The sequence below is a fragment of the Pseudomonas sp. GW821-FHT09H03 genome, assembly GCF_059415945.1.
Genome location: NZ_JBWKOF010000009.1, coordinates 226,223 through 272,272, shown reverse-complemented (window position 1 = coordinate 272,272; position 46,050 = coordinate 226,223). Strand labels below are relative to the sequence as shown.

The window sequence follows — 46,050 nt, the reverse complement described above, 5'->3', positions numbered from 1 at the left end:
ATTGTTTACCAAGGAGTTTTCCGTTTCGACTGCGCCGGAAGTGGGGCGAATTATAGGCTTCCAGAATCTGCCGTCAACCACTAATTACGCTTTTTTGGCAGAAGTGCCCTTTTTGCTCATCAGGCGTGGAATTCGCTTGGTCACAGGCGGTATTCGCAATGCGATCAGCAACGCACCTATAACTGCATAAATCGCCCACTCCTTCAGATCAGCCCGCACAATCCAGAGCATATGCAGCAACCCCAGGCCCAGAACCACATAAACCAGGCGATGCAGCTTCTTCCAGCGAGACCCCAAACGGCGCTGACTGTATCGATTGGACGTCACCGCCAACGCCAACAAACAGAGAAACCCCAGAACTCCGACAATAATGTAAGGGCGCTTGCGCAATTCGACACCCAACTGCGACCAGTCAAAACCGAGGATAAACGCCATATAGGCGCTCAAGTGCATGACCACATAGGCAAAACACCATAACCCCAGCTGCCGGCGGACAGAGATCCACCCTGCCCAACCCGTGAGTTTCTGCAGTGGCGTCATGCTCAATGTAATGAGAAGAAGGACAAGCGTCCCCAACCCCAACCGGTCAACCAATACCTTGCCCGGATCAGGCCCAAGCACATCGTCCCAAGCCTGATACAACCAAAGCAACGGCCAGACCAGTGCAGCAACGAATACCCCCATACGCCAAAGCGGATATCGCATCAGTAGTTCTTCCGCAGATCGAGCCCTGTATATAGAGAGGCGACTTCCTCGGCATAGCCATTGAACATCTGCGTGTCTCGCACATTTGGCTTGAACAGCCCACTGGGCAGACGTCGCTCACGGGCCTGGGTCCAGCGCGGATGGTCAACCGCAGGGTTCACATTCGCATAAAAACCGTATTCATCCGCGGCGATACTTTGCCAGGTGGTTTTCGGCTGTTCGCTGACCAGGCTGATTCGCACAATGGACTTGATACTCTTGAAGCCGTACTTCCATGGCACCACCAAACGCAGCGGCGCGCCGTTCTGATTAGGCAACTCCCGCCCGTACATCCCCACCGCCAGAATCGCCAGCGGATTCATCGCCTCATCCAGGCGCAGCCCTTCTACGTAAGGCCAGTCGATCAGGGCAAACCCGGACCGCTGCCCCGGCATGCTCTTGGGGTCCTGCAGGGTTTCGAAACGAATGAACCGGGCTTTTGAGGTTGGTTCGACTTCCTTGAGCAACGCCGAGATGGGGAAACCTATCCATGGAATAACCATCGACCAGGCCTCCACGCAGCGCAGACGATAAATCCGCTCCTCCAACTGATAGGGTTTCATGAAGTCTTCAAGTGCATAGCGCCCAGGCTTGCCAACCTCCCCATCCACTACCACTGTCCATGGCTGCGTCTTCAGCGCTCCGGCGTTCGCCGCCGGGTCACCTTTGTCGGCGCCGAACTCATAAAAGTTGTTGTAGTGGGTAGCATCTTTGAATGGCGTGATCGCCTCGTCCTTGACGTTGACCGCCCCCCACCTGGTTGCTGGAAGTTTTTCGGTGAACCAGGAAGGCGCGTTACCAGGTTCGACGTCTGCATAACGGACTGCTTCATCTGCACCGGCCCAGCGCGGCAAACCGCTTGCTGCCAGACCGGCAACGGCTGCACCTAATAGATGGCGACGAGAAAGATAGAAGGATTCAGGCGTGACGTCCGACTCATGGCAGTCGGACGCTTTGGGGACTTTGATCAGCATGGCTACTCCGCAGTTTTGGAGAACAGATGCACCAATAGACTGCGGAGTATGAGGGAAATTACAGGTTTTTGTGCCGGCGCAGACGTAACAGGTATTGAACCGGGCCTGAGGCAGCGTAGGCGAGAAACACCAGCAACAGGATGCGTGGCGGATCGCTGAACACCACCGCGAATACCAGCACCACGGCAAGTATGGCCACGAACGGCACGCGACCTTTCAGATCCAGCTCCTTGAAGCTGTTGTACTTGATGTTGCTGACCATCAGCATGCCGGCCGCAGCTACCATCAGCGCCACGAGGAAGGACATTTTAGAGCCCTGGATGCCGTAATCACTGAACGCCCAGACAATGCCCGCCACCACACCGGCAGCTGCCGGGCTGGCAAGGCCGATGAAGTAGCGCTTGTCCGCGGTACCGACCTGAGTGTTGAAACGCGCCAGACGCAATGCCGCGCCAGCCACATAAATGAAGGCGACCATCCAGCCGACCTTGCCCATGTCGCCCAGGGCCCAACCGAACGCCAGCAATGCCGGCGCCACACCAAAGGCAACCATGTCCGACAGCGAGTCGTACTCGGCACCGAAGGCACTCTGGGTATTGGTCATGCGTGCAACGCGACCATCGAGGCCGTCGAGCACCATTGCCACGAAAATAGCGATGGCGGCGAATGCAAAATACTTGCTCGCATTGACCGAGTCACCGGCGCTCAGGGCTGCCTGTGCACTCATCGAGTTGATGATGGAGTAAAACCCTGCGAACAGGTTCGCAGTGGTGAACAGATTCGGCAGAAGATAGATACCACGATGCCGGACTTTACGACCTTCAGCGTCGTGCCCTTCCTCGATATGCTCATCGACGGGCAGGAGGCTTTCGGCGTCAGAAGCCTGGTTTGGCTCTTCGGGACGTTCGCTCATGGACATTACCTTGCAACGGGGTGGAAAGTTTGGACTGGTGTCTGGGGACGACGGTTCGACCGCAAACGATGCAGCTTTATACCAGAAGCGCCCCGCAAACGAAAAAACGCGGCCTTAGCCGCGTTCTTCGTACAAGGGCGTGACTTAGTTTTTGGCTTTGTCGACGATCTTGTTGGCACCGATCCACGGCATCATGGAGCGCAGTTGCTCGCCGATGACTTCGATACCGTGAGCGGCGTTGTTACGACGCTTGGCGGTCATCGAAGGATAGCCGGTGGCGCCTTCGCTGATGAACATCTTGGCGTACTCGCCGTCCTGAATACGTTTCAGGGCGTTGCGCATGGCCTGACGGGATTCGGCGTTGATCACTTCCGGGCCGGTCACGTACTCGCCGTATTCGGCGTTGTTGGAGATCGAGTAGTTCATGTTGGCGATACCGCCTTCGTACATGAGGTCAACGATCAACTTCAGTTCGTGCAGGCATTCGAAGTAGGCCATTTCTGGCGCGTAGCCAGCTTCAACCAGGGTTTCGAAACCGGCTTTGACCAGTTCAACGGTACCGCCGCACAGAACGGCTTGCTCGCCGAACAGGTCGGTTTCGGTCTCGTCCTTGAAGGTGGTTTCGATGATACCGGTACGACCACCGCCAACGCCGGCGGCGTAGGACAGTGCAACGTTTTTGGCGTTGCCCGAGGCGTCCTGGTAGATAGCGATCAGGTCAGGGATACCGCCGCCCTTCACGAATTCGGAACGTACGGTGTGGCCTGGAGCTTTCGGCGCGATCATGATCACGTCGAGGTCAGCGCGCGGCACAACCTGGTTGTAGTGAATCGCGAAACCGTGGGAGAAGGCCAGGGTAGCGCCCTTCTTGATGTTTGGCTCGATTTCGTTCTTGTACAGGGAAGACTGGAACTCGTCCGGGGTCAGAATCATGACCAGGTCGGCAGCCGCTACAGCGGAAGCAACGTCAGTCACTTTCAGGCCATGGGCTTCAGCCTTGGCAACGGTGGCCGAGCCTTTACGCAGGCCAACAGTCACGTCAACGCCGGAGTCTTTCAGGTTGCACGCTTGAGCGTGACCTTGGGAACCGTAGCCGATGATGGCAACTTTCTTGCCCTGGATGATCGACAGGTCGCAGTCTTTATCGTAGAAAACTTTCATGAATTTCCCCTATATCAGGCCGTTCAGGCCATTCGCTAATTTGGTTTAGATGCTGAGTACTTTGTCGCCGCGAGCAATCCCGGTCACGCCACTACGGACGGTTTCCAGTATCGAGGCAGTGCCGATGGACTGAAGGAAGCTGTCGAGCTTGTCGCTGGTACCGGTCAGTTGAACGGTATACACGCTGGCGCTGACATCGACGATCTGTCCACGATAAATATCGGTGGTGCGCTTGATCTCGGCGCGCTGGGCGCCGGTGGCCTTGACCTTGACCAGCATCAGCTCGCGCTCGATGTGAGCACTCTCCGACAGGTCGACCAGTTTTACCACTTCGATCAGTTTGTTCAGGTTCTTGGTGATCTGCTCGATCACTTCATCGTGGCCGACAGTGGTCAGCGTCAGACGCGACAGGGTCGGGTCTTCGGTAGGGGCCACGGTCAGGCTTTCGATGTTGTAGTTGCGCTGCGAGAACAGACCAACCACACGGGACAGAGCACCGGGTTCGTTTTCCAGAAGCAAGGAAATAATGTGCCGCATGATTAGGTACGCTCCGTCTTGCTCAGCCACATATCGCGCATGGAGCCGTCTTTGATCTGCATCGGATAGACGTGCTCGCTGGTGTCGACCGAAATATCGATCACGACCAGGCGATCCTTCATGGCGAACGCCTCTTCCATCTTCGACTTCAAGTCCTTGGACTCGGTGATGCGTACGCCGACGTGGCCGTAGGCCTCTGCCAGCTTGACGAAGTCAGGCAACGATTCCATGTAGGAATGCGAGTGACGGCTGCCGTAGCTCATATCCTGCCACTGGCGAACCATACCCAGCACACCGTTGTTGAGGATGACGATTTTTACCGGCAAACCGTATTGCAGACAGGTCGACAGCTCCTGGATGTTCATCTGGATGCTGCCTTCGCCCGTAACACAGGCGACGTCGGCCTCCGGAAAGCTCAACGCAATACCCATGGCCGCCGGCAAACCGAAGCCCATGGTGCCCAGCCCCCCGGAGTTGATCCAGCGGTTCGGTTTGTTGAAACGGTAGTACTGCGCCGCGAACATCTGGTGCTGGCCCACATCGGAAGTTACAAAGGCGTCGCCCTTGGTCACTTCGCACAGGGTTTCGATGACCGTTTGTGGCTTGATCTTGCTGCCGTCGCCCTTGTCATAAGGGAACAGGCCACGATCACCGCGCCACTCGTCGACCTGCTTCCACCAGCTGGCAACGGACTCCTTGTTCGGGGTCTCGCCGATTTCCTTGAGGATCGCGACCATCTCGGTCAGGACGCTCTCAACCGGACCAACGATAGGCACATCGGCCTTGATGGTCTTGGAGATCGAAGCCGGGTCGATGTCGATGTGGATGATCTTGGCGTTCGGACAGAACTTGGCCGGACCGTTGATCACGCGATCGTCAAAGCGCGCGCCGACTGCAAGGATCACATCGGCATGGTGCATCGCCAGGTTGGCGGTGTAGCTGCCGTGCATGCCGAGCATGCCGATGAACTGACGGTCGGTGCCAGGGTAGGCACCCAGCCCCATCAGGGTATTGGTCACTGGCAGGTTAAGCATTTTCGCCAGTTCGGTCAGTGGTGCGGAACCACCGCCGAGGATCACGCCGCCGCCCGCGTACAACACAGGACGCTTGGCCGCCAGGAGCATTTCTGCCGCCTTGCGGATCTGGCCGGAGTGACCGCGTACAGCCGGGCTGTAGGAGCGCAGCTTGGCTTTTTTCGGGAAGATGTATTCGAACTTCTCGGCCGGGTTGGTCATGTCTTTCGGGATATCGACAACGACTGGGCCCGGACGACCGGATTGCGCCAGGTAGAAAGCCTTCTTCATGACTTCAGGGATTTCCGACGCGTGCTTGATCATGAAGCTGTGCTTCACGATCGGCCGGGAAATACCGATCATGTCGGTTTCCTGGAATGCATCTGTGCCGACCATGGTGCTTGGCACCTGACCGGAGATGACCACCATTGGAATCGAGTCCATATAGGCAGTGGCGATACCGGTAATGGCGTTTGTGGCGCCTGGACCGGATGTCACCAATACCACGCCGGCTTTACCGGTGGCACGGGCATAGCCGTCAGCCATATGGGTAGCCGCTTGCTCGTGACGAACCAGGATGTGGGTCACTTCCGGTTCTTTGAACAGGGCATCGTAAACATGAAGAAGAGCACCACCCGGGTACCCGTAGATATATTTGACGCCTTCGTCGCGCAAAAAGCGGACGAGCATCTCACCGCCAGATAAAAGCTCCACGTTGCTCACCTCTAAAACGCCAGAATACCGCCCACGAAAAATGGAACGGGTCTTAATAGGTTTACTTCCCAGCAGAGCATGAGCGACGGTGGTCGCCGACTACGTCAGCACTGACTGAGCAAGTATTGGGATCGTCCCAAGTGTTGCGGGCCTTTCCCACCCAGCGCGAGGTAACGCGTTGCGGGTGTAACAGGTCGGCGCGGGTGTGCGCCTCATGATCTGCCGAGTGGGCCTGCTTCTGGCAGTCCCTCTACAGCGGACTTTGGATTCTTCTGTTTCGTCCCCTGCAAGTCAAGTCGTCTATGTGCTTTATTCTGCTAAACATATGAGAACGCAAGAAAAAACCCGTAAAGCCCAGCGGTCTTAGCTTCAATTGCGCAAGTTTTGGCAGAAAATTGGCACGCGAACGCACTTCTGCATCACAGACTTGGCGGTCGCTACCTGACCGCCAGCCCACAACCCTAGGGACTATCTGACTTTTACGGTTTCAGCGGGCGGCGCTGATCAATTGATCGAACTCTTTGAGCAACACCTGAAGTTGGCGATCCCTGCCCTGCACATTGCGCGAAGCAAAGACCATTTCCGCCATTTCCTGAATGCCCGAAGCGTTGGGCAGCGGCAAGTCCTGTTCGAGGATCGCCTTCATGCGCGGCAGGAAGATCCATTGCAGCCACTGCTCGAACTCCAGGGTGTCGACCGAGAACGGCTCGACACTCGATAGCGCTTGGGCCGATGGAGGGACTTCATCCCACCAGCCTTGCACCCGCAGTTCACGCTCGATCAACAGCAGTTGGTCGGCTATCCGGGGAAAGCGCGCATCCATCACAGTGAAACCTTGGCTTTCTGCCGAGCCTGTGCAGCGCCCGCAGAGTCACCCTGTTTTTCCCGTGCCTGGGCGATCAGATCCCACAGGCTGGCCTGGAGTGCCGGCCGACCGTTGGCCAGGGTCAGGCCGCGCTGGGCAAACTGCTCTGCCTGCGCCGCATCGCCCTGGGCCATCCGCACCTGCGCAAGCTTGTACAGAACCTGTGGCTCGCGAGGTGCAACACGCTGGGCGCGCTCGAGGCTGGAGGAGGCACCGTTGAGGTCACCGCTGGCCTGTTGCTGCTGCGCCGTGGTCAACAGCGCCAACACCGGGCCATCCAGTTGCTCGTCCGCAGACAGGCCGCCGGAACTGGCCGACGGAATCCCGCTTGGCGTCGACGGCATGCTGTAACTGCCCTGGTTGATCGGTGCCGACTGCCCCGAAGTCGTATCAATCGGCCCTGGCGTGATCGGGCCGGAACTGACCGGCCCCGGGGTAATCGGGGTCGTGCTGATCGGGGTCGAGGTCATGGCGCCCGCCCCCGGAACCATTACGACGACTCCGCTATCACCCTGCGGAATTTCTTGAACCTGAGCTTGCGCAGGCCGCTTGACCGTCGTTTGCCGGAAGCCGCCGTTCGCCGAAATCCGCTCGCTGTTGGAAACGGCAGTGCCGGCGTCCACAACCGGAATCGAGCCACGTTGTACGGTGGAGCAACCGCTGAGCAAAGCTACGGCGACAACCGCTGGAATCAACCACTTGTTCACTTGAAACCCTCTTTGCTTAATTCATCCAGCCTTTGACCCAATCCATCACCGATTCGCCCGATGCCGGGCCTTCGCCAGCGCAAGCGGCACCGGGAGGCGGTTCGCTGCCGCGAATATACGGCATCTGCACAGCACCTGGGCAGCCGGCGTCAGAACCCTGCCCGGTACGCGAATCGACCCAAGCCTGGACGATGTTATCCGGTTGCGGCATGTCCAGCGGCAGCGGATCGGCCTTGCGCATGAAACTGGCCCAGACCTGCAACGCACCGGTCGCACCGGTGAATGGCGTCTTGCCGTTGTCATCACGACCCAGCCAGACCACCGCCAGCAAATCCTGGCTGAAGCCCGCAAACCAGCTGTCCCGCGAATCATTACTGGTGCCGGTCTTGCCCGCCAGGGTCAAGGTTTTCGGTAACACGTTGTAAACCGAGCTGCCGGTACCCTCACGCATGACACGCTGCATGGCGCTCTGGATCAGGTAGATGGACGCTGGATCAAAACGCTGCTGAATCTGGAACGGATAACGCTTGAGCGGCTCGCCTTCTGCCGTCAGTACGCTGCGAATCCCGCGCATCGGTGTGTTGAAGCCACCGTTGGCAAGCGTCTGGTACATGGTCGCGACTTCGATCGGGGTCATGCCACCGGCGCCGAGCAACATCGACGGGAATGCCGGGAACTCACGGCTCACACCCAGACGCGCCAGGGTCTTGAGAACATTCGGAACGCCCACCGCCAGACCCAGACGCGCGGTCGACAGATTGTAGGAATGCGCCAGCCCTTGATAAAGGAAGACTGTGCCGTGAGAGCGGCGATCGTAGTTCTGCGGTTTCCAGACCTGACCGTCCGCCCCTTTGACCGAGAAGGATTCGTCCGACAACCAACTGGTCAAGGTGTACTGGCTGGGCTTCTCGAGTGCGGTCAGGTATACCGCCGGCTTGATCAGCGAGCCGATGGGGCGTACCGCGTCCAGCGCGCGGTTGAACCCGGCAAAGCTGGCCTGACGACTGCCGATCATGGCCTGAACTTCACCGGTTTCCGGATTGGTCACGACCATCGCCGCTTCGACGTCTTCAGAGCCCTTGCGCCCCGCCAGGCGTTTAAAGGTGTCGTTGACCGAAGCTTCGGCCTTCATCTGCAGGATCGGGTCGAAGCTGGTGAAGATGCGCAGGCCTTCTTCGGTCAAGTCTTCGTCGCGATAGTCTTCGCGCAGCTGACGCTTGACCAGATCGAGGAAGCCCGGGAATGAGCTGTCGGCAAGACTGCCGCGCTTGGTCACGCCCAGCGGCATCTTCTTCGCCGCCTCGACTTGCTCAGCCGTAGCCACGCCCTGCTCCTGCAACACATCGAGCACCAGGTTGCGCCGCTCGAGGGCACGCTCCGGATAGCGCCGCGGGTTATAGGAAGATGGCCCCTTGACCATCCCCACCAGCAGAGCCACTTGATGCAGCTTGAGTTCAGCCAACGGCTGACTGAAGAAGAACTGGCTGGCCAGGCCGAAACCGTGCACCGCACGCTGACCGTCCTGACCGACGAACACTTCATTGAGGTACGCCTCAAGGATTTCGCGTTTGTCGTAATGCAACTCAAGCAGCAGCGCCATCATGGCTTCGGTGAGCTTTCGGCTCAGGCTGCGCTCATTGGTCAGGTAGAAGTTTTTCACCAGCTGCTGAGTCAGGGTACTGCCGCCCTGGCGCATACGGCCCGACGAGCCATTGACCCAGATCGCCCGGGCAATCGACTTCGGCGAAACACCAAAATGATGATAGAAATCCCGATCCTCGACAGCCACCAGGGTTTCGAGCAAATACGGTGGCACCTGATCGATCTTGATCAGAATCCGGTCTTCGAGGTTTTTCGGATACAGACCGCCGATCAGCAGCGGCTCCAGGCGCACAACCGACAGTTTCGAGCCGCTGGTCGCCGACAGTTCGGCGACGTAGTCACCGGAGAACCGCACCCGCACCGGCTGCGCCTGCTCCATGCCTTCATAGAACTGGAAGCCGCGGGTATTAAGGTCGACGGTATTGCCATTGACTGCAGCGGCGCCCGGGCCGTTGGCCACACTTTCACGGCGATAGCCCAAGGCATCCAGCTCGGTCAGGAAATCGTCCTTGCTCAGTTTCTGCCCGACGAACAGTTCCAGCGGGCGCGCATACACCTTGGCCGGAATGGTCCAGCGCTTGCCGGAGAACTTCTCCTGGACGATCGCGTCGAGGTACACGGCGAATCCGGCCAGCACGACAAGGCCGACCAGACTGAGTTTAATGGCCCAGCCTAACCAGGGGCTCAGGCCTCTGGAGGGTGGTTTTTTGGGGGTGCGGGGAGTTCGAGTACGAGTCATGGCGGCGGATTATACGCACTTTATGGCTAGTCAACAGGAGCGCTCCGAGGTTTGCGTCGAGCGGACTTGCGGCCATAATGGCGACCTCGAATTTCCCAGACTCTGAAGGATCGCCCGTGAGCCAGTCCCTGATCGCTGCCCTGCAAAACCCTGCCCTCTACCCGCACCCTGTAGATGGGTTCCAGGTCATCGAGACCCATATTTCCTGGGTCCTGCTCACCGGCCCTTTTGCCTATAAAGTGAAGAAGCCGGTCAACTTCGGCTTCCTCGACTTCACCAGCCTCCAGGCTCGGGAAAAATTCTGCGGTGAAGAGCTGCGCCTGAACCAGCGCCTGACCGACGATTTGTATCTGGAAGTTATGCCGGTCACCGGCAGTGCCGAAGCGCCGCAACTGGGCGGTGACGGCCCGGTTATCGAATATGTGCTGAAAATGCGCCAGTTCCCGCAGACCGGATTGCTCAGCACCCTGCAAGCCAATGGCGAATTGACCCCTGCGCACATCGACGAGATGGCCGAGCAGATCGCCCGCTTCCACCTCAGCGCCCCGAAAGTTCCGGCCGAGCACGAGGCCGGCACCCCGGACAGCGTGATGGCACCGGTGCGCCAGAACTTCGAACAGATTCGCCCGTTCCTCAGTGACAAGGCCGATTTGCTGCAACTCGATGCCCTGCAGGCCTGGGCCGAGAGCAGCTTCGAACGCCTCAAGCCACTGTTCGCCCAGCGTAAGGCCGATGGTTTCATCCGCGAGTGCCACGGCGACATCCACCTCGGCAACGCGACCGTGATCGACGGCAAGGTTGTGATCTTCGACTGCATCGAATTCAACGAACCGTTCCGCTTTACCGACGTCTATGCCGACACCGGCTTCCTGGCAATGGACCTGGAAGACCGCGGCCTGAAATGCCTGGCACGGCGCTTCATCAGCCAGTACCTGGAGCTGACCGGCGACTACCAGGGCCTCGAACTGCTGAATTTCTACAAGGCTTACCGCGCGCTGGTCCGCGCCAAGGTCGCGCTGTTCAGCATGCCGGCGGACGCCACCGCCGTGCAGCGCGCAACCACCCTGCGTCAGTACCGCAACTACGCCAACCTGGCGGAAAGCTACAGCACCATACCTTCGCGCTTCATGGCCATTACCCACGGTGTTTCCGCCGTCGGCAAAAGCCACGTGGCCATGCGCCTGGTGGAAGCCTTGGGCGCCATTCGCCTGCGCTCCGATGTCGAGCGTAAACGCATGTTTGGCGAACAAACCGTAGCCAACGATCTGCAGGCCGGCATCTATAGTGCCGACGCCAGTGTCGCCACCTATACCCGCCTGCATGAAATTGCCGATGTCATTCTGCGGGCAGGTTTCCCGGTGGTGATCGACGCTACCTACCTCAAGCAGGATCAACGCGTGCTCGCGGCAAAAGTTGCCGAAGCCACAGGCGCGCCGTTCCTGATCCTCGACTGCAACGCACCGCAGGCAGTCATCGAAAGCTGGCTGGCCTTGCGCCAGTCCGATAAAAAAGACCCTTCGGATGCCACCCTGGCGGTTATCGCTGCCCAACAAGCCAGCCGCGAAGCACTGACGCCAGCAGAAATCCTCTGCAGCAAACGCGTTCAGACCAATGAAAGCGGGACTCTGGATACCGTTGTCGCGCAAATCCGTCAACGCCTTCCAGGCTTGTAAAACTATTTCGGTCGTGAAGCCCTCGCTGGCTTCACGGCCGCCAAATAGTGGCACTATACTGGCGTCATAAAACCATCAGGTGATGCGACATGAGCCAGCCCAAACTTCTCGACACCCCGCTTTATGCGCTGCTGCACAAAGACGACATCAGCGGCTTCAATAGCGAGCGCCCGCTCAATGAGTCTATCGATATGGTGGGAGGGGACTTCCGTGGGCTGGATCTGCGGGAATTGAATGCCGATGGCGTAGACTTTTCGGACGCCTACTTCCGCTCTGCCGACTTGCGTGGCATCGACTTTCGCAAAGCCAGACTGGAAGGTGCCAGCCTGGCCCATGCGCAAATTTCCGGAACCTACTTTCCGCCGGAACTGAGTGCCGACGAGATCCTGATGTCGATGAATTTCGGCACACGACTGCGTTACCGCACACGCTGAAACAGTCCGCAAACTGGACAGTCCGGCGCCTTTTCTGCGCGCCGGACCATGAGTTTTCTTCTCTCACGAACGCCGTTTCCAGGCGCTGGTTCCGGCCACGTTCGCGCCTCATCGAGCTCTCTCCAAAATTCCCTCCTTAGAAGCGTTTGCGTCGAAAACGACCAAACGATAACGCTTTTCCTACTGATGGCTACACTCCTCAATACTGCCCTCGCGCACTATTCGGCCATCGCAAGGAGGCTCGATGAATGATGAACTGCAACACCTGAAGAATCTTGGCAAGACGTCGGCGCAATGGCTGCATGCCGTGGGCATTCATAGCGCCTCGGACTTGCGTCGCCTGGGAGCGGTGGACGCTTACCGGGCCGTGCGCACGCGCGGTTTTCGCGCGTCAAAGGTGTTGCTGTATGCAATTGAAGGCGCCCTCATGGACGTACACTGGAACGATATTCCTGCCGAACGCAAGGAAGCCCTGAACAAGCAGCTCGAGGCCATTTCGTCACGCCACAAGAATTGAGCCAACTCCAAGGCAATGATTACGACATTCGAGGCGTCGAAAACGACCAAATGAAAGAAACAGAAAAACAGCGGTTGACATGGTAATGAGAATCGATATGATTATCACAACTGGTCGCGAGACTGGTCGATTTTCTGAATTGCCCTTGGTTCGGACTCTCAGATTATCTCCTCATCAGGCTAATCACGGTTATTTGACCCGGCTCTTGCCGGGTCTTTTTTTGCCTGTGGAAAATGTGGGATTGCCCCAGGATAAAGGCCATTTGATAATCTCAGGTTTTCCACCGCCACTACCGGACAGGCTGGCGGGACAGAGGATAGACATGAAGTTGCTTTGTGCAGGTGCCGAGCTGGCTGACGACAGCAGTCGCGGTTTCGAAGTCGAAGGACAGAAACTGTTTGCAGTGCGCCGGGAAGGACAGGTTTATGTCTACGTCAACCGCTGCCCCCACCGTGGCGTTGCGCTGGAATGGCATCCGGACCGGTTTCTCGACGACAGCCAGAGCCTGATCCAGTGCGCCACCCATGGCGCCCTGTTCCTGATCGAGGACGGCGAATGTATCGCCGGCCCATGTGCCGGGCAATCTCTGGCCAGCATCCCCTGCCGCGAAGACGAACAGGGGATCTGGGTCAGCCTCTAGCCACCCAGCAACACGTCAAGACGCCGTTCTACCACCATTTCTTCGTGGCTCAAGCGCACACCGTAAGCCAACACTTCGACTCCGCAAGCCACTGCCTCGCGCAACGCCTGCGCGTAGGCCGCATCGATTTCTTGCGCAGGGCGCACGGCATCGACTCCGGTCAGGCATACACAATACAGCTGAACTGCACGAATACCGTCTCGGGCCAGGTGTGCCAACTCGCGCAGATGCTTGGCCCCGCGCTGAGTCACCGCATCAGGAAAGGCCGCCACCGTCGTGCCATCAAAACCCAGGGTGACGCTTTTGACTTCGACATAGGCCGGGCCACCAGGATAGTCGAGTCGAAAATCGATGCGGCTGCTTTCCTGACCGTATGCCACTTCACGCTTGAGCCCGGTAAAACCATTGAGTTCGGTGATGACACCGGCCCGCAGAGCTTCTTCGATCAAGCCGTTGGCGCGCGTGGTGTTCACACAAAACAGCCGCCCTTGAGGGGTTTCACCGATCTCCCAAGTGCCCGGCAACTTGCGTTTAGGATCGTTGGAGCGACTGAACCAGACCTGACCGCCCTCGACCTGGCAATTGAGCATCGAGCCGGTGTTTGGACAGTGAATGGTCAGCAACTCGCCGCTAACAGTCTCGATATCGGCGAGAAAACGCTTGTAACGACGAATTAGTCGGCCTTCTTCGAGTGCAGGATGAAAACGCATCAGCCTTGCCAGCTCCGCAAACCGCGAGCGATGCGCTCCACCGCTTCCTGCAAACGCTCAAGGTTCTGCGTGTAGGCGAATCGCACATGATGGCCGGCCTGATAGCGGCCGAAATCCAGCCCCGGGGTGAACGCCACGTGCTCTGTTTCGAGGAAATGTTTGCAGAACGCGAAGGCATCACCGCCGAACTGGCTGATATCAGCGTACAAGTAGAACGCCCCTTCAGGCTCGACGGCAATGCGAAAACCCAATTCACGCAAGGCTGGCAGCAGGAAATCCCGACGCCTTCCGAACTCGGCGCGACGCTCTTCGAGAATGCTGATGGTCCCGGGCTCGAAACAGGCCAGGGCCGCGTACTGGGCCATGCTTGGCGCACTGATATACAGATTCTGCGCTAGCTTCTCCAGCTCACCGACGGCAGCATCGGGTGCAACCAGCCAGCCGAGACGCCAACCCGTCATGCCGAAATATTTCGAAAAACTATTAAGCACGAAAGCGCTGTCATCGACTTCCAGCACGCTGGCTGCATCGGTGCCGTAAGTCAGGCCGTGATAAATCTCATCCACCACAAGATGGCCGTGTCGCTGCTTGATTGCAGTAGACAGCCCCGCCAACTCGTCGCGGGTCAGGATGGTGCCGGTCGGGTTGGCAGGCGACGCCACCAATGCACCGACGCTGTCGTGATCCCAATGCCGCTCGACCAGGCCAGGGGTCAGTTGGTAGCGCACCTCCGGGCCCACTGGAACAAGCTGCGCGGCGCCTTCCACCAGGCGCAGGAAGTGCCGGTTACAAGGGTAACCCGGATCCGCCAGCAGCCAGTGCTTGCCCGGATCCACCAGCAAGGCGCTGGCCAACAGGAGGGCGCCTGATCCGCCAGGCGTGATCAGGATGCGTCGTGGATCGATATTCAACCCGTAGCGCTGCTGATAGAAACCGGAAATGGCCTCTCGCAGCTCGGGAATGCCGCGGGCTGCGGTGTAACGAGTTTTCCCCGCCGTCAAAGCCGCCTGCCCCGCCTGAATGATCGGCTCGGCAGTGGTGAAATCCGGCTCGCCGATTTCCAGGTGGATCACATCGTGGCCGGCCGCCTGCAATTCGTTGGCCCGCGCCAGCAGCGCCATGACGTGGAAAGGTTCGATTGCGCGACTGCGGGCACTGTAGGACTGAGCCATTGGCCTTCCTTCAACGGGAAAAAGAACGATTCTACCCAAGCACAGGAACGAGCGAGAACTTAAAGCGGTCAGAGCCCTTATAACCGCGGGCGCAAACGACTCTGACGGGCGCCCCAGGTTTGACTAAAATCAATTATTGAGCAGGGCTCCAGAGCCACCAGACAACGCTTTGTCATCATTTGCAAGCACCTTGGGCCACGCGCTTGACATCAGGGAGTGGCGCGGTCCGATTTGATCTGGTAAGTTCGCCCGCTTGCAGCCGCAGGGCCGGCAGGTGTCGGTAGAGCAGTCCTGCGCAGATGGATTACAAGAGTAGAGGCGGTCCATTTCATGCCCACCCAAGCAAAGCAGCAGCATCAGCCGACAATCAGCGGCTTCGAACCCTACAAAGAAGTAGCGGGCGAGGAATACATGGGCAAGCCCATGCGCGCGCACTTCACCAAGGTCCTGAACAAGTGGAAGCAGGACTTGATGCAGGAAGTCGACCGTACCGTTGACCACATGAAGGACGAAGCGGCCAACTTCCCGGATCCGGCAGACCGTGCCAGCCAGGAAGAAGAGTTCGCCCTCGAACTGAGAGCCCGCGATCGTGAGCGCAAGTTGATCAAGAAGATCGACAAAACGCTGCAACTGATCGAAGACGAAGAGTATGGCTGGTGCGAATCCTGCGGCGTCGAGATCGGCGTCAAGCGTCTGGAAGCCCGCCCTACCGCCGACATGTGCGTCGACTGCAAGACCCTTGCGGAAATCAAGGAAAAACAAGTCGGCAAGTAATAGCGGCTTGAACCAGGAACGGAGCGTTTTGACGCTCCGTTTTTGTTTCTGACATTTGCTTCGGCAAGAAACCTGTGGGAGCGGGCTTGCTCGCGAATGAGGAGTATCAGTCGACATACATGTTGCTGACACACCCTCTTCGCGAGCAGCCCGCTCCACAGGTGGTTCGTGCCACCCCATACAAGTAACATCGCCCTCATGACTGCCATCGCCTCTCCCTACATCGGGCGTTTCGCCCCCACGCCCAGTGGCCATCTGCATTTCGGCTCGCTGGTCGCAGCGCTCGCCTCGTACCTGGATGCGCGCGCAGTGGGTGGCCGCTGGCTGATGCGCATGGAGGACCTCGATCCACCCCGTGAAGAGCCTGGTGCCCAGGCTGCGATCCTCAAGGCGCTGGAAAGCTATGGGTTCGAATGGGATGGCGAGCTGGTTCGGCAAAGCGAGCGTCATGATGCCTACGCCGAAGTCCTCAATCGCCTGTTCAACCATGGCCTGGCCTACGCCTGCACCTGTTCGCGCAAACAACTGGAGCCGTATCACGGCATCTACCCGGGACTGTGCCGCAATGCCGGTCACGGTCCCGACGATGCGGCTATTCGCGTACGGGTACCCGAACTCGAATATCACTTCATCGATCGGGTACAAGGCGAATACCGCCAGCATTTGGGTCGGGAAGTCGGCGATTTCGTGATTCGTCGGCGCGACGGGCTATATGCCTATCAATTGGCAGTGGTACTGGACGATGCCTGGCAAGGCATCACCGACATCGTACGGGGTGCCGACTTACTGGATTCCACACCCCGTCAGCTTTATCTCCAGGAGTTGCTCGGCCTGCCGCCGCCGCGCTATCTGCATATCCCGCTGATTACCCAGCCGGACGGCAACAAACTCGGAAAATCCTACCGTTCTCCACCGCTAAACGAAGATCAGGCAACACCTTTGTTGCTGCGAGCGCTACGCGCACTGGGGCAACATCCGGGAACCGAACTGGCTTACGCCACGCCACGGGAAGTGCTGAGTTGGGGGATTGCCCACTGGGATGCGCTGCTGATCCCGCGCACACTGAGCCTGCCGGAGGCACAGCTGCTGTGATCACACTTGCAGTCGTGCGCCCATCCGTTACCATCGCCGCTCGTTTTCGGGCACGCGCATAAAAAAGAGAGGCCGGGATGTACATCTATCGCTTGGTCCTGCTTTTGGTAGTGGGGATCTACCTGTTTTCCCCAGCCATCATGGATTGGTGGATCGACGCCACAGGCGCCTGGTATCGCCCCTATCTGCTCTGGCTGATTCTGATCGTCGTGACCTTCATCCTGCAGAGCCAAAAAGATGCCGATGAGCTTTAGCCTGACCCAGATGATCCTGATCAGCGCCGCGTACCTGGCGGTACTGTTCGGCGTGGCCTGGATCAGCGAACGGGGCATGATCCCCCGGGCGATCATTCGCCACCCGCTGACCTACACCCTGTCACTCGGGGTCTACGCCAGCGCATGGGCGTTTTACGGCACGGTCGGATTGGCCTATCAGTACGGCTACGGCTTTCTATCCAGCTATCTGGGCGTCTCCGGAGCCTTTCTGCTGGCGCCGGTGCTGCTCTATCCGATCCTGAAGATCACCCGCACTTATCAGTTGTCGTCCCTGGCGGATCTGTTTGCCTTCCGCTTCCGCAGCACCTGGGCCGGTGCCCTGACCACGATTTTCATGCTGGTCGGCGTGTTGCCACTGCTGGCCTTGCAGATCCAGGCGGTCGCCGACTCCATCGGCATCCTGACCCGCGAGCCGGTGCAGCATCGCGTGGCCCTGAGTTTCTGCGCACTGATCACACTGTTCACGATTTTCTTCGGTTCCCGACACATCGCCACCCGCGAAAAGCATGAAGGCCTGGTGTTCGCGATTGCCTTCGAATCGGTGATCAAGCTAATTGCCCTGGGCGGCGTCGGCCTGTATGCCTTGTACGGGGTATTCGACGGCCCGCAACAGCTTGAACTGTGGCTGCTGCAGAACCAGACCGCCCTCGCCGCCCTGCATACCCCCTTGCAGGAAGGCCCATGGCGCACGCTGCTGCTGGTGTTCTTCGCCTCGGCGATCGTGATGCCGCACATGTATCACATGACCTTTACCGAAAACCTCAACCCGCGCTCGCTGGTCAGCGCGAGCTGGGGCTTGCCGCTGTTTCTGTTGCTGATGAGCCTGGCCGTGCCGCTGATTCTCTGGGCCGGACTGAAACTCGGAGCAACGACCAATCCCGAATATTTCACCTTGGGCATTGGCATTGCCGCCAACAGCAAGGCCTTGACGCTGCTGGCCTACATTGGTGGGCTGTCCGCCGCCAGCGGCCTGATCATCGTCACCACCCTGGCCCTGTCCGGCATGGCTCTCAACCACCTGGTGCTGCCGCTGTATCAACCACCGGCCGAAGGCAACATCTACCGCTGGCTGAAGTGGACTCGCCGAGCGCTGATTGTCGCAATCATCATGGCCGGCTATGGCTTCTATCTGCTGCTGGGCGCCGAGCAGGATCTGGCCAACCTCGGCATCGTTGCCTTCGTCGCCACACTGCAGTTCCTGCCGGGCGTGCTCTCGGTACTGTACTGGCCGACTGCCAACCGTCGCGGCTTCATCGCCGGGTTGCTGGCGGGGATCCTGGTGTGGATCGTGACCATGCTGCTGCCGCTGGTCGGCAACCTTCAGGGTTTCTATATTCCGCTGCTGAACATGATCTACGTCCTGGACGACACCAGTTGGCACATGGCAGCCATCGCATCGCTGGCTGCCAACGTACTGATGTTCACCCTGATCTCGCTCTTCACCAACGCCAGCACTGAAGAGGCCAGCGCCGCCGAAGCCTGTGCCGTGGACAACGTGCGCCGCCCGCAACGCCGCGAACTGCACGCCGCCTCTCCCCAGGAATTCGCCACGCAACTGGCAAAACCATTGGGCGCCAAAGCGGCGCAGAAGGAAGTCGAACAGGCCCTGCGCGACCTCTACCTGCCCTTCGACGAGCGCCGCCCGTATGCCTTGCGCCGCCTGCGTGACCGCATCGAAGCCAACCTCTCCGGCCTGATGGGGCCGAGCGTGGCCCAGGACATGGTCGAGACCTTCTTGCCGTACAAGGCCGGCGGTGAAAACTATGTCACCGAAGACATCCACTTTATTGAAAGTCGCCTTGAGGACTATCACTCTCGCCTGACCGGCCTGGCCGCTGAACTCGACGCCTTGCGTCGCTATCACCGTCAAACGCTGCAGGAGTTGCCAATGGGCGTTTGCTCGTTGGCCAAGGACCAGGAAATCCTCATGTGGAACAAGGCCATGGAGGAACTCACCGGGATTGCCGCACAGCGTGTGGTCGGCTCGCGCCTGAGCACCATTGCCGATCCGTGGAAAGAACTGCTGCAAGGCTTTATCAACCTGCCGGACGAGCACTTGCACAAACAGCACCTGGCCCTCGATGGCCAGACCCGCTGGCTCAACCTGCACAAAGCGGCGATCGATGAACCCCTGGCTCCGGGCAACAGTGGCCTGGTGCTGCTGGTGGAAGACCTCACCGAAACCCAGATGCTCGAAGACAAGCTGGTGCACTCCGAGCGCCTGGCCAGCATCGGCCGACTGGCGGCGGGTGTAGCCCATGAAATCGGCAACCCGATCACCGGTATCGCCTGCCTGGCGCAGAACCTGCGCGAAGAGCGCGAGGAAGACGGCGAGTTGAAGGAAATCAGCGGCCAGATCCTCGAGCAGACCAAACGCGTGTCGCGCATCGTCCAGTCGCTGATGAGCTTTGCCCATGCCGGCAGCCATCAGCACAGTGACGAGCCCGTCTGTCTGGCGGAAGTGGCCCAGGACGCCATTGGCCTGCTGGCCCTGAACCGACGCAATTTCGAAGTGCAGTTCTACAACCTGTGCGACCCCGACCACTGGGTTGAAGGCGACCCGCAGCGGTTGGCCCAGGTGTTGATCAACCTGCTCTCGAACGCTCGCGACGCCTCGCCTCCGGGCAGCGCGGTGCGCGTCAAGAGCGAAGCCGGCGAACACACGGTCGATCTGATCGTGGAGGACGAAGGCAGCGGTATTCCGTCGAGCATCATGGATAGATTGTTCGAACCTTTCTTCACCACCAAGGACCCTGGCGAAGGCACCGGTCTGGGCCTTGCACTGGTCTATTCCATCGTTGAAGAGCATTATGGACAAATCACCATCGACAGCCCGGCTGATGCACAGAGCCAACGCGGCACCCGTATCCGGGTGACATTGCCGCGTCATGTCGAAGCGACGTCCGCTGTGAACTGAGACCGTCGAGAGAATCGAATCAATGCCGCACATTTTGATCGTCGAAGACGAAACCATTATCCGCTCCGCCTTGCGCCGCCTGCTGGAACGCAACCAGTACCAGGTCAGCGAAGCCGGTTCCGTGCAGGAAGCACAAGAACGCTTCACCATTCCCTCATTCGATCTGATCGTCAGCGACCTGCGCCTGCCCGGCGCCCCTGGCACCGAACTGATCAAACTCGCTCAGGGCACGCCGGTGCTGATCATGACCAGCTACGCCAGCCTGCGCTCGGCGGTAGACTCGATGAAGATGGGCGCGGTGGACTACATCGCCAAACCCTTCGACCACGACGAAATGCTCCAGGCCGCCGCGCGAATCCTGCGCGACCGGCAATCGGTGCAAGCCGGTGGCGAGCCGGCAACCGGCAAGGCCGCCAATGGCGCGGCGAAATCGGCTACCGACAACAGCAACGGTGAAATCGGCATTATCGGTTCCTGCCCACCGATGCAGGACCTGTACAGCAAGATCCGCAAAGTCGCGCCGACCGATTCCAATGTGCTGATCCAGGGCGAATCCGGCACCGGTAAAGAGCTGGTGGCGCGCGCCCTGCACAACCTGTCCAAACGCGCCAAGGCACCGATGATTTCGGTGAACTGCGCCGCCATTCCTGAAAGCCTGATCGAGTCCGAACTGTTCGGCCATGAAAAAGGCGCATTCACCGGCGCCAGCGCCGGACGCGCCGGCCTGGTCGAAGCGGCGGACGGCGGCACCTTGTTCCTCGACGAAATCGGCGAACTGCCCCTGGAAGCCCAGGCTCGCCTGCTGCGCGTATTGCAGGAAGGCGAAATTCGTCGGGTAGGCTCGGTGCAGTCGCAGAAAGTCGATGTGCGCCTGATCGCCGCGACTCACCGCGATCTCAAGAGCCTGGCGAAAATCGGTCAGTTCCGCGAAGACCTTTATTACCGTCTTCACGTCATTGCGTTGAAGTTGCCCGCGCTGCGCGAACGGGGTGCTGACGTCAATGAAATCGCCAACGCCTTCCTCGCGCGGCAAAGCGCACGGATCAACCGCACCGATCTGAAGTTCGCGGCGGATGCGGAACAAGCCATTCGCCACTACTCATGGCCGGGTAACGTTCGAGAACTGGAAAACGCCGTCGAGCGCGCCGTCATCCTGTGTGAGAGCCCGGAGATTTCCGCCGAGCTGCTGGGCATCGACATCGAGCTTGCAGATCTGGAAGACGACGAATTCATCGGTCTGCCGCCGCAGCAGGGGAACGGCAATACCGGCAACACCAACCACGAGCCGACCGAAGACCTGTCCCTGGAAGACTATTTCCAGCATTTCGTTCTCGAACATCAGGACCACATGACCGAGACCGAGCTGGCTCGCAAGCTCGGGGTCAGTCGCAAATGCCTGTGGGAACGCCGCCAGCGCCTTGGCATACCACGACGCAAGACCGGGGTTACCAGCGAGAGCTGAACCGTAGCTGTCTCATGTGCGGGTAACACATGAATTTGTGAAAAAACTGTTACCTGAGGTTTTCCACGTAACAGAAGCCGGGGCTTACGGTAACGAAGCCCCGGCTTTTTTTCGCCTGCAAGAACCTTCCCAAGCGGCCTAAACCCTTGTTTTACTGGGCCTTGCAAAAGTTGGCACGCACCCTGCTATATGTTTGGTACAAGAACAATAACAAGCAATGCACAAGACAATAAAAATAAGACGAATCGACTCACGCACAATAAAAACAAGACGGCGAGAGGCGCAGCTAACTGATTCTTTTGGAGAGGCGTTGTATTTGGGGCTAGCCCCACGACCAGGCCGAGAACAACAAAAAACTGTCATTAGACAGAGCCTGTACTGGTTGGATCGCAAGATCACTGCAACTCAGCGACCAAAGCAATCCGTTTGCTCTTGACTCCCGATTGGGAGGGTCATGAAGGAAGCTTCATGACGTGGGCACTCAACAAAAACAAGAAGCCCGAAACCAAAAATAAAAATAGAGCATGCAACTACTTCTTGGGGAGCTTCGGCTCCCCTTGTAGTTTCTGCGATTTGGCGGCTCGAATGACAAACCCTGTACCTGCAGGAACGAGCATGCTCGCGAAAAACCTACTGACGCCGTTGGCCACCTGACACCCCGCGTTATCGTTGACCACCCTCGCGAGCGTGCTCGCTCCTACAAGGTCAATTTGCGTCGTCCTACACCATCCCCCGACTAAATGCTAGAATCCCCGCCCATCATGCGGTCATTCTTCTGTTATGGCCGAATATTCCTTCAAACAGTGCATCCCATGCTGAAGAAGCTGTTCCAGTCATTCCGTTCCCCCAAGCGTCCTGTGCAACACATTCGCAGCACGCCTGAAGTGCTCAACAGCGGTCAACACTCGCTGCAAAAGGGCCAATTCAGCCGTTACGCGGTGAATATCGTTGAACGCCTGCAGGGCGCCGGTTATCAGGCTTACCTGGTTGGCGGCTGCGTGCGCGACATGCTGCTGGGTATTACACCGAAAGATTTCGACGTCGCCACCAGTGCTACCCCCGAGCAGGTACGGGCCGAATTCCGCAACGCGCGGATCATCGGTCGCCGCTTCAAGCTGGTGCACATCCACTTTGGCCGCGAAATCATCGAAGTCGCGACTTTCCGCGCCAATCACCCGCAAAATGAAGACGATGAAGACAGCAACCAGTCTTCGCGCAACGAAAGCGGGCGCATCTTGCGCGATAACGTCTATGGCACCCTGGAAGAAGACGCGCAACGTCGCGACTTCACCATCAACGCCTTGTATTACGATCCGGTCAGCGAGCGCATCCTCGATTACGCCAACGGCGTACACGACATCCGCAATCACCTGATCCGTTTGATCGGCGATCCGAAGCAGCGTTACCAGGAAGACCCGGTGCGGATGCTGCGAGCCGTGCGCTTCGCCGCCAAGCTCAATTTCGGCATCGAAAAACACAGCGCCCTGCCGATCCGCGATCTGGCACCGACCCTGCGTGACATTCCGTCAGCCCGTCTTTTCGAAGAAGTGCTCAAGCTGTTCCTGTCCGGCCATGCCGCTGACACCTTTGAGATGCTGGTCGACCTGCAATTGTTCGATCCACTGTTCCCGGCCAGCGCCGAAGCACTGGAATACAACCCGACCTACACCCACACGCTGATCAGCGAAGCCTTGAGCAACACAGACCTGCGCATCAAGCAGAACAAACCGGTAACCCCGGCGTTCCTGTTCGCAGCGCTGCTCTGGCCCGCCCTGCCGGCACGCGTTCTGCGTTTGCAGGAACGTGGCATGCCGCCGATTCCAGCGATGCAGGAAGCAGCCCACGAACTGATCGCCGAGCAGTGCCAGCGCATTGCGATTCCCAAGCGTTTCACCATGCCCATTCGCGAGATTTGGGACATGCAGGAACGCCTGCCGCGACGCAGTGGCAAGCGCGCCGACCTGCTGCTGGACAACCCGCGCTTCCGCGCCGGCTACGACTTCCTGCTGCTGCGCGAAAGCGCGGGCGAGCAGACCGACGGCCTGGGCGAGTGGTGGACGGACTATCAGGACGCCAACGAAAGCGAACGTCGCGACATGATCCGCGACCTCAGCGGCAAGGATGACGGCACCGGCGCCCCGCGCAAACGTCGTCGCAGCAGCGGCTCCAAGCGCAAGCGCGCCGCCGGTGCTTCGAGTGCCACGGGCGAATAACCCATGGAACGCATATACATCGGCATGGGCAGCAATCTGGCTGAGCCTGCCGAACAGTTACGCAGCGCCATCGAGGCGCTGACGCAACTACCGCAATCGAAGCTGGCCGGGGTTTCCGCTTTTTATCAAAGTGACTCGCTGCTTCCCGGCCAACCGCGTTACACCAACGCGGTGGCCGCCCTGGACAGCACACTCGTTCCTCTGGCGTTGCTGGATGCCTTGCAGGCCATCGAGAACGGCCAGGGCCGCGAGCGGCTGGAGCGCTGGGGGCCACGCACCCTGGACCTCGATATTTTGCTGTTCGGTGACCGGGTGATCGACGAACCGCGCCTCAAGGTTCCGCACTATCACATGCAGGAACGAGCATTCGTGCTTTATCCACTGGCCGAACTGGCGCCTGCGGATCTGCGCCTGGCTGATGGCCGCTGCCTGCGTGAACTGCTCGCTGCGTGCCCGTTCGTCGGCCTGGAACGCTTGCCCCAAGCCTGACCCAATCCCTGCTGGAACAAATCCCTGTGGTAAGGGGCTTTTGTGGCGAGGGGACTTGCCCCCGCTGGGTCGCGCAGCGGCCCCAAAAAAATGGGCCTGCTGAGCAGTCCAACGGGGGCAAGCCCCCTCGCCACAAAAGTCACCTGACCACAAAAGCCCCCACCAAGCTCACCCCCACATTGCCATTGCTGCACGATCGTGCTGAATCGCATCAGTCCCCGCGGTAACACCGCACCCGTAACAACGCGGTAACACACGCAATTGACTTCCCACGTTCTCCTCACGACTATAGGCGTCCCGCTGCCGCCTACATGGCGTTTAAGGGCGCAATCCAGGTCTTAAAAGCACGAAACAAAACGTGCGCCTGTATTACACGAAGAATCACGCGCGTTACTCGCAGTAGTTTTCACAGCGCCTGAATGAGGAACTTTTTCATGCCAGCCATCACCCTGACCACCCTGCAAGGTCTGAAGCAAAAAGGTGAAAAAATCACCATGCTGACCTGCTATGACGCAACCTTCGCCCATGCCTGCAACCAGGCTGGCGTCGAAGTGCTGCTGGTGGGCGACTCCCTCGGCATGGTATTGCAGGGCCACGACAGCACCCTGCCCGTCACCACCGCGGACATGGCTTACCACGTGGCCGCCGTCAAGCGCGGTAACAGCGATGCGTTGATCCTCGCCGACCTGCCGTTCATGGCCTATGCGACCACTGAACAAGCCATGAACAACAGCGCGCTGTTGATGCAGGCCGGGGCGCACATGGTCAAGGTAGAAGGTGCATTGTGGCTGGCCGACTCGATCCGCCTGCTGGCCGAGCGCGGTATCCCGGTGTGTGCGCACATGGGCCTGACGCCGCAATCGGTCAACATTCTCGGCGGCTACAAGGTTCAGGGTCGCAATGAGAACCAGGCGCGGCAAATGCGTGCCGATGCCATTTCCCTGGAGCAGGCGGGTGCGGCGATGCTGCTGCTCGAATGCGTGCCGAGCGAGTTGGCCGAAGAGATCACCCAGGCGGTAAACATCCCGGTGATCGGTATCGGCGCTGGCCACCGCACCGACGGCCAGGTTTTGGTCCTGCACGACATGCTGGGCCTGTCCATTACTGGTCGGGTGCCAAAATTCGTGAAGAACTTCATGACCGGCCAAACCAGCATTGATGCGGCCTTGCGTGCCTACGTCACCGAAGTCAAAGCGGCGACCTTCCCTGGAATCGAACACGGATTCTCTGCATGAACACCGTAAAAACCGTACGCGAATTGCGGGCCGCAGTGGCCCGCGCCCGCAGTGAAGGCAAGCGCATCGCGTTGGTGCCGACCATGGGCAACCTGCACAGCGGCCATGTGGCGCTGGTCACCAAAGCCTCGCAACGGGCGGACTTCGTTGTGGCGAGCATTTTCGTCAACCCGCTGCAGTTCGGCGCGGGTGAAGACCTCGACAAATACCCGCGCACCCTCGCCGCCGACCAGGAAAAACTGCTCCAGGCCGGCTGCCATCTGTTGTTCGCCCCGAGCGTTGAAGAAGTCTATCCCGAAGGCATGACCGGCCAGACCCGCGTCAGTGTCCCGCAACTTTCCGAAGGCCTGTGCGGTGCAAGCCGTCCGGGGCACTTCGAAGGCGTGGCAACGGTGGTCAGCAAGCTATTCAACATGGTTCAACCAGACCTGGCGATTTTCGGCGAGAAGGACTTCCAGCAACTGGCGGTGATCCGTGCGCTGGTGCAGGACCTGAACATGCCGGTGCAGATCATCGGCGAGCCGACTGTGCGTGCCGCCGATGGCCTGGCACTTTCGTCACGCAACGGCTTCCTCAATGAAGAACAGCGAGCCGTGGCGCCAATCGTTTATCGCACACTGAGCAACATCAGCGATGCGATCAAGCAAGGCGAGCGCGACTATCCGGCCCTGATCGATGCGCAAGTCAAACAGCTCGAAGCGGCTGGGTTGCGCCCGGACTACCTGGAAATTCGCCACGCACTGACCCTGCGCCCGGCGGTTGCACAAGATCGCGACCTGGTAATTCTGGTCGCGGCGTTCCTGGGCACGACACGGTTGATCGACAACCTGCATCTGAACCTGGATATGCCAGCCTGAATATCGCCCCCCCTCTGTGGGAGCGAACTTCTGTGGTGAAGGGGTTTCTTTGCTGAAGGGGCTTTTTGTGGCGAGGGGGCTTGCCCCGCTGGGTCGCGCAGCGGCCCCAAAAAACAAGGGGCTGCTGCGCAGCCCAGCGGGGGCAAGCCCCCTCGCCACAAAAGCCCACTCACCACAAAAGCGCCCCTTCAACACACAGTCTCCCACAGCGGTTTTGTGTGTTTGCCGATTTCGTATTGCCGATTTCAAACCCTTCGGGCACATTGCCCACCGTTCGATTCTGACCTGGGGAAAAACACTCATGCACGCCATCATGCTCAAAGCCAAGCTGCATCGCGCCGAAGTCACCCACGCTGTGCTCGACTACGAAGGTTCCTGCGCCATCGACGGCGAATGGCTGGACCTGTCCGGTATCCGCGAGTACGAACAGATCCAGATTTACAACGTCGACAACGGCGAGCGCTTCACCACCTACGCCATTCGTGGCGAAGAAGGTTCGCGCATGATCTCGGTCAACGGCGCCGCAGCACACAAGGCAAAGGTCGGTGACCGCGTGATCATCTGCGCCTACGCCCATTACAGCGAAGCCGAACTGCTCAACTTCAAGCCACGCATGCTGTATATGGCACCGGGCAATGAGCTGAGCCATACCAGCAACGCCATCCCGGTCCAGGTCGCCTGATCTGACTGAAGTCCGGTCATTGCTCCGTTTGTCGGACGATTTGCAGCCCGATGTTAAAAAAGTGCTGGAAACAGGTCAGACAAAGTCAAGACAGATCACTGCGCTGGGTTTACTGTATTCGCCCTGCGCCATGAAACCCTGTCGGCGCAGTTGCCCGGACGCCTATACGCAGCGCTCCGGGATCTTCAGTGTTCAAAAGGCCGTTCAAGTAAAAAGGAAAAACGCAGCGATGGCGTACTACCGCACTCCTCACGACGTGACCGCTCTGCCCGCCTGGCAAGCGTTGAATGATCACCGCCAAGCCATGCAGGATTTCAGCATGCGTGAGGCCTTCAACGCCGACCCGCAGCGCTTTACGCAATTCTCCCTCAGCAGCTGCGGCCTGTTTCTCGACTACTCGAAAAACCTGATCAATGCCCAGACCCGCGACCTGCTGGTGGGGCTGGCCAACGAAGTCGACCTCAAGGGCGCGATCAAGTCGCTGTTCGACGGCGAAATCGTCAACTCCTCCGAAGGCCGCCCGGCCCTGCACACCGCCTTGCGCCGCCCGGTCGGCGACAAGCTGTCGGTCAATGGCGTCAACGTGATGCCGGAAGTGCACAAGGTGCTCAACCAGATCACTGACCTCGTCGGCCGTATCCACGACGGCCTGTGGCGTGGTTACACCGAGAAGCCGATCACTGACGTTGTGAACATCGGCATCGGCGGCTCCTTCCTCGGCCCCGAGCTGGTCTCCGAAGCACTGCTGTCCTACGCCCAGAAAGGCGTACGTTGCCATTACCTGGCGAACATCGACGGCAGTGAGTTCCACGAACTGACCATGAAGCTGCGCGCCGAGACCACGCTGTTCATCGTCTCGTCGAAATCCTTCAACACCCTCGAAACCCTGAAAAACGCCCAGGCCGCCCGTGCCTGGTACCTGGCTCAGGGCGGTTCGGAAGCCGAGCTGTATCGCCACTTCATCGCCGTATCGAGCAACAACGCGGCGGCGGTGGCCTTTGGTATCCGCGAAGAAAACATCTTCCCGATGTGGGACTGGGTCGGCGGCCGTTATTCGCTGTGGTCGGCCATCGGTTTGCCCATCGCCCTGGCGATCGGCATGTCGAACTTCAAGGAACTGCTGTCCGGCGCCTACACCATGGACCAGCATTTCCTGAGCGCACCCTTCGAGCAGAACATGCCGGTGCTGCTGGCCCTGCTCGGCGTGTGGTACGGCAATTTCTGGGGCGCGCAGAGCCACGCGATCCTGCCGTACGACCACTACCTGCGCAACATCACCAAGCACTTGCAACAGCTGGACATGGAATCCAACGGCAAGAGCGTGCGCCAGGACGGCACGCCAGTGTCCACCGACACCGGGCCGGTGATCTGGGGTGGCGTAGGCTGCAACGGTCAGCATGCGTATCACCAGTTGCTGCACCAGGGTACCCAACTGATCCCGGCCGACTTCATCGTGCCGATCGTCAGCTTCAACCCGGTGTCCGATCACCATCAGTGGCTGTACGCCAACTGCCTGTCGCAAAGCCAGGCGCTGATGCTCGGCAAGACCCTTGCCGAGGCCGAGGCCGAACTGCGCGATAAAGGCATGAGTGAAGAGGACGTGCAGAAACTCGCCGCGCACAAGGTGATCCCGGGCAACCGTCCGAGCAACACCCTGGTGGTCGAGCGCATCAGCCCGCGCCGCCTTGGCGCACTGGTGGCGATGTACGAACACAAAGTCTTCGTGCAAAGCGTGATCTGGGGCATCAACGCCTTCGATCAGTGGGGCGTGGAGCTGGGCAAGGAACTGGGCAAAGGCGTCTACAACCGCCTGGTCGGCAGCGAAGAAACCCCCGCTGACGATGCCTCGACCCAAGGGTTGATCAACTACTTCCGTGGTCGTCATCGCGGGTGATCTGACGGGGCAGCAATGCCCCATTCCCTGTAGGAGCCGGCTTGCTGGCGAAAAACCCGAGGGCGCCGCGGGCATTCAGGACGCCCGCGTCATCGTTAGCGTCCATCGCGAGCATGCTCGCTCCTACAGTTCGGCGCGCTCCCCTGTAGGAGCGAGCACGCTGGCGAAAAACCCGAGGGCGCCGCGGGCATTCAGGAGGCCCGCGTCATCGTTAACGTCCCTCGCGAGCATGCTCGCTCCTACAGTTCGGCGTGCTCCCCTGTAGGAGCGAGCACGCTCGCGAAAAGCCGGAGAGCGCCATGGGCATTCAGGAGACCCGTGTCATCGTTAGCGTCCATCGCCAGCAAGCCGGCTCCTACGAGGGTCGCGTAGCTCCCCTCTTGAACCCATTGGTCACTCGGCGCATCTTTATCCTTGTCGCAAAACAAGAATAAGGAACCGTCATGTTCGATATCAGCACGTTCCCCAAAGCCGATGCCGTCCGCCGGGCTGCACAATTGAGTCAAGACGACTATCAGCGTCTGTACCGCCAATCCATCGAACACCCCAGCACCTTCTGGGCCGAACAGGCCACACGCTTTCTCGACTGGAGCGCGCCCTGGGACACCGTCCAGCGTTACAACCTGAAGACCGGTGAGGCCAGTTGGTTTGCCGGTGCAAAATTGAATGTCAGCTACAACTGCATCGACCGGCACCTGGAGAAACGCGCAGATCAGGTCGCCATCATCTGGGAAGGCGACAACCCTGCCGACTCGACATCGATCACCTACAAGCAATTGCATGAAAACGTCTGCCGCCTGGCCAACGTGCTGAAAAGCCGTGGCGTGAAAAAAGGCGACCGCGTGTGTATCTACATGCCGATGATTCCCGAGGCTGCCTACGCCATGCTTGCCTGTACCCGCATCGGCGCAGTGCACTCGGTGGTGTTCGGCGGTTTCTCTCCGGACTCGTTGCGCGACCGTATTCTCGATGCCGACTGCCGCACCGTGATCACCGCAGACGAAGGCGTGCGTGGCGGCAGGCCCGTGCCACTCAAGCAAAACGTCGACAAGGCGCTGCAAAGCTGCCCGGACGTTAGCACCGTGCTGATGATCGAGCGCAGTAATGTACAAGTGAACTGGGTCGAAGGACGGGACCTCAAGTACCAGCAGGCCCTGCGCGACGTCAGCGCCGATTGCCCGCCCGAGCCAATGGATGCCGAAGACCCGCTGTTCATCCTCTACACCTCTGGCAGCACCGGCAAACCCAAAGGCGTACTGCACACCACTGGCGGCTACCTGCTGCAAGCGGCGATGACCTTCAAGTACGTGCTCGATTACCGCGAGGGCGAAGTCTTCTGGTGCACCGCCGACGTCGGTTGGGTCACTGGCCACAGCTACATCGTCTACGGTCCGCTGGCCAACGGCGCTACCACACTGATCTTCGAGGGCGTACCGAGCTACCCGACAACCTCACGCTTCTGGCAGGTGATCGACAAACACAAGGTGAACATTTTCTACACCGCCCCCACAGCCCTGCGCTCGTTGATGCGCGAAGGGCCCGCGGCATTGAAGGGAACCTCCCGCGCCAGCGTCAGGCTACTCGGTACGGTCGGCGAGCCGATCAATCCGGAAGCCTGGCAATGGTATTTCCATGAGGTCGGCGAAGAGCGCTGCCCAATCGTCGATACCTGGTGGCAGACCGAAACCGGCGGCATCATGCTCAGCCCGCTGGTGAGCGCCCGATACATCAAGCCCGGCAGCGCCACAAAGCCGATGTTCGGTGTACAACCGGTACTGCTTGACGAGCACGGCAAGGAAATCAAAGGCCCCGGCAGCGGCGTACTCGCCATTAAATCCAGTTGGCCGGCGCAGATCCGCAGCGTCTACCGCGACCCACAGCGCATGGTCGACACCTATTTCAAGCCGTATCCCGGTTACTACTTCACCGGCGATGGCGCGCGGCGCGATGAAGATGGTGACTACTGGATCACCGGGCGCATTGACGATGTGATCAACGTCTCAGGCCACCGTATCGGCACCGCCGAAGTGGAAAGCGCCCTGGTGCTGCACGACAGCATCGCCGAGGCCGCTGCAGTCGGTTACCCACACGACATCAAGGGCCAGGGCATCTATGTCTTCGTCACCCCCATGAACGGCGTCGAAGCCAACGATGAACTGAAGAAAGAATTGCTGGCCCTGGTCAGCAAGGAAATCGGCAGTTTCGCCAAACCGGACTTGATCCAGTGGGCACCGGCCTTGCCGAAAACCCGCTCAGGCAAGATCATGCGGCGTATCCTGCGCAAGATCGCCTGCAACGAACTGGACAGCCTGGGCGATACCTCGACCCTGGCCGATCCGAGCGTGGTGCAGGGTCTGATCGACAAACGCCTGAACCAATAACCTGCTGGCCATTGCAGGAGCGAGCCGGCTCGCTCCTGCAGAGAACTACAGAGTCGCCATGGAATTCATTCGCACCCGTATCGAAACCCAGATCATGAGCCTCACCGGATTGTCCCTGGGCAAGCTCGACCTGGAAAACCCCAAGGGCGATCCCGGCCTGTTCGGGCCCGACTCGGTGAGCTGGCAGGTTCACGGCGACTTCAGCAGCATGCTGATCGGCGGTATCAGCGCCTTGATGCTGCAGGCCCTGCACCCGCTGGCCCTGGCCGGTGTGTGGGACCACTCCAATTTTCGCGAAGACATGCTCGGCCGGTTGCGCCGCACCGGGCAGTTCATCTCCGGCACCACCTTTGGCTCAAGTCAGGACGCCGATTGGCTGATCGAAAAAGTGCGCACCATCCACCTGCAAGTGACCGGCACTGCGCCCGACGGCCGCGCCTACGCCGCCAGCGACCCCGAGTTGCTGACCTGGGTGCATGTGGCCGAGGTCAGCAACTTCCTTGCCGCGCATCTACGCTACCGAAATCCGCACTTGTCCCCCGCCGATCAGGATCGCTATTACGCAGAAATCGCACTGGTCGCCGAACGCCTGGGTGCCTGCAATGTGCCCCGCTCCCGGAAGGAAGTTTGCGCTTATCTGGAGCGCATGCGCCCGCAGTTGCTGTGCGACGAACGCAGCCGCGAAGTGTTGCGTTTGTTGTTGAACGCCCCCTCCCCCAGTCGTCTGGCCAGGCCATTCGGCGGGTTGATGATGCAAGCCGGGATCGACCTGCTGCCGGACTGGGCCAGCGACATGCTCGGCGTCAGCCAGAGCCCGCTGCAGCGCAAACTGATCCGCGCCAGCGTCAATCGCAGTGCGCCCATGCTGCGCTGGGCGGTGCGTAACGGCTCGGTGCAACGGGCCAGACGGCGCATGGGCCTGCTGACCTGATAGTCTTTTGTGGGAGTGTGGCTTGCCCGCGATGGCCACGCTATGGTTCAACTGACAAACCGCATTATCGTTCATCGCGGGCGAGCCACGCTCCCACAAGGGCCAGCTCTTACAGTGCTCAAGCTGTTAAACTCCCGCGCCAAATTCCTCCTGCAAGGCGCCCAGCATGTCTTCCTTGAATCAGGCGCTGCGCGCCGCCCTCGATCAACGCCAGGACCTGCTCGCCGAGCTGCACCAGCAAGGCACCGATTGCTATCGCCTGTTCCATGGCAGCCAGGAAGGCGCTGGCGGCCTGACCATCGACCGCTACGGCCCGCAACTGCTGGTGCAAAGTTTCCACCTGTCGCTGGAGCGTGAGGCGCTGCTGCAACTGCACGAAATCGTCAATCAACACCTGGGGTTCGAAACCCTGCTGGTCTACAACGATCGTTCCCGTGGCAACTCGCGCATCGACCGTGAAGACAACGTCTACCGCGCCGACGATGCAGCACTGCAAGACCTGATTGGCCACGAATGGGGTCTCAATTATCGGGTTCGCGGCCGCCACGCCGGACAGGATCCTCTGCTGTTTCTCGACCTGCGCAACACCCGCGGCTGGGTCAAGGATCACAGCAAAAACAAAAGTGTGCTGAACCTGTTCGCCTACACCTGTGGCGTCGGCCTGAGCGCCGCTGCCGGTGGCGCGCGCGAGGTGTGCAACCTGGACTTCGCCGAAGGCAACCTCGCGGTTGGCCGGGAAAACGGCCTGCTCAATCCGCAACTGCCGACCATGGAATTCATCCAGTCCGACTACTTCCCGGCCATTCGGCAGTTGGCCGGCCTGCCCATCAGCCAGCGTCGCGGGCAGAAACTGCCAGGCTATCAACGCCTGGAACAGCGTCAGTACGATCTGGTACTGCTCGACCCACCGGCCTGGGCCAAGAGCGCGTTCGGCACCGTTGACCTGCTGCGTGACTACCAGAGTCTGCTGAAGCCGGCGCTGCTGACCACTGCCGACAACGGCGTGCTGATCTGTTGCAACAACCTGGCAAAAGTCGGCATGGACGAGTGGCGCGAACAGGTTTTGCGCTGCGCCGAAAAGGCCGGGCGCCCGGTGCGTGAATGGACAGTGATGAAACCCGGTGGCGATTTCCCGTCCATGGACCAGCAACCACCACTGAAAACCCTGATTCTGCAGCTGTGATTTGCCTCGAAGACGTGGAGCAATCCTGAGCATTTGCGTTTGCTTCGGAACCGTAATCGCATGCCATACTCCAAGGCACTCCGATTCAGACAGATGAAGCCACACATGCCCAAAGGATTGATTCGCGCCATCGGCGCCTTGTTGACTGCTCTGGCCCTCTACAGTTTGCTGGGCTTTCTGATTTTACCGGGGATCGCGTTGCGCGTTGCCAACCAGCAACTGGCCAACTACGCCAACACCCCCGCCACACTTCAGCGAATCGAATTCAACCCGTTCAGCCTGGAGCTGACCCTTTGGGGTTTGAACATCGGTGAACCCGGCAAGGAACAGGTCGGCTTTGAACGCCTGTACGCCAACCTGCAGCTCGACAGCCTGTGGACCAAGGCGCTGCATCTGTCGGATATCGAACTGGAGAAGTCCAGGACCGAGATCCTGTTCAGCAAGGACGGCAAGCTCAATCTGCTTGGCCTGTTCAAGTTGCCGGCGAGCGATCCAACGCCTGCCGATCCGGACGAAAAGCCGTTTCCACTGCGCATCGAGCGCATAAAGCTGGCCGGCGGTGCCGTGCACTTTGAGGATGCGCGGCCCAGCGAGCCCATCGAATTCCTTTACGACACCCTCGATTTCGAGCTGAAAAACTTAAGTACCCTGCCTGAAGACAGCGCCGACATGACCTTGGTGGCTATCGGTCCTAACGGTGGGCAAATCGACTGGACCGGCAATTTCAGCCTCATCCCGCTTGCATCCGAAGGTAAGCTGAAAATCACCGATGGCAAGATGAAAGCCTTCTGGCCCTACGTGCGTGACGCCGTGCCGCTGGACCTCGAGGAAGGAATCGTCAGCCTCAGCACCGACTACAAACTCAATTTATCCAAAGCAACCGAACTGCTGTTGAGCAATGTTGCCGTCAGTGTTGCGCCTTTCGCCATCAAGGCGCCGGACGGCCGCCCGCTGGCGAAGCTGCAACGACTGGAGATCAGCGAAACGACCGTGGACCTTGCCAGGCAGCAAGTGGTGGTGGGCAAGATCCGCAGCCAAAAGCTGGAAACCTGGGCCGCCCTGGAATCCGATGGCCAACTCGACTGGCAAAAACTGTTCGCCAGCCAGCCATCCCGGCCTGCCGCCGAAGCCAGTGCTCCGGCCGCCGCCGACTCTCCCGCACCTGAGCCAACCGCCCCGAGCAAACCGTGGCAGGTGCTGGTCAAGGATGTGCAACTGCGTGGCTACCAGGTGCATCTGGCCGACCGTAAAGCACAGCCCGCCGTTGCTCTGGATGTGGGCCCCCTGAATGTCGATCTGCAGAATTTCGACAGCCTCAATGGCTCGCCATTTACCCTCAAGCTCGATACCGGTGTGGGTAAACAAGGCACGCTCATGGCCGATGGCGAGGTCAACCTGGCCCCGGTCAGTGCCAGGCTGAACGTACAGACGAAAGATATCGACCTGCGGGTTGCCCAGTCCTACATCACCCCGTTCATTCGCCTGGAACTGCGCAGCGGCATGCTCGGCAGTGATCTGGCGGTCAACCTCAAGAGCACCGAACCGCTGGCTTTCAGCGTCACCGGTCGAGCCCAGGTCGATCAGTTGCACACCCTCGACACCCTGAAAACCCGCGACTTCCTGAAGTGGCAACAAGTGGTGGTCGAGGGCCTGAACTATCAGCATGGCGACAGCCTGTCGATCGACAAGGTCAATCTGTTCCAGCCCTATGTTCGTTTCATGATCAACGATGACCGCACAACCAACGTCGATGACCTGCTCGTTCCACAACCGGCCGATACCGCCAGCAAAACCACCGCCGCCAAACCTGCCGCCAAGGAAAAACCGTTGGGCATCCACATCGGGGGCATTGCCATCAACGACGGCTCGGCCAACTTCGCCGACTTCAGCCTGACCCCGAACTTCGCCACTGCCGTCCAGCAGCTCAATGGGCAGATCGGCACCATCGACAGTCGTCAGGCCAACCCTGCGAGTGTCAATATCAACGGCAAGGTGGACCGCTACGCACCGGTGACCATCAAGGGCGCGGTCAACCCGTTCGACCCCATGGCCAGCCTCGACATTGCCACCAGTTTCAAACGCGTCGAGCTGACCACACTGACGCCTTACTCCGGCAAGTTCGCCGGTTACCGTATTCGCAAGGGCCGCTTGAACCTCGACCTGCATTACCAGATCACCCGGGGCCAGCTCAAAGCCGAAAACAAAGTGGTGGTCGAACAGTTGCAACTGGGCGAAAAGGTCGACAGCCCGGATGCCGTGAGCCTGCCGCTGAAACTGGCCATTGCCCTGCTCAAGGACGTCGACGGCAAGATCTCCATCGAACTGCCGGTTACCGGCGACCTCAACAACCCACAATTCAGCGTCATGCCGATTGTCTGGCAAACCCTGCGCAATCTGATCGTCAAGGCGGCAGCGGCGCCGTTCAAGCTTATCGGCGGGCTGGTCAGCGGTGGCGGCTCGGAAGATCTGGGCACCGTCTCGTTCGCGGCCGGTTCCAGCGATTTGAGCAAGGACGCCGAAGGCGCCCTGAACAAGCTGTCCCAGGCCCTCAAGGAACGCCCGGCCCTGCGCCTGGAAATCGAAGGTACCGCCGCCCAGAGCAGCGATGGCCCACTGATCGCCGAGCAGCGCCTGGAACGGGAATACCAGTACAACTACTACAAAATGCTCCAGCGCCGAGGCGACAAGGTGCCGGCCCAGGCGTCGTTGCTGGAAGTGCCGGAGGATGAAAAAGGCACACTGCTCGAAGGCATCTACCGCACCCGCCTGAAGACTCAGCCACCGCTCGAATGGAAGGATCTGGGCAAGGAAGAACGCACCGCGAAAATGCGTGCTGATGTGATCAAGTTCTGGAGCTCCAGCGACGTACTGTTACGTCAACTGGGCCAGGAACGCGCCAGCAGCATCAAGGACTACCTGGTCGACAAGGGCCAGTTGGCAGACGACCGCGTGTACTTCATCGATGCCAATCTGGGCGAAGCCGAGGGAGATGGCCGGGTAGTTACACCCTTGCATCTGGATGCGGAGTAATGCGCTGGGCCACCGATAAATACACTCGCGAAACAATCCCACAGCAGATTTCGATCATTTGAATAGAACAGGCCCCGACACGAATGCCGGGGCCTGTAATGGCCACAATCCTTGTGGCCGTTCGCATGAACTCTTTGAAATGCGACAGACGTATTCCTTGTCCCGTCTGTCGCGCCTTCTCCCGGTCCAGGCGAGAAGTCTTGCCTTATTCGGCTTTCAGGCCATCAGCGGATACCGCTTTGACGCCTTTGATTTTTTTGGTGATGGCTACAGCGGTAGCTTTCTGAGAATCGGTAACCGCTACAGTCGACGATAGCGATACAACACCTTTGTTGGTTTCGACTTTAATGTCGGTGCCAGGAATACCTTTTTCGGTCAGCAGGTCGCTTTTGACTTTGGTCGTGATCCAGGTATCAGAAGTAGCTTCCTGGGCTTTATCCACCTCACCTGTTGCCACAACCATAGGCGCCTGAGTGGCTTGGGCGTTCTGGGCAAATGCGGCGTTGGCCATAGTCAGGGTCAGCGCGGTTGCAGTAGCGGCAGCGATAGCGAACTTCTTCATACGTGTAACTCCTGTTTTTCTGAAAAGTCTGCCGGACGTCATCCCGGCAGGGTTACCAGGTATATTGCGAACGTTGTGCCAACTTTTCCGATTACAAATAATCCTTATAAATCAATAACTTAGTAAATTGGTTCATTTTCGAAATCATGCAAAATGCATGAGTCGCAAAAACACTGCATGCAAGTTGCGGGTTCGTGAGAAGTTCCTAAACGCATGAATTTTTTAGGCTTTTTTCACGCAATTGAGAACACGTTCACGTACCCCTGCGCGCGATGAGAGTTAACGAGCAAGCCCGCTCCTGCTCATTCATTTCAGGAAGCTGAACCGCTGCAACCTGCAGGAACGTAGTCTTTTTGGGCAGTACTCGCGCATGACCAACCATTGATAGCGTCACGGGTCAGGGTGATGGTTTTGCCCTGAACCAGTCCGGGAGCGTTGTGCAATGTACAAACAATGGCACCAGCCCCCGCCTCCCCCGACACGCTCAGTGTGCAATTGCTGGTCGCGGTGGCGCCGCCCGGCGCTACGTTGGCGAGCGTCGGAGTGTCCCCCTGATTGATGACATCCTCGAACGGCACCTTCATCGCGCTAATCTCCGCCAACCCGGCGGTGACTTTCGCCCGGGCCTGATATTTGGAATACATCGGCAAGGCGAACGTCGCCAGAATGCCGATGATCGCCACTACGACCAGCAACTCGATCAGGGTAAAACCTTTTTGATTGTTCATAGACAGTTCCATGTATGAATTGAAATCTCTCGATCCGGACCCCTATCAGCACAGGTTGTGCCAAGGCCCAGCCCCCGGCGGGCCGACGCTTGAGCGAAGAAAAACACCTCAGCGCCTCAGGAATCCGCACTATCTGACGTTTTTTGTCACCTTGGCGCCGCCGGTTTGGTTCCATCGGTTGACTAGGCTATAAGAGCAAATCAATCGGCTCACCCCAGGACTGGACATGGCGGTCAAGGCAGTAAAAATCAGCGTATACGCATGGGAAGGCACAGACCGCAAAGGTGCGAAAATCACCGGTGAACTCAGCGCTCAGAGCCCGGCGCTGATCAAGGCAAAATTGCGCAAGCAAGGCATCAACCCCGGCAGGATCCGCAAGAAAGCCCCCTCGCTATTTGACCTGGGCAAGGGCGTCAAGGCCCGGGACATAGCCCTGTTCACCCGGCAAATGGCGACGATGATGAAGGCCGGTGTGCCATTGCTGCAGTCGTTCGACATCATCGGTGAAGGCTTCGATAACCCGGCCATGCGCAGGCTGGTGGACGATTTGAAACAGGATGTCGCGGCGGGCAATAGTCTCGCTGCCGCGCTGCGCAGGAAGCCGCAATACTTTGATGAGTTGTACTGCAACCTGGTCGACGCAGGCGAGCAGGCCGGCGCCCTGGATACCCTGCTGGAACGGGTCGCGACCTACAGGGAGAAGAGCGAAAGCCTCAAGGCGAAAATCAGGAAAGCCATGACCTATCCGCTGATGGTGGTGTTCGTCGCGATCATTGTCAGCGCCATTCTTCTGGTCAACGTGGTGCCGCAATTCGAGTCCATGTTTAAAGGGTTTGGCGCGCAACTGCCGGCCTTCACGGTGCTGGTCATCGGTCTGTCGCAATTCATGCAGGCCTGGTGGTGGATGGTATTTGCCGTGCTGCTCGCAGCAGCCCTGGGCCTTCGCCATGCCTTGCAGACCTCGCGCGGTTTTCGCGATAGAGCCGATGCCTGGCTGCTGAAGATGCCGCTGGCAGGCACTTTGCTGTACAAGTCCGCCGTTGCCCGATTCGCCCGCACTTTATCGACCACCTTCGCCGCCGGCGTACCGCTGCTGCAAGCCTTGGAATCGGTGGCGGGCGCGACGGGAAACATAGTGTTCAAGCGCGCGGTCCTGCGCATCAGGCAGGACGTTGCGACGGGCATGCAGTTGAATTTCGCCATGCGCACCTGTGGCGTGTTTCCGAACATGGCGATACAGATGACTGCCATAGGCGAAGAGTCCGGCACTCTGGACGCTATGCTCGACAAGGTTGCCAGCTACTACGAAGACGAGGTCGACAACATGGTCGATAATCTCACCAGCCTCATGGAGCCGTTCATCATGGTAGTGCTGGGTGTTATCGTCGGCGGCCTGGTAGTTGCGATGTACCTGCCCATTTTCCAACTCGGCTCAGCGATCTGACATGCCCTTGAACGAAATTCTGACCCATTACCCGCTGGCCTTCGTCGTTATCACAGGAGTGATCGGCCTGCTGGTCGGCAGCTTTCTCAATGTCGTGATCTGGCGCCTGCCCAGAATGCTCGAACGCGAGTGGCGCGTGCAGGCCCGGGACATTCTCGGGTTACCCGGGGAAACTCCGCTGCCAACCTACAACCTGGTACTGCCTCACTCCCAATGCCCACATTGCAGCCACCGCATTCGGGCCTGGGAAAATATCCCCCTGCTCAGTTATGTCTTTTTGCGCGGACGCTGCTCGGCCTGCTCGGCGCCGATCAGCAAGCGCTACCCGCTGACCGAATTGACCTGCGGTCTGTTGTCAGCGTTCATTGCCTGGCACTTCGGTTTCGGTTGGCAGGCGTGCATGACGCTGGTGCTGAGTTGGGGCCTGCTGGCGATGAGCCTGATCGACGCCGAACATCAACTGTTACCCGATGTGCTGGTGCTGCCACTGATGTGGCTGGGGCTCATCGTCAACAGTTTCGGCCTGTTCGTGCCGTTGCAAGAGGCGTTATGGGGCGCGATTGCCGGGTACACGCTGCTGTGGTCAGTGTTCTGGCTGTTCAAGCTGGTGACCGGCAAGGACGGCATGGGTCACGGTGACTTCAAGCTACTGGCGCTGCTGGGAGCCTGGGGCGGCTGGCAAATATTGCCTCTGACCATCCTGCTGTCTTCCCTGACAGGTGCCATTGTCGGCCTGATCTGTCTGCGCCTGGGCAACGCAAATACCTCGACACCGATCCCTTTTGGTCCCTGGCTGGCAATTGCCGGCTGGATTGCCTTGCTCTGGGGTGGTCAAATAACCGACTTCTATTGGCAGTTTGTCGGTTTGAAATGAATACCTCTGTGGAAAAACCCTGGATTCTCGGCCTGACCGGCGGCATCGGCAGCGGTAAAAGTGCGGCGGCCCAACACTTCACTGACCTGGGCATCCACGTCGTGGACGCCGATCATGCCGCGCGCTGGGTGGTGGAACCGGGGCGGCCGGCCCTGGCGCAAATCGCCGAACACTTCGGCCCCGGTGTACTGCAAGCCGATGGTCAACTGGACCGCGCCGCGTTGCGCAAATTGATCTTCGAAGTGCCGGAACAACGCCGCTGGCTGGAGGCACTCCTGCATCCGTTGATCGGCGAGGAAATCGCCCATCATCTGGCGCTGGCAAAATCGCCTTACGCAATACTGGTTTCACCACTGCTGATCGAGTCTGGACAGTACGCCATGACGCAACGGGTGCTGGTGATCGATGCCCCCGAACAACTGCAGATCGAGCGCACCCTGCAACGGGACCAGACCAGCGAACAACAGGTGCAGGCGATCCTCAAGGCCCAGTCCAGCCGCCAGGATCGCGTGAGCCATGCCGACGACGTCGTGACCAATGACCGTGACCTCGCCTGGCTGCACAGTGAGGTCGAACGCCTGCATCACTTTTATCTTACTTTGCGTGGAGGCCAGTCATGAGCCAAATCCCAACCGTCGAATGTCCAACCTGCGGCGCCCCCGTGGAATGGAGCCCGGAGAGCAAATTCAGGCCCTTCTGCTCTGACCGCTGCAAACTCATCGACCTGGGCGCCTGGGCCTCGGAAGAACACAAGATCCCGGTCGCCCCCGATGCCGAGGACGAATTGTTCAGCGGCGACTTCGACCCGCGCCACTGATCCTGTGAAGACGTCGACGATTTCGGGCCTGGTCAACGCTTGGGATCGTCGTCTTTCCACGGCGCCGAAAGGTAGCGTGTGCGATTGAACGTCTCCAGCCATTCCGGGCAGAACACCACCAGGGCGCTGACCACCATGCCGTTGATGAACGCCTCGGGAAATATGATCAACCACAGGTAACCGACAAAGTCTTCCAGCCAGTAGGGCATGGCAAAGATCTCGTCGAACCACAGCAACCACAGGGCCAGCAGCAGACACAGCAACGCCGACAACGCTGCGGCAAAAAACCCGGAAACGAAGATATACACAAACGGGTTACGCGGTTGCGCACGCTCCACCAGAATCGCGCAGCACTCGGTGACCAGCACCGGCAGCGCGATCAACAGCGCGCCATTAACCCCCATCGCCGCCAGATCCTGACGCCCGAGCAGCACCAGGCCGATTTGTGCCACCAGGCCGCCGACCAGCGCCAGCGGCCAGTCCAGCAGCAGCGTTACCGCCGTCATGCCGATGAAGTGGTAAGACACGCCCGTGTCGAAGTCGCGCCGCACCAGCCACAACAGAAACAGGGCAAATACCGTTCCGAACAGCAAATGCTGGCGACGGCTATCGGTGAACAACTCGACCCAGGGGGCACGACAAACGGCCCATAACAATACCGTCACGTATATGAGCCAGCCGACTATCAGCGTCTGCGCTGACAGCAACTCTGCGCCGATCATAAGGCTAACCCTTTGTGCTCCACTGCTGTCCCCTCGGCTGGTTCGGCCCGCTGTCCAGCAGTCTACTACGGTCACGAAATCGCTCCAGTCGATGCAATGCTTTCTGCTTGTCGCATTTGAACGCTAAGCTTGGGCCTATGGATGACTCAGATTACTTACGCCTGCTGACCATCGCGGCCGAGCAAGCCAACGCATTTTTGTCCAATGCCCGCAAATGGGAGCGGGAGCGTTGGGTCTGCCAGCGCCTGCTGCAAGGCCTCAACATTCCTTACCGCGCCGATGAGTTTGCCCCTGCCGGAGAACCGCCGGACGTGTTGTTTCGTGACGCCAGTTTCGAAGTGTTCTTCGTGCTCGACGAAGGCCGGCGTCTCAACGATGAATGGCGCGACGAACTGCAACGTCGGCGCAGCGCGTTTTCCCTGAGCCAACTGGTACGCCGCGAAGCCAAGCCCCGACGAATTCCGGCCAATGAGTTTTTGCTGCGACTGGCGCCAACCTTGCGTAAAAAAGCCCACAACTACAAAGAGCGCGGCATGGACCTGGGGGAACTGGACATCATTGCTTTCGCCAGTCTCAAACGTGAAGTGCTCGACCTCAACAGCCACTTCCCGCCACCCACCGAATACCTGCGCCAGGGCTGGCGCTCGTTGTCACTGGTCGGGCCGACCTTCGCCCGCGTGCTGTTCGCCCATCCGGATGCGCCGGATTTCCTGCGCAGCAACCTGGGGCGCAGCATCGTATTCGACGTCGGCATCAGCCTGTGAGCCCACTGCAAGAATTACTCGCCGAAGTCCCGCAAACCGGCCGCGTGCGCTGGATCGGCGTACGCCCGCAACCCCACGTGCCGATGATCGAACTGGATGCCGTTGAGGCACGGCTTGAGGCCGGTCTGACTGGCGATCGTGCCCGGCCGGGGGTACGCAATGCACGGCAGGTGACGCTGTTGCAGTGGGAGCATCTGGCAGTGATCAGTTCGCTGATGGGCCGCCCCGCCGATCAACCGGTGTTGCCCAATGATTTGCGGCGCAATCTCGTGATCAGCGGTATCAACCTGTTCAGCCTCAAAGGCCGTCGCTTCAGGATCGGCCAGGCGATTTTCGAAACCACGGGCTGGTGCCAGCCTTGCGCACGCCTGCAAAACAACCTCGGCCCAGGGACCTTTCAGGCCGTACGCGGACATGGCGGAATCACTGCCCGGGTGTTACAAAGTGGCATCATTCGCCTGGACGATTCGGTGAGCGTCGAGCCTATTCCGGACAGCGGCTATGCTCCGTTCAACGTTCGTTAAATCAGTCTGTAGCTTCTACACATTCAGCAACGTCTACTCCTGACGAGGCCTCATATGACCAGCCGCTTGAACCCCGACGACCAGAAGCATGTCGAAGAGTACCTGCATCTGTCCCAGCACCGAGTCGAGCGCCGGCCTTTCCGGCCGTGGATGCTCCTGGTGCTGGTGTTGGCAGTGACCATTGGTTTGGGCCTGTTAAGCCGATTTATCAGTTACCTGACGCTATGAGCTGCGTGGCGCTCGCTCGGGTAATTGCACCGATTTCTTTTAGCCTTGCGAGATATCCCCATGACTCATCGTATTGTCATCGTTGGCGGCGGCGCCGGCGGTCTGGAGTTGGCTACCCGTCTGGGTAAGACTCTGGGCAAACGCGGCACGGCCAGTGTGATGCTGGTTGACGCGAACCTGACCCACATCTGGAAACCGTTGTTGCACGAAGTGGCGGCCGGCTCCCTGAACTCCTCCGAAGATGAACTCAATTATGTAGCCCAGGCCAAATGGAACCACTTCGAGTTCCAGCTGGGGCGCATGAGCGGGCTCGATCGCACGCAGAAAAAAATCCAGCTGGCCGCCACCTATGACGAAGCCGGTCTGGAATTGGTCCCGGCCCGCGAAGTGGCTTACGACACGCTGGTCATCTCCGTCGGCAGCACCACCAATGATTTCGGCACCCTGGGCGCGGCTCAGCATTGCCTGTTCCTCGATACCCGCAAGCAGGCCGAGCGCTTCCACCAGCAACTGCTCAACCACTACCTGCGCGCCCATGCCGGACAGACTGACAAAGTCGAACAGATCAGCGTGGCCATCGTCGGCGCCGGTGCCACCGGAGTCGAACTGGCCGCCGAACTGCACAACGCTGCCCATGAACTGGCGGCTTACGGCCTGGACCGGATCAAACCGGAAAACATGCACATCACCTTGATCGAAGCCGGGCCACGGGTGCTGCCTGCCCTGCCGGAACGAATCGGCGGGCCTGTGCATAAAACCCTGGAAAAACTGGGGGTCAACGTCATGACCAATGCGGCAGTCAGCGAAGTGACGGCTGACAGCCTGATCACCGCTGACGGCAACGAGATCAAGGCAAGCCTGAAAGTCTGGGCTGCCGGAATTCGTGCGCCGGGGTTCCTCAAGGGCATCGATGGCCTGGAAACCAACCGTATCAACCAGCTGCACGTGCTGCCGACCCTGCAAACCACCCGTGACGAGAATATCTTCGCCTTCGGAGACTGTGCCGCCTGTCCGCAACCTGGCAGTGATCGCAACGTGCCGCCCCGCGCCCAGGCTGCGCATCAGCAAGCCTCGTTGCTGGCCAAATCGCTCAAGCTGCGCATCGAAGGCAAGGCATTGCCGGAGTACAAGTACACCGACTATGGTTCGCTGATCTCGCTGTCGCGTTTTTCGGCTGTGGGTAACTTGATGGGCAACCTTACCGGTAGCGTGATGCTGGAGGGCTGGCTGGCGCGGATGTTCTATGTGTCGCTGTACCGCATGCACCAGATGGCGTTGTACGGGCCGTTCCGCACGGCGATGCTGATGCTGGGCAGCAAGATCGGGCGCGGGACTGAGCCTCGCCTCAAGCTGCACTAGCTCGGTCTAGTGTGGGAGCGGGCTTGCTCGCGAAAGCGGTGAATCAGTCAATAAGTTGGTTGAGTGATACACCGCTTTCGCGAGCAAGCCCGCTCCCACATTGGCTTTGCGGGGCAATTGATTTCCTGTGGACAAAAAAAATCCCCGTATCTTTCGATACGAGGATTTTTAATATGGTCGGGGTAAGGGGATTCGAACTCCTGACATCCTGCTCCCAAAGCAGGCGCGCTACCGGACTGCGCTATACCCCGGTAAAAAAAAGGCGACCTTTCAAAGATCGCCTTCTTCGATCAGCGCTTTTGGCCTCTGATCTTAAGATTCGATCCCAGCGCTAACTGGTTTCAAAAATGGTGGGTCGTGTGGGATTCGAACCTACGACCAATTGGTTAAAAGCCAACTGCTCTACCAACTGAGCTAACGACCCAAAAATGGTCGGGGTAAGGGGATTCGAACTCCTGACATCCTGCTCCCAAAGCAGGCGCGCTACCGGACTGCGCTATACCCCGGTTTGAAATTGGCTCCGTGACCAGGACTCGAACCTGGGACCCAATGATTAACAGTCATTTGCTCTACCGACTGAGCTATCACGGAACTACATATTTCAATTTACAACTTTGAAGCTTTACTGCGTTCTCTTCGACCCGTTTGCATCGCTGCGTTCGTGTGTCTGAGGCGCGCTATTCTACAATCTTCAGAACCTCTGTCAACCCCCTAAATTGCTTTCAAGTTAATGATTTGCAACTTATTTTGGATTCCTGCTTGGGGAGCGGAAACCCTGGCGGGTGACTTACTGCGGGGCGCACTTTACAAGCCTTTTCCTTTGAGTTCAACAGCCTAACGAAAAAAAGGCCTCGCAATGCGAGGCCTTTTCGATTTTGTTGCCGTCGTGGATCAGACGAAGACGATTTCGTCGTTCTCCACAACCCCTTTGGCTGTGTCGCCCGGCAGGAATCGACCGGACAGAATCAGTTGTGCCAGCGGGTTCTCGATCCAGCGCTGGATCGCTCGTTTGAGCGGCCGTGCGCCATACACCGGGTCGTAACCTACCGCGATCAGCTTATCCATGGCCTCAGGGCTCAACTCCAGCTTCAGCTCGCGTTCGGTCAGACGACTGCGCAGACGACCCAACTGGATCTCGGTAATACCGGCGATCTGATCACGGGCCAACGGCTCGAAGATCACCACTTCGTCGACCCGGTTGATGAACTCCGGCCGGAAGTGCGAAGAAATCGCGTCCATTACCGCCGCACGCTGAGCTTCGCGATCACCCACCAGTTCCTGGATCTGCACCGAGCCCAAGTTGGAGGTCATGACAATCACGGTGTTCTTGAAATCCACCGTGCGGCCATGACTGTCAGTCAGGCGCCCGTCTTCCAGTACTTGCAGGAGGATGTTGAATACATCCGGGTGCGCCTTCTCGACTTCGTCCATGAGGATCACCGAATACGGCTTGCGACGTACGGCCTCGGTCAGGTAACCGCCCTCTTCATAGCCAACG

At 59.2% G+C, this 46,050-nt stretch carries 42 protein-coding genes and 4 tRNA genes (1 of these 46 running past the window's edge); 27 read left to right on the top strand and 19 right to left on the bottom strand.

What is annotated here, in order from left to right; translation table 11 throughout:
- Positions 1-84: 84 nt before the first annotated feature.
- The 9 genes from msrQ to mrcB form a co-directional block, all read right to left on the bottom strand.
- Entirely contained in the window at positions 85-705 is a 621-nt protein-coding gene (msrQ, locus tag AC07OG_RS15630) for a protein-methionine-sulfoxide reductase heme-binding subunit MsrQ (RefSeq protein WP_495067423.1), read from the bottom strand.
- Positions 705-1,718 carry a protein-methionine-sulfoxide reductase catalytic subunit MsrP gene (gene msrP, locus AC07OG_RS15625; protein ID WP_495067422.1) on the bottom strand — a complete coding sequence of 338 codons (1,014 nt, stop codon included), beginning with the start codon at positions 1,716-1,718 and terminating at the stop codon, positions 705-707. Before msrP ends, msrQ begins: the two co-directional genes overlap by 1 nt.
- A gap of 58 nt (positions 1,719-1,776) precedes the next feature.
- Entirely contained in the window at positions 1,777-2,631 is an 855-nt protein-coding gene (gene pssA, locus AC07OG_RS15620; RefSeq protein WP_060543389.1) for a CDP-diacylglycerol--serine O-phosphatidyltransferase, read from the bottom strand.
- A gap of 144 nt (positions 2,632-2,775) precedes the next feature.
- The gene (gene ilvC, locus AC07OG_RS15615) at positions 2,776-3,792 is read right to left on the bottom strand and encodes a ketol-acid reductoisomerase (RefSeq protein ID WP_007909969.1); all 1,017 of its coding nucleotides are present in this window, start codon (positions 3,790-3,792) and stop codon (positions 2,776-2,778) included.
- A 45-nt stretch (positions 3,793-3,837) separates the two neighbouring features.
- Positions 3,838-4,329, bottom strand: coding sequence for an acetolactate synthase small subunit (gene ilvN / locus AC07OG_RS15610; RefSeq protein ID WP_060543388.1), 492 nt, complete (start codon positions 4,327-4,329; stop codon positions 3,838-3,840).
- Positions 4,330-4,331: 2 nt separating this feature from the next.
- A complete protein-coding gene (locus AC07OG_RS15605; protein WP_060543405.1) occupies positions 4,332-6,056 on the bottom strand; it encodes an acetolactate synthase 3 large subunit in 1,725 nt (574 codons plus the stop codon).
- A 487-nt stretch (positions 6,057-6,543) separates the two neighbouring features.
- A complete protein-coding gene (locus AC07OG_RS15600) occupies positions 6,544-6,879 on the bottom strand; it encodes a YqcC family protein (RefSeq protein WP_495067421.1) in 336 nt (111 codons plus the stop codon).
- Complete coding sequence (locus AC07OG_RS15595; RefSeq protein ID WP_495067420.1) at positions 6,879-7,628, bottom strand: tetratricopeptide repeat protein; 750 nt, start codon at positions 7,626-7,628, stop codon at positions 6,879-6,881. The genes AC07OG_RS15600 and AC07OG_RS15595 overlap by 1 nt, the downstream gene beginning before the upstream one ends.
- A 16-nt stretch (positions 7,629-7,644) precedes the next feature.
- Positions 7,645-9,969: a penicillin-binding protein 1B gene (mrcB, locus tag AC07OG_RS15590; RefSeq protein WP_495067419.1), complete on the bottom strand. Its 2,325-nt coding sequence runs from the start codon at positions 9,967-9,969 to the stop codon at positions 7,645-7,647.
- Positions 9,970-10,085: 116 nt separating this feature from the next.
- Between mrcB and AC07OG_RS15585 the strand changes: the two genes are divergently transcribed.
- The 4 genes from AC07OG_RS15585 (at position 10,086) to AC07OG_RS15570 (ending at position 13,233) form a co-directional block, all read left to right on the top strand.
- Positions 10,086-11,642 (top strand): bifunctional aminoglycoside phosphotransferase/ATP-binding protein, encoded by a 1,557-nt coding sequence (locus AC07OG_RS15585; RefSeq protein ID WP_060543384.1) that lies wholly within the window; start codon positions 10,086-10,088, stop codon positions 11,640-11,642.
- Between the two features lie 89 nt (positions 11,643-11,731).
- A complete protein-coding gene (locus AC07OG_RS15580) occupies positions 11,732-12,076 on the top strand; it encodes a pentapeptide repeat-containing protein (RefSeq protein WP_060543383.1) in 345 nt (114 codons plus the stop codon).
- A gap of 244 nt (positions 12,077-12,320) precedes the next feature.
- Complete coding sequence (locus AC07OG_RS15575) at positions 12,321-12,593, top strand: TfoX/Sxy family protein (protein ID WP_007971093.1); 273 nt, start codon at positions 12,321-12,323, stop codon at positions 12,591-12,593.
- Between the two features lie 322 nt (positions 12,594-12,915).
- Positions 12,916-13,233: a Rieske (2Fe-2S) protein gene (locus AC07OG_RS15570; protein WP_495067418.1), complete on the top strand. Its 318-nt coding sequence runs from the start codon at positions 12,916-12,918 to the stop codon at positions 13,231-13,233.
- On the opposite strand, the gene sfsA is transcribed toward AC07OG_RS15570, so the two are convergent.
- Together sfsA and AC07OG_RS15560 are read right to left on the bottom strand one after the other, a co-directional pair.
- A complete protein-coding gene (gene sfsA, locus AC07OG_RS15565) occupies positions 13,230-13,943 on the bottom strand; it encodes a DNA/RNA nuclease SfsA (RefSeq protein WP_495067417.1) in 714 nt (237 codons plus the stop codon). The two genes, AC07OG_RS15570 and sfsA, sit on opposite strands and share 4 nt — an antisense overlap.
- The gene (locus tag AC07OG_RS15560; protein ID WP_495067416.1) at positions 13,943-15,115 is read right to left on the bottom strand and encodes a pyridoxal phosphate-dependent aminotransferase; all 1,173 of its coding nucleotides are present in this window, start codon (positions 15,113-15,115) and stop codon (positions 13,943-13,945) included. The genes sfsA and AC07OG_RS15560 overlap by 1 nt, the downstream gene beginning before the upstream one ends.
- 330 nt (positions 15,116-15,445) lie before the next feature.
- Here AC07OG_RS15560 and dksA point away from each other — a divergent pair, with 330 nt between their 5' ends.
- From dksA to AC07OG_RS15485, 15 genes are all read left to right on the top strand, one after another.
- Entirely contained in the window at positions 15,446-15,889 is a 444-nt protein-coding gene (dksA, locus tag AC07OG_RS15555; RefSeq protein WP_060543379.1) for an RNA polymerase-binding protein DksA, read from the top strand.
- A 207-nt stretch (positions 15,890-16,096) separates the two neighbouring features.
- Positions 16,097-16,981, top strand: a complete 885-nt coding sequence (gene gluQRS, locus AC07OG_RS15550; protein WP_177336995.1) for a tRNA glutamyl-Q(34) synthetase GluQRS — start codon at positions 16,097-16,099, stop codon at positions 16,979-16,981.
- Between the two features lie 77 nt (positions 16,982-17,058).
- Entirely contained in the window at positions 17,059-17,235 is a 177-nt protein-coding gene (locus AC07OG_RS15545; RefSeq protein WP_003176118.1) for a hypothetical protein, read from the top strand.
- Positions 17,219-20,173, top strand: a complete 2,955-nt coding sequence (locus AC07OG_RS15540) for a sensor histidine kinase (RefSeq protein WP_495067415.1) — start codon at positions 17,219-17,221, stop codon at positions 20,171-20,173. Before AC07OG_RS15545 ends, AC07OG_RS15540 begins: the two co-directional genes overlap by 17 nt.
- 22 nt (positions 20,174-20,195) lie before the next feature.
- Positions 20,196-21,635: a sigma-54-dependent transcriptional regulator gene (locus AC07OG_RS15535; protein ID WP_060543376.1), complete on the top strand. Its 1,440-nt coding sequence runs from the start codon at positions 20,196-20,198 to the stop codon at positions 21,633-21,635.
- Positions 21,636-22,447: 812 nt separating this feature from the next.
- Positions 22,448-23,848 (top strand): polynucleotide adenylyltransferase PcnB, encoded by a 1,401-nt coding sequence (locus AC07OG_RS15530; RefSeq protein ID WP_060543375.1) that lies wholly within the window; start codon positions 22,448-22,450, stop codon positions 23,846-23,848.
- A gap of 3 nt (positions 23,849-23,851) precedes the next feature.
- Positions 23,852-24,337, top strand: coding sequence for a 2-amino-4-hydroxy-6-hydroxymethyldihydropteridine diphosphokinase (gene folK, locus AC07OG_RS15525; protein WP_495067414.1), 486 nt, complete (start codon positions 23,852-23,854; stop codon positions 24,335-24,337).
- A gap of 434 nt (positions 24,338-24,771) precedes the next feature.
- A complete protein-coding gene (gene panB / locus AC07OG_RS15520) occupies positions 24,772-25,572 on the top strand; it encodes a 3-methyl-2-oxobutanoate hydroxymethyltransferase (protein WP_060543373.1) in 801 nt (266 codons plus the stop codon).
- On the top strand, positions 25,569-26,429 hold the full coding sequence (gene panC / locus AC07OG_RS15515) for a pantoate--beta-alanine ligase (protein WP_495067413.1): 861 nt from the start codon (positions 25,569-25,571) through the stop codon (positions 26,427-26,429). The genes panB and panC overlap by 4 nt, the downstream gene beginning before the upstream one ends.
- A gap of 301 nt (positions 26,430-26,730) precedes the next feature.
- Positions 26,731-27,111: an aspartate 1-decarboxylase gene (gene panD, locus AC07OG_RS15510; protein WP_003228271.1), complete on the top strand. Its 381-nt coding sequence runs from the start codon at positions 26,731-26,733 to the stop codon at positions 27,109-27,111.
- A gap of 229 nt (positions 27,112-27,340) precedes the next feature.
- Positions 27,341-29,005, top strand: coding sequence for a glucose-6-phosphate isomerase (gene pgi, locus AC07OG_RS15505; protein ID WP_495067412.1), 1,665 nt, complete (start codon positions 27,341-27,343; stop codon positions 29,003-29,005).
- 443 nt (positions 29,006-29,448) lie between these two features.
- The gene (gene acs / locus AC07OG_RS15500; RefSeq protein ID WP_495067411.1) at positions 29,449-31,386 is read left to right on the top strand and encodes an acetate--CoA ligase; all 1,938 of its coding nucleotides are present in this window, start codon (positions 29,449-29,451) and stop codon (positions 31,384-31,386) included.
- Positions 31,387-31,444: 58 nt separating this feature from the next.
- Complete coding sequence (locus AC07OG_RS15495) at positions 31,445-32,317, top strand: oxygenase MpaB family protein (protein WP_495067410.1); 873 nt, start codon at positions 31,445-31,447, stop codon at positions 32,315-32,317.
- Between the two features lie 166 nt (positions 32,318-32,483).
- Positions 32,484-33,500 carry a class I SAM-dependent rRNA methyltransferase gene (locus tag AC07OG_RS15490; RefSeq protein WP_495067409.1) on the top strand — a complete coding sequence of 339 codons (1,017 nt, stop codon included), beginning with the start codon at positions 32,484-32,486 and terminating at the stop codon, positions 33,498-33,500.
- A 60-nt stretch (positions 33,501-33,560) separates the two neighbouring features.
- Positions 33,561-36,530 (top strand): DUF748 domain-containing protein, encoded by a 2,970-nt coding sequence (locus tag AC07OG_RS15485; protein WP_495067408.1) that lies wholly within the window; start codon positions 33,561-33,563, stop codon positions 36,528-36,530.
- A 205-nt stretch (positions 36,531-36,735) separates the two neighbouring features.
- Here the strand turns inward: AC07OG_RS15485 and AC07OG_RS15480 are convergent, their stop codons facing one another.
- Both AC07OG_RS15480 and AC07OG_RS15475 read right to left on the bottom strand, forming a co-directional pair.
- A complete protein-coding gene (locus AC07OG_RS15480) occupies positions 36,736-37,092 on the bottom strand; it encodes a BON domain-containing protein (RefSeq protein ID WP_060543366.1) in 357 nt (118 codons plus the stop codon).
- A gap of 311 nt (positions 37,093-37,403) precedes the next feature.
- Positions 37,404-37,820, bottom strand: a complete 417-nt coding sequence (locus AC07OG_RS15475; protein ID WP_060543365.1) for a pilin — start codon at positions 37,818-37,820, stop codon at positions 37,404-37,406.
- A 226-nt stretch (positions 37,821-38,046) separates the two neighbouring features.
- Between AC07OG_RS15475 and AC07OG_RS15470 the strand changes: the two genes are divergently transcribed.
- The 4 genes from AC07OG_RS15470 to yacG are packed head-to-tail and all read left to right on the top strand — an operon-like array spanning position 38,047 to position 40,955.
- A complete protein-coding gene (locus AC07OG_RS15470; RefSeq protein ID WP_495067407.1) occupies positions 38,047-39,264 on the top strand; it encodes a type II secretion system F family protein in 1,218 nt (405 codons plus the stop codon).
- Between the two features lies 1 nt (position 39,265).
- Positions 39,266-40,138 carry a prepilin peptidase gene (locus AC07OG_RS15465; protein WP_495067406.1) on the top strand — a complete coding sequence of 291 codons (873 nt, stop codon included), beginning with the start codon at positions 39,266-39,268 and terminating at the stop codon, positions 40,136-40,138.
- Positions 40,135-40,758, top strand: a complete 624-nt coding sequence (coaE, locus tag AC07OG_RS15460) for a dephospho-CoA kinase (protein WP_495067405.1) — start codon at positions 40,135-40,137, stop codon at positions 40,756-40,758. Before AC07OG_RS15465 ends, coaE begins: the two co-directional genes overlap by 4 nt.
- Positions 40,755-40,955 carry a DNA gyrase inhibitor YacG gene (gene yacG / locus AC07OG_RS15455; protein WP_060543361.1) on the top strand — a complete coding sequence of 67 codons (201 nt, stop codon included), beginning with the start codon at positions 40,755-40,757 and terminating at the stop codon, positions 40,953-40,955. The genes coaE and yacG overlap by 4 nt, the downstream gene beginning before the upstream one ends.
- A gap of 32 nt (positions 40,956-40,987) precedes the next feature.
- Here yacG and AC07OG_RS15450 read toward each other — a convergent pair whose 3' ends face one another.
- Positions 40,988-41,677 (bottom strand): energy-coupling factor ABC transporter permease, encoded by a 690-nt coding sequence (locus tag AC07OG_RS15450; protein WP_218425720.1) that lies wholly within the window; start codon positions 41,675-41,677, stop codon positions 40,988-40,990.
- Positions 41,678-41,814: 137 nt separating this feature from the next.
- Here AC07OG_RS15450 and AC07OG_RS15445 point away from each other — a divergent pair, with 137 nt between their 5' ends.
- The 4 genes from AC07OG_RS15445 to AC07OG_RS15430 are packed head-to-tail and all read left to right on the top strand — an operon-like array spanning position 41,815 to position 44,552.
- Positions 41,815-42,441 (top strand): DUF1780 domain-containing protein, encoded by a 627-nt coding sequence (locus AC07OG_RS15445; RefSeq protein ID WP_007970534.1) that lies wholly within the window; start codon positions 41,815-41,817, stop codon positions 42,439-42,441.
- Positions 42,438-42,965, top strand: coding sequence for an MOSC domain-containing protein (locus AC07OG_RS15440; protein ID WP_495067404.1), 528 nt, complete (start codon positions 42,438-42,440; stop codon positions 42,963-42,965). The genes AC07OG_RS15445 and AC07OG_RS15440 overlap by 4 nt, the downstream gene beginning before the upstream one ends.
- 54 nt (positions 42,966-43,019) lie before the next feature.
- Positions 43,020-43,193: a DUF3094 domain-containing protein gene (locus AC07OG_RS15435; protein WP_060543358.1), complete on the top strand. Its 174-nt coding sequence runs from the start codon at positions 43,020-43,022 to the stop codon at positions 43,191-43,193.
- Positions 43,194-43,253: 60 nt separating this feature from the next.
- Positions 43,254-44,552: an NAD(P)/FAD-dependent oxidoreductase gene (locus AC07OG_RS15430; RefSeq protein WP_495067403.1), complete on the top strand. Its 1,299-nt coding sequence runs from the start codon at positions 43,254-43,256 to the stop codon at positions 44,550-44,552.
- 174 nt (positions 44,553-44,726) lie between these two features.
- Here AC07OG_RS15430 and AC07OG_RS15425 read toward each other — a convergent pair.
- From AC07OG_RS15425 to clpB, 5 genes are all read right to left on the bottom strand, one after another.
- Positions 44,727-44,803, bottom strand: a tRNA-Pro gene (locus tag AC07OG_RS15425).
- A 97-nt stretch (positions 44,804-44,900) separates the two neighbouring features.
- Positions 44,901-44,976: transfer RNA gene (locus tag AC07OG_RS15420), tRNA-Lys, on the bottom strand.
- A 5-nt stretch (positions 44,977-44,981) separates the two neighbouring features.
- Positions 44,982-45,058, bottom strand: a tRNA-Pro gene (locus AC07OG_RS15415).
- A 9-nt stretch (positions 45,059-45,067) separates the two neighbouring features.
- Positions 45,068-45,143, bottom strand: a tRNA-Asn gene (locus AC07OG_RS15410).
- Between the two features lie 300 nt (positions 45,144-45,443).
- Positions 45,444-46,050, bottom strand: partial view of an ATP-dependent chaperone ClpB gene (gene clpB / locus AC07OG_RS15405; protein WP_060543356.1) — the 3' portion only. 1,958 nt of this gene lie beyond the right edge of the window; 607 of the gene's 2,565 nt are visible here — the last part of the coding sequence; the start codon falls outside the window, past its right edge — the gene reads right to left on this strand; it ends in the stop codon at positions 45,444-45,446.

What these genes read in the sequence shown, in the direction of transcription:
- AC07OG_RS15560 (WP_495067416.1), bottom strand. Translation starts at nt 15,115, where the DNA reads ATGGCTCAGTCCTACAGTGCCCGCAGTCGCGCAATCGAACCTTTCCAC.
- mrcB (WP_495067419.1), bottom strand. Translation starts at nt 9,969, where the DNA reads ATGACTCGTACTCGAACTCCCCGCACCCCCAAAAAACCACCCTCCAGA.
- acs (WP_495067411.1), top strand. Translation starts at nt 29,449, where the DNA reads ATGTTCGATATCAGCACGTTCCCCAAAGCCGATGCCGTCCGCCGGGCT.
- AC07OG_RS15430 (WP_495067403.1), top strand. Translation starts at nt 43,254, where the DNA reads ATGACTCATCGTATTGTCATCGTTGGCGGCGGCGCCGGCGGTCTGGAG.
- AC07OG_RS15495 (WP_495067410.1), top strand. Translation starts at nt 31,445, where the DNA reads ATGGAATTCATTCGCACCCGTATCGAAACCCAGATCATGAGCCTCACC.
- panD (WP_003228271.1), top strand. Translation starts at nt 26,731, where the DNA reads ATGCACGCCATCATGCTCAAAGCCAAGCTGCATCGCGCCGAAGTCACC.
- AC07OG_RS15490 (WP_495067409.1), top strand. Translation starts at nt 32,484, where the DNA reads ATGTCTTCCTTGAATCAGGCGCTGCGCGCCGCCCTCGATCAACGCCAG.
- AC07OG_RS15575 (WP_007971093.1), top strand. Translation starts at nt 12,321, where the DNA reads ATGAATGATGAACTGCAACACCTGAAGAATCTTGGCAAGACGTCGGCG.
- AC07OG_RS15545 (WP_003176118.1), top strand. Translation starts at nt 17,059, where the DNA reads ATGTACATCTATCGCTTGGTCCTGCTTTTGGTAGTGGGGATCTACCTG.
- AC07OG_RS15435 (WP_060543358.1), top strand. Translation starts at nt 43,020, where the DNA reads ATGACCAGCCGCTTGAACCCCGACGACCAGAAGCATGTCGAAGAGTAC.
- AC07OG_RS15445 (WP_007970534.1), top strand. Translation starts at nt 41,815, where the DNA reads ATGGATGACTCAGATTACTTACGCCTGCTGACCATCGCGGCCGAGCAA.
- yacG (WP_060543361.1), top strand. Translation starts at nt 40,755, where the DNA reads ATGAGCCAAATCCCAACCGTCGAATGTCCAACCTGCGGCGCCCCCGTG.
- AC07OG_RS15535 (WP_060543376.1), top strand. Translation starts at nt 20,196, where the DNA reads ATGCCGCACATTTTGATCGTCGAAGACGAAACCATTATCCGCTCCGCC.
- AC07OG_RS15600 (WP_495067421.1), bottom strand. Translation starts at nt 6,879, where the DNA reads ATGGATGCGCGCTTTCCCCGGATAGCCGACCAACTGCTGTTGATCGAG.
- AC07OG_RS15570 (WP_495067418.1), top strand. Translation starts at nt 12,916, where the DNA reads ATGAAGTTGCTTTGTGCAGGTGCCGAGCTGGCTGACGACAGCAGTCGC.
- msrQ (WP_495067423.1), bottom strand. Translation starts at nt 705, where the DNA reads ATGCGATATCCGCTTTGGCGTATGGGGGTATTCGTTGCTGCACTGGTC.
- AC07OG_RS15465 (WP_495067406.1), top strand. Translation starts at nt 39,266, where the DNA reads ATGCCCTTGAACGAAATTCTGACCCATTACCCGCTGGCCTTCGTCGTT.
- dksA (WP_060543379.1), top strand. Translation starts at nt 15,446, where the DNA reads ATGCCCACCCAAGCAAAGCAGCAGCATCAGCCGACAATCAGCGGCTTC.
- msrP (WP_495067422.1), bottom strand. Translation starts at nt 1,718, where the DNA reads ATGCTGATCAAAGTCCCCAAAGCGTCCGACTGCCATGAGTCGGACGTC.
- AC07OG_RS15530 (WP_060543375.1), top strand. Translation starts at nt 22,448, where the DNA reads ATGCTGAAGAAGCTGTTCCAGTCATTCCGTTCCCCCAAGCGTCCTGTG.
- AC07OG_RS15580 (WP_060543383.1), top strand. Translation starts at nt 11,732, where the DNA reads ATGAGCCAGCCCAAACTTCTCGACACCCCGCTTTATGCGCTGCTGCAC.
- ilvC (WP_007909969.1), bottom strand. Translation starts at nt 3,792, where the DNA reads ATGAAAGTTTTCTACGATAAAGACTGCGACCTGTCGATCATCCAGGGC.
- AC07OG_RS15450 (WP_218425720.1), bottom strand. Translation starts at nt 41,677, where the DNA reads ATGATCGGCGCAGAGTTGCTGTCAGCGCAGACGCTGATAGTCGGCTGG.
- AC07OG_RS15540 (WP_495067415.1), top strand. Translation starts at nt 17,219, where the DNA reads ATGCCGATGAGCTTTAGCCTGACCCAGATGATCCTGATCAGCGCCGCG.
- AC07OG_RS15480 (WP_060543366.1), bottom strand. Translation starts at nt 37,092, where the DNA reads ATGAAGAAGTTCGCTATCGCTGCCGCTACTGCAACCGCGCTGACCCTG.
- pgi (WP_495067412.1), top strand. Translation starts at nt 27,341, where the DNA reads ATGGCGTACTACCGCACTCCTCACGACGTGACCGCTCTGCCCGCCTGG.
- pssA (WP_060543389.1), bottom strand. Translation starts at nt 2,631, where the DNA reads ATGAGCGAACGTCCCGAAGAGCCAAACCAGGCTTCTGACGCCGAAAGC.
- AC07OG_RS15485 (WP_495067408.1), top strand. Translation starts at nt 33,561, where the DNA reads ATGCCATACTCCAAGGCACTCCGATTCAGACAGATGAAGCCACACATG.
- AC07OG_RS15475 (WP_060543365.1), bottom strand. Translation starts at nt 37,820, where the DNA reads ATGAACAATCAAAAAGGTTTTACCCTGATCGAGTTGCTGGTCGTAGTG.
- panC (WP_495067413.1), top strand. Translation starts at nt 25,569, where the DNA reads ATGAACACCGTAAAAACCGTACGCGAATTGCGGGCCGCAGTGGCCCGC.
- sfsA (WP_495067417.1), bottom strand. Translation starts at nt 13,943, where the DNA reads ATGCGTTTTCATCCTGCACTCGAAGAAGGCCGACTAATTCGTCGTTAC.
- ilvN (WP_060543388.1), bottom strand. Translation starts at nt 4,329, where the DNA reads ATGCGGCACATTATTTCCTTGCTTCTGGAAAACGAACCCGGTGCTCTG.
- coaE (WP_495067405.1), top strand. Translation starts at nt 40,135, where the DNA reads ATGAATACCTCTGTGGAAAAACCCTGGATTCTCGGCCTGACCGGCGGC.
- AC07OG_RS15470 (WP_495067407.1), top strand. Translation starts at nt 38,047, where the DNA reads ATGGCGGTCAAGGCAGTAAAAATCAGCGTATACGCATGGGAAGGCACA.
- folK (WP_495067414.1), top strand. Translation starts at nt 23,852, where the DNA reads ATGGAACGCATATACATCGGCATGGGCAGCAATCTGGCTGAGCCTGCC.
- panB (WP_060543373.1), top strand. Translation starts at nt 24,772, where the DNA reads ATGCCAGCCATCACCCTGACCACCCTGCAAGGTCTGAAGCAAAAAGGT.